Annotated in this window: 59 protein-coding genes (1 of these 59 cut by a window edge); 4 read left to right on the plus strand and 55 right to left on the minus strand. The window is 41.3% G+C overall.

Going from position 1 to position 57671, the window contains the following annotated elements:
• The 13 genes from fabZ to NSU19_RS18650 all read right to left on the minus strand — a co-directional run.
• Nucleotides 1-360: the 5' portion of a 3-hydroxyacyl-ACP dehydratase FabZ gene (gene fabZ / locus NSU19_RS18590; RefSeq protein WP_144597821.1), read on the minus strand. Its footprint begins 63 nt before the window's first position; 360 of the gene's 423 nt are visible here — the first part of the coding sequence; the start codon lies at nt 358-360; its stop codon lies beyond the left edge, outside the window.
• Nucleotides 361-559: 199 nt separating this feature from the next.
• The gene (locus NSU19_RS18595) at nt 560-826 is read right to left on the minus strand and encodes a DNA-directed RNA polymerase subunit beta (RefSeq protein ID WP_094244698.1); all 267 of its coding nucleotides are present in this window, start codon (nt 824-826) and stop codon (nt 560-562) included.
• A 190-nt stretch (nt 827-1016) separates the two neighbouring features.
• Nucleotides 1017-1847 carry a flagellar hook-basal body protein gene (locus NSU19_RS18600; protein WP_066248024.1) on the minus strand — a complete coding sequence of 277 codons (831 nt, stop codon included), beginning with the start codon at nt 1845-1847 and terminating at the stop codon, nt 1017-1019.
• Nucleotides 1848-1863: 16 nt separating this feature from the next.
• Entirely contained in the window at nt 1864-2682 is an 819-nt protein-coding gene (locus NSU19_RS18605) for a flagellar hook-basal body protein (RefSeq protein WP_339197992.1), read from the minus strand.
• A gap of 928 nt (nt 2683-3610) precedes the next feature.
• Nucleotides 3611-4612 carry a rod shape-determining protein gene (locus NSU19_RS18610; RefSeq protein WP_063388998.1) on the minus strand — a complete coding sequence of 334 codons (1002 nt, stop codon included), beginning with the start codon at nt 4610-4612 and terminating at the stop codon, nt 3611-3613.
• 144 nt (nt 4613-4756) lie between these two features.
• Nucleotides 4757-5032: a sporulation transcriptional regulator SpoIIID gene (spoIIID, locus tag NSU19_RS18615; RefSeq protein ID WP_063388999.1), complete on the minus strand. Its 276-nt coding sequence runs from the start codon at nt 5030-5032 to the stop codon at nt 4757-4759.
• A 597-nt stretch (nt 5033-5629) separates the two neighbouring features.
• Nucleotides 5630-6589, minus strand: a complete 960-nt coding sequence (locus NSU19_RS18620; RefSeq protein WP_063389001.1) for a biotin-dependent carboxyltransferase family protein — start codon at nt 6587-6589, stop codon at nt 5630-5632.
• Nucleotides 6567-7355 (minus strand): 5-oxoprolinase subunit PxpA, encoded by a 789-nt coding sequence (locus NSU19_RS18625; RefSeq protein ID WP_339197994.1) that lies wholly within the window; start codon nt 7353-7355, stop codon nt 6567-6569. The genes NSU19_RS18620 and NSU19_RS18625 overlap by 23 nt, the downstream gene beginning before the upstream one ends.
• Complete coding sequence (gene pxpB / locus NSU19_RS18630; protein ID WP_339197996.1) at nt 7352-8086, minus strand: 5-oxoprolinase subunit PxpB; 735 nt, start codon at nt 8084-8086, stop codon at nt 7352-7354. Before pxpB ends, NSU19_RS18625 begins: the two co-directional genes overlap by 4 nt.
• A 461-nt stretch (nt 8087-8547) precedes the next feature.
• Nucleotides 8548-9828: an RNA-guided endonuclease TnpB family protein gene (locus tag NSU19_RS18635; RefSeq protein ID WP_094246128.1), complete on the minus strand. Its 1281-nt coding sequence runs from the start codon at nt 9826-9828 to the stop codon at nt 8548-8550.
• The gene (tnpA, locus tag NSU19_RS18640; protein WP_094246129.1) at nt 9829-10245 is read right to left on the minus strand and encodes an IS200/IS605 family transposase; all 417 of its coding nucleotides are present in this window, start codon (nt 10243-10245) and stop codon (nt 9829-9831) included. It abuts the gene before it with no gap.
• Nucleotides 10246-10526: 281 nt separating this feature from the next.
• The gene (locus tag NSU19_RS18645; protein WP_063389004.1) at nt 10527-11030 is read right to left on the minus strand and encodes a GNAT family N-acetyltransferase; all 504 of its coding nucleotides are present in this window, start codon (nt 11028-11030) and stop codon (nt 10527-10529) included.
• Between the two features lie 266 nt (nt 11031-11296).
• Nucleotides 11297-12160 carry a M23 family metallopeptidase gene (locus tag NSU19_RS18650; RefSeq protein WP_339197998.1) on the minus strand — a complete coding sequence of 288 codons (864 nt, stop codon included), beginning with the start codon at nt 12158-12160 and terminating at the stop codon, nt 11297-11299.
• 134 nt (nt 12161-12294) lie between these two features.
• Here NSU19_RS18650 and NSU19_RS18655 point away from each other — a divergent pair, with 134 nt between their 5' ends.
• The gene (locus NSU19_RS18655; protein ID WP_339198000.1) at nt 12295-12735 is read left to right on the plus strand and encodes a VanZ family protein; all 441 of its coding nucleotides are present in this window, start codon (nt 12295-12297) and stop codon (nt 12733-12735) included.
• Nucleotides 12736-13527: 792 nt separating this feature from the next.
• On the opposite strand, the gene spoIID is transcribed toward NSU19_RS18655, so the two are convergent.
• The 27 genes from spoIID to prfA all read right to left on the minus strand — a co-directional run bounded on the left by spoIID (nt 13528) and on the right by prfA (nt 38299).
• On the minus strand, nt 13528-14547 hold the full coding sequence (spoIID, locus tag NSU19_RS18660) for a stage II sporulation protein D (RefSeq protein WP_063389007.1): 1020 nt from the start codon (nt 14545-14547) through the stop codon (nt 13528-13530).
• A gap of 193 nt (nt 14548-14740) precedes the next feature.
• The gene (murA, locus tag NSU19_RS18665) at nt 14741-16054 is read right to left on the minus strand and encodes a UDP-N-acetylglucosamine 1-carboxyvinyltransferase (protein ID WP_311066654.1); all 1314 of its coding nucleotides are present in this window, start codon (nt 16052-16054) and stop codon (nt 14741-14743) included.
• Nucleotides 16055-16086: 32 nt separating this feature from the next.
• The gene (locus NSU19_RS18670) at nt 16087-16821 is read right to left on the minus strand and encodes a YwmB family TATA-box binding protein (protein ID WP_339198002.1); all 735 of its coding nucleotides are present in this window, start codon (nt 16819-16821) and stop codon (nt 16087-16089) included.
• 112 nt (nt 16822-16933) lie between these two features.
• Nucleotides 16934-17164 (minus strand): DUF1146 family protein, encoded by a 231-nt coding sequence (locus NSU19_RS18675; protein ID WP_063389010.1) that lies wholly within the window; start codon nt 17162-17164, stop codon nt 16934-16936.
• 383 nt (nt 17165-17547) lie between these two features.
• A complete protein-coding gene (locus NSU19_RS18680) occupies nt 17548-17961 on the minus strand; it encodes a F0F1 ATP synthase subunit epsilon (protein ID WP_327848525.1) in 414 nt (137 codons plus the stop codon).
• A 28-nt stretch (nt 17962-17989) separates the two neighbouring features.
• Complete coding sequence (gene atpD / locus NSU19_RS18685) at nt 17990-19408, minus strand: F0F1 ATP synthase subunit beta (RefSeq protein WP_063389012.1); 1419 nt, start codon at nt 19406-19408, stop codon at nt 17990-17992.
• Nucleotides 19409-19444: 36 nt separating this feature from the next.
• Nucleotides 19445-20302 (minus strand): ATP synthase F1 subunit gamma, encoded by an 858-nt coding sequence (gene atpG / locus NSU19_RS18690; protein ID WP_066251293.1) that lies wholly within the window; start codon nt 20300-20302, stop codon nt 19445-19447.
• Nucleotides 20303-20392: 90 nt separating this feature from the next.
• Nucleotides 20393-21901 carry a F0F1 ATP synthase subunit alpha gene (gene atpA / locus NSU19_RS18695; protein ID WP_063389014.1) on the minus strand — a complete coding sequence of 503 codons (1509 nt, stop codon included), beginning with the start codon at nt 21899-21901 and terminating at the stop codon, nt 20393-20395.
• A gap of 15 nt (nt 21902-21916) precedes the next feature.
• Nucleotides 21917-22456 carry a F0F1 ATP synthase subunit delta gene (locus NSU19_RS18700; protein WP_339198005.1) on the minus strand — a complete coding sequence of 180 codons (540 nt, stop codon included), beginning with the start codon at nt 22454-22456 and terminating at the stop codon, nt 21917-21919.
• Nucleotides 22453-22917: a F0F1 ATP synthase subunit B gene (gene atpF / locus NSU19_RS18705; protein WP_339200057.1), complete on the minus strand. Its 465-nt coding sequence runs from the start codon at nt 22915-22917 to the stop codon at nt 22453-22455. Before atpF ends, NSU19_RS18700 begins: the two co-directional genes overlap by 4 nt.
• 281 nt (nt 22918-23198) lie before the next feature.
• A complete protein-coding gene (gene atpE, locus NSU19_RS18710) occupies nt 23199-23411 on the minus strand; it encodes a F0F1 ATP synthase subunit C (protein ID WP_063389017.1) in 213 nt (70 codons plus the stop codon).
• Between the two features lie 69 nt (nt 23412-23480).
• On the minus strand, nt 23481-24191 hold the full coding sequence (gene atpB, locus NSU19_RS18715) for a F0F1 ATP synthase subunit A (protein ID WP_327873303.1): 711 nt from the start codon (nt 24189-24191) through the stop codon (nt 23481-23483).
• A 6-nt stretch (nt 24192-24197) separates the two neighbouring features.
• On the minus strand, nt 24198-24581 hold the full coding sequence (locus tag NSU19_RS18720; RefSeq protein ID WP_063389019.1) for an ATP synthase subunit I: 384 nt from the start codon (nt 24579-24581) through the stop codon (nt 24198-24200).
• Nucleotides 24582-24583: 2 nt separating this feature from the next.
• On the minus strand, nt 24584-24811 hold the full coding sequence (locus tag NSU19_RS18725; protein ID WP_066251303.1) for an AtpZ/AtpI family protein: 228 nt from the start codon (nt 24809-24811) through the stop codon (nt 24584-24586).
• Between the two features lie 183 nt (nt 24812-24994).
• On the minus strand, nt 24995-27241 hold the full coding sequence (locus tag NSU19_RS18730; protein WP_339198008.1) for a S8 family serine peptidase: 2247 nt from the start codon (nt 27239-27241) through the stop codon (nt 24995-24997).
• Between the two features lie 276 nt (nt 27242-27517).
• The gene (gene upp / locus NSU19_RS18735; RefSeq protein WP_063389021.1) at nt 27518-28147 is read right to left on the minus strand and encodes a uracil phosphoribosyltransferase; all 630 of its coding nucleotides are present in this window, start codon (nt 28145-28147) and stop codon (nt 27518-27520) included.
• A 187-nt stretch (nt 28148-28334) separates the two neighbouring features.
• Nucleotides 28335-29576, minus strand: coding sequence for a serine hydroxymethyltransferase (gene glyA / locus NSU19_RS18740; protein ID WP_311066659.1), 1242 nt, complete (start codon nt 29574-29576; stop codon nt 28335-28337).
• Between the two features lie 503 nt (nt 29577-30079).
• Nucleotides 30080-30628 (minus strand): TIGR01440 family protein, encoded by a 549-nt coding sequence (locus tag NSU19_RS18745; RefSeq protein ID WP_063389023.1) that lies wholly within the window; start codon nt 30626-30628, stop codon nt 30080-30082.
• A 12-nt stretch (nt 30629-30640) separates the two neighbouring features.
• On the minus strand, nt 30641-31087 hold the full coding sequence (rpiB, locus tag NSU19_RS18750; RefSeq protein WP_063389024.1) for a ribose 5-phosphate isomerase B: 447 nt from the start codon (nt 31085-31087) through the stop codon (nt 30641-30643).
• Nucleotides 31088-31103: 16 nt separating this feature from the next.
• Complete coding sequence (locus NSU19_RS18755; RefSeq protein WP_066251307.1) at nt 31104-32399, minus strand: methyl-accepting chemotaxis protein; 1296 nt, start codon at nt 32397-32399, stop codon at nt 31104-31106.
• Between the two features lie 16 nt (nt 32400-32415).
• Complete coding sequence (locus NSU19_RS18760) at nt 32416-32820, minus strand: low molecular weight protein arginine phosphatase (protein ID WP_311067378.1); 405 nt, start codon at nt 32818-32820, stop codon at nt 32416-32418.
• Nucleotides 32821-33083: 263 nt separating this feature from the next.
• Nucleotides 33084-33629: a manganese efflux pump MntP family protein gene (locus NSU19_RS18765; protein WP_063389026.1), complete on the minus strand. Its 546-nt coding sequence runs from the start codon at nt 33627-33629 to the stop codon at nt 33084-33086.
• A gap of 262 nt (nt 33630-33891) precedes the next feature.
• A complete protein-coding gene (locus NSU19_RS18770; RefSeq protein WP_339198010.1) occupies nt 33892-34935 on the minus strand; it encodes an L-threonylcarbamoyladenylate synthase in 1044 nt (347 codons plus the stop codon).
• A 174-nt stretch (nt 34936-35109) separates the two neighbouring features.
• On the minus strand, nt 35110-35541 hold the full coding sequence (locus tag NSU19_RS18775) for a hypothetical protein (protein ID WP_063389028.1): 432 nt from the start codon (nt 35539-35541) through the stop codon (nt 35110-35112).
• A gap of 64 nt (nt 35542-35605) precedes the next feature.
• Nucleotides 35606-36250, minus strand: coding sequence for a stage II sporulation protein R (gene spoIIR / locus NSU19_RS18780; protein ID WP_339198013.1), 645 nt, complete (start codon nt 36248-36250; stop codon nt 35606-35608).
• A gap of 114 nt (nt 36251-36364) precedes the next feature.
• Nucleotides 36365-37225 carry a peptide chain release factor N(5)-glutamine methyltransferase gene (gene prmC, locus NSU19_RS18785; RefSeq protein ID WP_066251319.1) on the minus strand — a complete coding sequence of 287 codons (861 nt, stop codon included), beginning with the start codon at nt 37223-37225 and terminating at the stop codon, nt 36365-36367.
• Nucleotides 37226-37228: 3 nt separating this feature from the next.
• The gene (prfA, locus tag NSU19_RS18790; RefSeq protein WP_063389031.1) at nt 37229-38299 is read right to left on the minus strand and encodes a peptide chain release factor 1; all 1071 of its coding nucleotides are present in this window, start codon (nt 38297-38299) and stop codon (nt 37229-37231) included.
• Between the two features lie 562 nt (nt 38300-38861).
• Here prfA and NSU19_RS18795 point away from each other — a divergent pair.
• Nucleotides 38862-39356, plus strand: coding sequence for a MerR family transcriptional regulator (locus tag NSU19_RS18795; RefSeq protein ID WP_327856152.1), 495 nt, complete (start codon nt 38862-38864; stop codon nt 39354-39356).
• A gap of 88 nt (nt 39357-39444) precedes the next feature.
• Here NSU19_RS18795 and NSU19_RS18800 read toward each other — a convergent pair whose 3' ends face one another.
• The 9 genes from NSU19_RS18800 to NSU19_RS18840 all read right to left on the minus strand — a co-directional run bounded on the left by NSU19_RS18800 (nt 39445) and on the right by NSU19_RS18840 (nt 47311).
• Nucleotides 39445-39876 carry a hypothetical protein gene (locus tag NSU19_RS18800; RefSeq protein WP_339198016.1) on the minus strand — a complete coding sequence of 144 codons (432 nt, stop codon included), beginning with the start codon at nt 39874-39876 and terminating at the stop codon, nt 39445-39447.
• Nucleotides 39877-40010: 134 nt separating this feature from the next.
• Entirely contained in the window at nt 40011-40583 is a 573-nt protein-coding gene (locus NSU19_RS18805) for a thymidine kinase (RefSeq protein ID WP_063389034.1), read from the minus strand.
• An 85-nt stretch (nt 40584-40668) separates the two neighbouring features.
• Nucleotides 40669-40869: a 50S ribosomal protein L31 gene (rpmE, locus tag NSU19_RS18810; RefSeq protein WP_063389035.1), complete on the minus strand. Its 201-nt coding sequence runs from the start codon at nt 40867-40869 to the stop codon at nt 40669-40671.
• Between the two features lie 138 nt (nt 40870-41007).
• Entirely contained in the window at nt 41008-42285 is a 1278-nt protein-coding gene (gene rho, locus NSU19_RS18815; RefSeq protein ID WP_063389036.1) for a transcription termination factor Rho, read from the minus strand.
• A gap of 272 nt (nt 42286-42557) precedes the next feature.
• Entirely contained in the window at nt 42558-43523 is a 966-nt protein-coding gene (gene glpX / locus NSU19_RS18820) for a class II fructose-bisphosphatase (RefSeq protein ID WP_063389037.1), read from the minus strand.
• Between the two features lie 48 nt (nt 43524-43571).
• Nucleotides 43572-44861: a UDP-N-acetylglucosamine 1-carboxyvinyltransferase gene (locus NSU19_RS18825; protein ID WP_063389038.1), complete on the minus strand. Its 1290-nt coding sequence runs from the start codon at nt 44859-44861 to the stop codon at nt 43572-43574.
• A gap of 285 nt (nt 44862-45146) precedes the next feature.
• Entirely contained in the window at nt 45147-45788 is a 642-nt protein-coding gene (gene fsa, locus NSU19_RS18830) for a fructose-6-phosphate aldolase (protein ID WP_339198020.1), read from the minus strand.
• A 113-nt stretch (nt 45789-45901) separates the two neighbouring features.
• The gene (locus tag NSU19_RS18835; RefSeq protein ID WP_063389040.1) at nt 45902-46762 is read right to left on the minus strand and encodes a class II fructose-bisphosphate aldolase; all 861 of its coding nucleotides are present in this window, start codon (nt 46760-46762) and stop codon (nt 45902-45904) included.
• A gap of 177 nt (nt 46763-46939) precedes the next feature.
• A complete protein-coding gene (locus NSU19_RS18840; RefSeq protein WP_063389041.1) occupies nt 46940-47311 on the minus strand; it encodes a response regulator in 372 nt (123 codons plus the stop codon).
• A 178-nt stretch (nt 47312-47489) separates the two neighbouring features.
• Here NSU19_RS18840 and NSU19_RS18845 point away from each other — a divergent pair, with 178 nt between their 5' ends.
• A complete protein-coding gene (locus NSU19_RS18845; protein WP_063389042.1) occupies nt 47490-48008 on the plus strand; it encodes a DUF2529 domain-containing protein in 519 nt (172 codons plus the stop codon).
• Nucleotides 48009-48436: 428 nt separating this feature from the next.
• On the opposite strand, the gene NSU19_RS18850 is transcribed toward NSU19_RS18845, so the two are convergent.
• The 3 genes from NSU19_RS18850 to NSU19_RS18860 all read right to left on the minus strand — a co-directional run bounded on the left by NSU19_RS18850 (nt 48437) and on the right by NSU19_RS18860 (nt 53208).
• Nucleotides 48437-50041 carry a CTP synthase gene (locus NSU19_RS18850; protein ID WP_063389043.1) on the minus strand — a complete coding sequence of 535 codons (1605 nt, stop codon included), beginning with the start codon at nt 50039-50041 and terminating at the stop codon, nt 48437-48439.
• 203 nt (nt 50042-50244) lie between these two features.
• The gene (rpoE, locus tag NSU19_RS18855) at nt 50245-50799 is read right to left on the minus strand and encodes a DNA-directed RNA polymerase subunit delta (RefSeq protein WP_339198023.1); all 555 of its coding nucleotides are present in this window, start codon (nt 50797-50799) and stop codon (nt 50245-50247) included.
• A 291-nt stretch (nt 50800-51090) separates the two neighbouring features.
• On the minus strand, nt 51091-53208 hold the full coding sequence (locus NSU19_RS18860) for a heterodisulfide reductase-related iron-sulfur binding cluster (protein ID WP_339198026.1): 2118 nt from the start codon (nt 53206-53208) through the stop codon (nt 51091-51093).
• A 222-nt stretch (nt 53209-53430) separates the two neighbouring features.
• Here NSU19_RS18860 and NSU19_RS18865 point away from each other — a divergent pair, with 222 nt between their 5' ends.
• Nucleotides 53431-53955, plus strand: a complete 525-nt coding sequence (locus NSU19_RS18865) for an RNA polymerase sigma factor (RefSeq protein ID WP_063389046.1) — start codon at nt 53431-53433, stop codon at nt 53953-53955.
• Between the two features lie 518 nt (nt 53956-54473).
• Here NSU19_RS18865 and argS read toward each other — a convergent pair.
• From argS to speB, 3 genes are all read right to left on the minus strand, one after another.
• Nucleotides 54474-56150: an arginine--tRNA ligase gene (gene argS / locus NSU19_RS18870; protein WP_339198029.1), complete on the minus strand. Its 1677-nt coding sequence runs from the start codon at nt 56148-56150 to the stop codon at nt 54474-54476.
• A complete protein-coding gene (locus tag NSU19_RS18875) occupies nt 56151-56576 on the minus strand; it encodes a DUF1934 domain-containing protein (protein ID WP_063389048.1) in 426 nt (141 codons plus the stop codon).
• Between the two features lie 160 nt (nt 56577-56736).
• Complete coding sequence (gene speB, locus NSU19_RS18880; protein WP_063389049.1) at nt 56737-57618, minus strand: agmatinase; 882 nt, start codon at nt 57616-57618, stop codon at nt 56737-56739.
• Between the last annotated feature and the right edge of the window lie 53 nt (nt 57619-57671).

Raw genomic sequence — 57671 nt, forward strand, 5'->3', positions numbered from 1 at the left:
TTTTGCTTTTCCGATCGGACCCCGCTGTACGATCATTTCCACTTCCAGTTTTAGTTGGTCCCCGGGGCGTACTTGTCTTTTAAAACGGCATTTATCAATGCCAGCAAAAAGAGGGAGCTTCCCTTTATATTCTTCTTTTTTCATCATGGCAACTCCGCCTACTTGAGCCAGTGCTTCAACGATCAAAACGCCTGGCATAACCGGATAATCCGGATAATGTCCGTTAAAAAACGGTTCATTAATTGTGACATTTTTGATGCCGACCGCCCGCTTGCCTTCCTCTAATTCAACAACTCGATCGACTAGCAAAAACGGATATCGATGTGGTATGATCTCTTTTATTTGCTGAATATCCAACATGAAGATGCCTCCTTAAGGATTAAAACGATAGTCTGTTTCCGCAGCTTTTTATGGCTCTAATAAACGATTTATGCCCCATTTTTTCGTCTCCCGATCTCCGGCATGTGAGCAATGCATCAGCTCGTTTCTTAGAACCAGTCTTGCAGAAGATCTTAACAAGGAGGAAAATTCCCCCAGCCTTTCATCAAGTATATTAGAATTACGCGTCCTTTTCAACAAGATCTATGATGTGCTGCCATGTAGACGGTTTAAGTGCATCTAGTGGACGTCCGTCCCCCAACACTCCATATCCGATTATCGCACCGATGGCCATGCTGATGACCATTCCAAAAACAAGTAAAATGAGACGAAGCCAAATTGGAATAAGCCGGACTCGTGTGCGCGTTTTTCTCTTGACTCCGTCCTCTTTTTTCGCTTTTTTCCGTTCTTCCCTTGTTAAAATATCAACTTTTTCCTGAGCAGCCATCATAAAAACTCCCTTAAAAAAATAACAAGTTTTAAAAAGCTGATACAGCAGCTTCTTTTAAGGTCAAAGATCAAAAAGACCTATTTCTATATTCACGGTGAACTACCCCGTTTAAGGCTAGAGGTAAAACTTGTTAAATTGAATTTTTGCCGATTTTCAACTGTTCAACACAATTGCAGAAATCGCTCTATTACCTCACCGTGTTGATTAGTCCAAGCATTTGATCGCCGATCGTGATTGACCGAGCATTTAGTTGGTAGGAGCGTTGTGCGATCATTAAGTCTGTAATTTCTTGAGTCAGGTCGACATTTGAGCTTTCCAGAGCCCCTTGCCGCATGCCGATTTCCGTCCGCAAATCCCCTTCCAAATTCGTCAGCACATCTGTGATGGGCACGTTTCCTAATTGCTGCAAGCCGTATATATTATTGCCGAGTGAAATCATCATGCTCGGACGATCTACTCTGACAACTCCAAGATTAACCGTTTGCGGTAGCTCTCCTTCATTCCGTGGCGCTGCTGTAAGCGTCCCGTTTGCAGAAATGACAATATCTCGAATATCTCCGTCCAAGTAAATCGGGTTTTGATTTTCATCAAGCACTCGGTAGCCGTCTTTCGTCACAAGCATAAGGCGGTTCGTACCATCGTTTGCAGGAGATAAATAAAGAGCACCGTCTCTTGTATACCGGACCTCGCCGTCTACTTCCACTTGTAAAAACTGATCCTTGTGTAAAAGCGCAACATCTAGCTCTCTGCCTGTCGTTTTAATAGCGCCTTGATGAAAGACAAGCTGTTTATCCAGTCTGGCGCCGACGCCAAGACGAAGGCCGTAATCAGTCAATCTGCCTGTTTCTTTTTGAAGATCCGGCTGATTGTTCAGCTCTTGTCTCATCAATTCGTGAAAGGTTGTGCTCGTTTTTTTATAACCGTTTGTATCGATATTCGCTAAGTTATGACCGATTGCATCCAATTGCTGCTGTAACTGATTCATCGTATTAGTCGCTGTAATCATTGAGCGGAGCATTTACAACACCTCTTTGTCAGCCGATGCGGCCGATTTCATTGACTGCTTTGTCCATACTTCTGTCATATGCTTGCAGCACCTTCTGATTTGCTTCAAAAGAACGATAGGCTGTCAGCATACCCGTATAAGCCCTTGCAACATCAACGTTGGAACGTTCAATATATCCTTGGCGCAGCACATATTGCACATTGCCGTTGCCAATTGCACTTGGCAGCTCTGTTCCGTCAGCCGTTCGAAACAAGCCGTTCCCTTCATTGACAAGATTGCGGACATCATCTTCAAACCGAATGTCGATCGTTTGACCTGTGTATTGTCCGTTTTCCAGAACTTCTCCTTCAGGCGTAATAGTAAAATCGTTTCCTTCAATAATAATCGGCGTTCCGGTTACAGACAGGACAGGGTTTCCTGCCATTGTCAGGCGGCCTTGCTCATCAATCGTAAAGTGGCCGTTTCTCGTATATTTCACTTCACCATTTCCCGTTTCAACAGCAAAAAAGAGAGTGCCTTTTAAATTCGTTTCTTCATGAATTGGAACCGCTTCTTCCACTAAAGCTACATCAGTCGGCAAATCAGTTGCACGGATATCCCCTTGGGTAAATAGTGGAATCAATTCTTGCATATAAACGCCTGTATTGACAGATCCAACTTCCGAAATATTTGTCACACCGTTTTTTGTTTCAATTCTTGACAAAAGCATTTCCGGAAAAGCCCGTATTGCAGCCCGGTCAGATTTATATCCCGGCGTGTTAGCGTTGGCTATATTGTTTGAAAGCATTTCCGCATGGCGCTGCTGTGTGAGCATTCCTGCTGCAGCTGTATAGAATCCTCGAAGCATGATTTTTCACCCCATCCAACAAATCCGACATGTTCTCCTAATTTTATATTATAAAGGACTTTTCGATGATTCTCATTACAATTTTTTTATTATCTTATAGGTAAAAGATCACAATTTTCTGATAGGTCTATTATCTTCCGTCTCCTTTCCAAACTGTTCATAAAGAAAAATATCATTTGGATGTTGGGAGCTGAATGGGTATGTAAAAGCAGGATTGGTCTTTCAGATTTGAATCGAGTAGGAGGGAGCGATTAACTCCCGTCCTCTCACACCACCGTACGTACGGTTCCGTATACGGCGGTTCAATTAAGATAATTGACGCAAGTCTTTATAACTTCCGTGAATAGCTGTTCTCTTTATGCCAGTGGTCACTCCACCCTCCAAGAGATCTCCCACGGGATTCACCGCTTCCTCCCTCAAGTGAGGTACTACGTTTTCTGTGTTCATCATGACTCACTGAATGCCAAGGGCTATTCTCTCTTAATTGTTCGGTCCTTCTTAGTTGTTCTAGACCAACTAATACTATGACCTCTGCTGACTTCTGACGGTTCAGCTATCTATCACTAGATAGGTTACCAAGGTTACTTGGCGTGCCAGCCAGACCTCCCCGGGTAAGAGTGTAATCTTTCCTTCCATCCATCTGCTTCATTTACTCTGTATCACCTTCGGCAGAAAGGGCTTTGTTTTGTCTTGCAAACTCACCCAGTGATACCTAGCCTCATATGAAGTTCGTGTTCCTCAGACCGGAAGTTTGCCGCTCGCTTCCTTCAGATTCCGCGTCACCACGGACACCCTTGCGTTAAGCTAACTGCTACTTCTGCCTTCGCAGCTCGGGACTTTCACCCTATAGATTACACCCATGCCGGGCGCACAAGTAAAAAAATCGGCGTAAAAGCCGATTTCTAAAAAACTTATTGCTACGATTTTGTTATATAAACTTTCTTTTTGGCAGTTTGTCCATGTTTTCAAGCATGATTCCTGTTCCGACAGCAACGCAGTGCAGCGGATCATCCGCTATGGTAACCGGAACCTTCAGCTCTTCAGACAAGAGCAGATCAAGCCCATGCAGGAGTGCTCCGCCGCCTGTTAAAATAACACCGCGGTCAATGATGTCTGCAGACAGCTCAGGAGGTGTGCGCTCCAACACATTTTTGGCTGCTTGAATAATGGCTTCGACAGGTTCTTTTAATGCTTGCTCGATTTCTTTCGACCTAATAGTGATCGTCCGAGGCAGTCCTGTGACCATATCACGACCCCGAATATCGATTTCTTCGTCGCGTGCACCTGGAAATACTGTTGCCGCTTTCACTTTAATATCTTCTGCAGTTCGTTCACCGATCAGAAGCTTATACTCCCGTTTAATATAATTTAAAATTTCAAGATCAAATTTGTCTCCAGCCACTTTCAAGGACGAGGCGGTAACGATATCACCCATGGATAGTACAGCTATGTCCGTCGTCCCGCCGCCAATATCCACCACCATGTTTCCACTCGGCTGGAAAATCTCCATCCCAGCGCCAATTGCAGCTACTTTTGGTTCTTCCTCTAAAAAGACTTGCTTGCCGCCGCATTTTTCAGCTGCCTCTCGGATCGCTTTCCGCTCCACTGAAGTAATGTTTGTCGGGCAGCAAATTAAAATCCGCGGCTTTGATATAATGCCTTTGACATTTAACTTATTCAAAAAATGTTTGAGCATTGTTTCTGTAATATCAAAATCTGCGATGACACCATCCTTCAGCGGGCGTATGGCAACAATATTGCCAGGTGTACGGCCAACCATACGTCTCGCTTCCTCGCCAACCGCTAACACCTTTCCGTTGTTGCGGTCAAGTGCCACAACAGAAGGCTCATTTAACACAATGCCTCTGCCCTTTACATGAATCAGCACATTTGCTGTTCCTAGGTCGATTCCTACATCTTTTGAAAACATATTACTATGATCCTCCCTTGCCAATCATCATCTCTCCAACTAATATCCTAATTTCTTATTGTATCATATAATTGCATAAAAAGTATGATTTTGTAAAAAAAGACAAGATTTTCGGAGAGTTTTGTCGGTTGGCGTCGAGAATCATCATCGTTTTATCGGTTCTTTTTGCTGTTCTTCTTTTTTATATTTTAATTTTGTTGCTTCTCCGCCACGAAGATGGCGAATCGATTTATGATAATCTAGTATTTTCTTTACTTCGTTTGCTAAATCAGGATTTATCTCCGGCAGCCTTTCCGTTAAATCTTTATGGACGGTACTCTTGGAAACGCCAAACTCTTTCGCGATTACACGAACAGTTTTTTTCGTCTCCACGATATACTTTCCAATCTTGATTGTGCGTTCTTTGATGTAATCGTGCACACCACTCGACCTCCCTAATGTGGATGTGAGAAGTGTGAAATGAGATTCGCATGCACAGTGTATACAGCTATATACATGATGTAGAATCTAAAGTTGCCATTTTTGCTGTATTGATCATCTATCTCCACGATCCCTCACCTCAAACACTCTCTTGTTAGGTTTGTAACATTTTATTAGCTTGGGTGAAGATATATTCTTGAAAAGTCAAGAAGGACAAGGGATTTATGAAAATTTATTTTCCACTTAAAGTCGAGGGCATGTTTCGACACTTTTCATTGATTAGTTTTTCGACGATATACACTAATCATTTTCCGGGAAATATGTATAATTCCAGTGAAAAAAAGAAAACATCTGCTCCTTTTTGGAACAGATGTCGAGAAATGGAGAATGGTTTGATTCTTATGACAAAACAGAAAAACATTTTTGATGAGCTCTTCGGCAATGTGGACAAGTTCTCTCTTGCTTTTTTATGTTCCTAAAATATTTGACTTGTTCAGGCTTTTATTAGCGCAGATACCGAAATTGTTCAGACCTTATCGGGTCTATTTAATAAAATTTCGTTCAATGATCATATATGTTCACTTTCCAAACTTTCGTTTATTCATCATATATGCCAGCTCCGACTGATATTTGGCGCATGATGCGCATCTGCTCAAAATAAAGCTTTTGAGCCTCTTGAACGGAAACCGGCTGAAAGCGAATCTTTGCCCCTGGCACCGCTTGAGCAACGTACATCAAATCCACTGTAATGACTGTTCCGATTCTCGTATATCCGCCCGTTGTTTGCCGATCAGCCATTAAAATGATCGGCTGTCCGTCAGCAGGTATTTGAATTCCGCCAAGGGGAGCAGCTTCCGACAAAATGTCGGCAGGCTTTCTATGAGAAATTTTCGGCCCTTTCAGCCGATAGCCCATTCTGTCCGATTGCGGTGTGACTTCATATACAGAAGAAAAGAAAGTATCGATTCCTTCTTTTGTAAACGCCTCTTCATGTGGACCCGGGACAATGCGAATGGTCATGTGCTTTTCGTATTTCGGGATAAGGGAAGGGGATAACATTCGGCCAATCGTGCTTGTTTTTACAGCATCTGAACCCATGATTACATCCCCTTTTTGAAGGGCTCTTCCATTTAATCCTCCTATTCCCGCTTTTAAGTACGTTGATTTGCTCCCCATGACCTTAGGGACGTTAATTCCGCCTGCGATTGCGATATAGGCTCTCGCTCCGCTTTTTAAACCGGTAAAAGAAAGTTGATCTCCCTTTTTCAGCAGCACGCTTTTCCATAACGGAGCGTCTTTCCCATTGATTTTTGCCGCTAGATCGCCTCCGCATATCGCAATCACAATATCACGGACGGCCCTTAAGGAAGGACCTGCGATTGTTGCTTCCAGCACCGCTTCATCTTTTCGGTTGCCGACTAAAAGATTTGCGATTTGCATGGAAAACGAATCCATAGCGCCGGCAACAACAACTCCGTATTGCTGATAGCCCGTTCTTCCTAAATCTTGAACAGTCGTTAACAAACCAGGCTTTTCAACTAACAATATTTCTTTCATCTTTTTTCGCTCCCGGATTGACAATACGAATATTTTCTTCTTCCAGTCTGCTTTTTAAAACTTCAGCGAATGCTAATGCCTTCGGACCGTCGCCATGGATGCAGATTGTATCAGCTTGAATGGGGATGTCTTGCCCGTTGATTGCCGCTACTTTTCCCTCCTTCACCATACGGAGAACTCTTTCTACCGCTTCCTCTGGATCGTGTATGATTGCATTTTTTTCTGATCTTGAAGTTAATGTTCCGTCAGGCTGATACGTTCTGTCGGCAAAGACTTCATGCGCGACCGTAAGCCCGATCTTTTCCCCCGCACGGCAAAGGACGCCTCCTGAGAGTCCATATAGTATAAGCGACTCGTCAACATCTTTTACTGCTTGAGCAATCGCCTCCGCTAACGCCTTGTCTTTTTCAGCCATATTGTATAGAGCACCGTGGGGCTTCACATGGTTCAGCTTCATCCCTTTTGATGCCGCCACAGCCTGCAAAGCTCCAATTTGATAAACGACCATATTGTAGACTTCCTCAGGGGATACTTTCAATTCCCTTCGTCCGAATCCGGCTAAATCGTTCAACCCTGGATGAGCGCCTATCGCCACATCAAACTTTTTCGCAAGCTCTACCGTCCGCATCATGACATTATGGTCGCCGGCATGAAATCCACAAGCAATGTTGGCTGAAGAAATACAGCGAAGCAGTTCTTCATCATTGCCAATTTTAAAATGGCCGAAGCTTTCCCCTAAATCGCTGTTTAAGTCAACAGATATCATGTTTCTGCCGCCTCCTTTTTATATTTGACCACTTTATATGAACCCTTTTGCACCTGCTGTTCAATTTTTTCATATTCTCTTTCCGTAATGGGGACAAATCGGATGTAATCGCCGGCTTTTAGCAATGTTGGATCTTGTTTCTGCGGATCATACAATTTGACAGGCGTTCTCCCGATGATTTGCCAGCCTCCCGGTGTTTCCAAAGGATAAATCCCTGTTTGCTCCCCGGCAATTCCGATTGAACCGGCAGGAATTCTAGATCTGGGTGTCTTTTTCCTCGGCGCCGCAATTCTTTTGTCCATTCCGCCTAAATATGGAAAACCTGGAACAAACCCAATCATATAAATCAAATAATCGGAGGATGAATGAATCTTCACTACTTCTTCTTCCGACAATCCATTCGTTTCAGCAACAAACTGAATATCTGGTCCTGCCTCCTTGCCATATAATGTCGGAATTTCAATGACTATTGGATCCGGCACTGGCATGCTTTCTATCTTTTCTCCAATTTTTAAAAGCTTTTGAGAAAGTTCATCGTACGAAATAATATTTGGTCGATAAAAAACAGCAAGGGTGGTGTAAGCAGGAACCCATTCGACTATTCCTTCAATGCGGATTTGTTCCAGCCGATATACATATTGGCGGATTTGTTGATAAATTGCTTCGGAAATCTCCGTGCCGAATTGAATGATGATTCCTGTATCACCAAGCGGTTGAATCAAAAATTCCACCGTTTTCCACCCTCCTTTTGAAAAAGTGCTTTTACGCAGCAAAACACTTATTTTTGCAGCTTCTGTGTAAAGCTTGTCAATCCGGCCAAAACGACTGCTGCGGATGTTTTTTTCAGCACTGGTGGATTGCTGCTGTTAAGCAAGTTTTCCAGTCCACATAAACCGTTAATCGAAGCGTTCGTATCAAAAAGAAATCGACATAAAAAAGCCCCGATCACTCAATGGAAGCAAAAATTTATTTAATACTCTGGTACGCAATTAAAATATACATACTCGCAGATGGCAGATCTGATTGAATTCTTTCGCTGCACAAACTGCCAGAAAAACAGGATCGCCCATAATCATGCAACGAACAATTTTCCGCAGGAAAACTCAACATCAGTCTATAGATTCAAACAAATTTAAACAGTCGAACAATCATGTTGTGAACTACTCGTCATTGAAATGACGAGCTTCCTGTTCTACGCAACGAACTGTTGTCCGTTAAACGTATACACAGTCGGCGTGTCCAACACCACTACTGATTGAGATAAAGCCTTAATCTCTTTCAGATACTTTTTGCTGATATTGATAGCACCATTCACATCCGCATTGATGGTTGTATGACAGTCGTTACATACATATAACCCTCGATGAATCCGATTACTCGGCTTTGCGTTTTCTTCACAAGGGAACATTTGGCATACTGAACATGCTTGAGAGGTGTATTCTTCGGTTAATAAACGAACATCTATTCCTTGCTCCTGCGCTTTATACCGTATCATTTGAATGATTTTCGCATACGGAAAACCATGCAATTTTTGATTCGTTTTCTTGTTGAATTTCGCTTGTTCTCGTATACCTGTAATGTCACCAATCACAATCGTTTCGACTCCTTGTTGCAGAGCAATATCAATCACTTTTCTTGTCATACAATGCAACATGTGATGCACTTGTTTTCTTTTCTTTTGATAAAGTTGTAACACACGTCTGGAAGGTTTTGGGTATTGTATTCCTTTAGCACATTGTTGAGCGAAACCAATCGCTTGAAAATGGGCGATTTGTTTATGAAAGTAGCGTTCAACGGATAGCCATTGCCTTCCTGAAATGATGTGTGCTTTTCCTTGATAATCATAACAAGTCATCGCATTGGCAATCCCTAAGTCAATCGATAAAAATTTCGTGCTATTCTTTTGTTTCAATGGTACATCTTTGTATTCTTGAATCAGATAAATCGTATATTCTTTTCGACTGATGGGTTTCACTTCAATCAGTTTTATCTTTTCGATTTCGATATGTTTCGGAATCGGGATATAAAGATAACTTTCTTCCAATCCATACGTTTCTTTTAAAAAGGCTTTTTGAGCCTTTGGAATGGGTAAACGAATTTTGGTATTGTTCTCCACCAATTTGAAACTGTTATTTAGAAAACGGACATTAAAGTTTTGATGTTTGAATCGTGGTGGTTGTGGATTATCTATTCCATTGCTTTCCTTTAGTTTGAAAAAAGACACCCACGCTTCTTGCAAGACTTTTAAGACCTCTTGTGCTGATTGAGCAGGTAATTGTTTATACCAAAAATGTGTTTTTAATCGTTTTTTCTGTTCATACCAATTCGGGAACGGTACACCTTGTTCTTTCGACCAATTCCGTTTTTCATAGTTCCCCACATTCCATAACTTACGACTGGCATAACACAAGTGATATAAGATGATTTGATTGGTTCGATTCGCTTTATAGGTGAAATACGATACCTTTTTCATTTAGTCACCACCTTTCTTTTGGTTAGCAATATAGCGTTTTATGACATCCTCACTAATAGAGCCAACGGTTTCAATATAATAACTAGAGTTCCATAATACTCCTTTCCATAATTTTTGTTTGATTTCAGGAAATTGCAGAAAAATTTTTCTCCCTGAAATCCCTTTTAACATTTTGACAATATAAGAAGGTGCTATTTTTGGATGAGCTGATACAAATACATGAATATGATCTTGTTCACCCACCTCTACCATCTGCAACAGAAAACCTTTTTCTTCTGCAATCTCTTTAAAAATTTTCTTGAGATATAACTCAACCTCTTGTGTCAAAACCTTCTTTCGATATTTCACAGACCATACAATATGATAATTGACATTATAAACACAAGTTCTTGCGTGAATTAAATTTGTTTTCTTCATACATATAGTATATCAAAAATATACAAAAAAACCAATTATTTCAATCTTTAATAAACCACATATAGTCTTTATAAAATATAAAAAAAGCGATTCATCTCCCCTTTAAAAAGGGGAGGATTCTCGCTTGTCTATCCTAAAAAGACGCTTTTTTCTCAACTGGCGAATGAAAAAGAAACTAAAATACTATATTGCGAGCGGAGACACTGTTAATACGTTCAATCGGCTACACGTTTCCCCACTATCATGCATGCGGATGCTTACTGGTGGCGGATAGACGAGATTCAATCGGCTACACGTTTCCCCACTATCACTAAATCTCGCTCAACACCGTCCAGTACCGCCACACGGGGAAAGTGCCCCCAATCTCGGAATCCATTTTTGTAAAACAGCTTTAAGCTCGGGATGTTGTGCTTGAAAATAAAGCCAAGCAAATTTTTTATTTGGAGGCTTGGAGCCTTTTCTATAGCGGTCTTCAAGGCAAAATCGCCGATTTGTTTTCCCCGGTACTGTTCATCAATGTAAATGCTAATTTCCGCAGTTCCGTTATAAGCAGGCCTTCCATAAAAGGATTGAAAGCTGAGCCAGCCAGCTACGTTTCCATCCTGTTCGATCATCCACAACGGTCTCGTTTTTGGATTGTGCTCATGAAACCACTGTATGCGGTCTTCCACTGAAATAGGTTCAGTATCAGCTGTCACCATCCGGCTTGGGATCGTTGAATTGTAGATCGAGACGATTTTAGGCAAGTCATGTATCGTTGCATCTCGAAAAAGAATATTTTCCACGTGCTTCTTCCTTTCTCTTGCTTAGATTGATTCTATTATATATGGAATAAAGTGAATTTTCGATCGCTTCACATTATGTTTTGAAAAAATGCTTCGGCAAGCCTGCTTTCTCGCTTGCACCTTACCGTACGTTGTTTCTTGTACCGTTTATGAAAAATTTTTTGGTCTGTTCTTTATGAAAAATTCAGCAGCCTATGCTCATTTAATTTTTACCAGATATGATTTAGACAAAAAAAAACCTACTCGTTTGAGTAGGATTGTATTGGTTAAGGTTTAGTTGTAGAATTATCAGATTTTTCTTGTTCTGAATTTTCCTTTGACTGAGATTGTTCTTCATCAGGCTGAGTTTCATCTGATGGGGCTGTTTCGTCTGAAGTAGCTTCCTCTCCATCTTTATTTTCTTCTTTTTGTGCTGCCCCGTCAGAAGGCTCTTCAACAGATTTTTCAGTTAAACTTGTTAACGGCTCGTCCATGTAGTTTAATGGATTGTAGGCTTTACCGTCTTTGCGGATCTCAAAGTGAACATGGACGCCAGCGTCTTTATTGAATTGGTTTTTCCCAGCTTGTCCGATAATTTCTCCTTGTTTAACTTTGTCGCCGACCTGTACTTTCGTATCGGCAAGCGATTGGTAAATGGTTTTTACACCGTTTTCATGTTCAATTTCTACGACATATCCTAAAAGAGAATCTTTTTCAGCTTTTGCAACCGTTCCGCTTAAAGATGCAATGACTTCAAATGCTTTTCCATCATTTGATGCGATATCGATACCTTGGTTTGGATGGTATGTGTTATTATGGAAGACAAGTGCCGTTTCTTGTTCTTTTTCTGAAGCATTAAAGTCATAAAAGTTTGTTACTACCTTCACAGCATCAGGATCGATGGCCGGCATTTTGAAGTTTTCGACGGATTGATTTACTTCCACCGATTGATCTTCATTATAGGAAACGTCTGTACCATCGTCCGTTGATAAATCGTTTGCATCATTGTTGCGGATTGCTTGATACCATAAAACGGCTGTTAAAATAACGGCTGCACTGACTAAATAAATAGCAGGAAAAACCCATTTTTTTCTGAAAAACTGTTGGAACTTCGAGCCTTGAGAAGTACGTTTCTTTTCTTCCTCTCTCATTGTTCATCACCTCAGCAACCATTGTGAACAAGTTTGAGAGAATCTATACATCAAAATAAAATTTTTTCTTTTATTTTTTGCCATTTCTTTTTTTCTATGCATATTGTTGAAAAATATTTGAAGGAGTTTGGATCATGAAGAAGTTTGCGGTATATGTAATCAGTATTTTACCGATTATGTATATGGCGGTCATTTGGATCTTGTCGAGCTATCCAGCTGACACTTTCGTCAAAACGCCGTTTTCGTTCGACCATTTATTGAAAGAGTCGCTTCATCTCATTGAGTTCGGAATTCTTTATTGGCTTTTCATTTTCGCCTTCGCTGTCCATGAAAAGCTTACAGAAAAATTAAGTTTCGCCTCAGCGATGATCGCTGTTTTTTACGGGCTGTGTGATGAAATTCATCAATATTTCGTTCCCTCAAGATCTGCGACATTCATTGATCTTATTAAGGATACAATCGGTGTTTTCGCATCCTACTATATCGTCAAAATCTTTTATTTCCAAAAAGACGAATCGAAGCTAAAAACGTTTTTTTGCAAATTAGCAGCATTAAAAAGATCCCAGCGCTTTTAAGGCTGGGATCTAAAAAAGAATTTATCGAATCGATCAATATTTCATTTAGTTCGAAATGAAGTTGGCAGCTTACTGGCACTATCAGCGGTTCCCCTAAAGAAAATCGAGTAGGAGGGAGCGATTAACTCCCGTCCTCTCACACCACCGTACGTACGGTTCCGTATACGGCGGTTCAATTAAGATAATTGACGCAAGTCTTTATAACTTCCGTGAATAGCTGTTCTCTTTATGCCAGTGGTCACTCCACCCTCCAAGAGGTCTCCCACGGGATTCACCGCTTCCTCCCTCAAGTGAGGTACTACGTTTTCTGTGTTCATCATGACTCACTGAATGCCAAGGGCTATTCTCTCTTAATTGTTCGGTCCTTCTTAGTTGTTCTAGACCAACTAATACTATGACCTCTGCTGACTTCTGACGGTTCAGCTACTTATCACTAAGTAGGTTATGAAGCGCATTTCACCTATCCGCCAGACCTCCCCGGGTAAGTACATGCACTTTCACACCATCTATCCGCCTCATTTACTCGATATGACCTTCGACAGAAAGAGCTTTGTTTTGTTTTGCAAACTCACTCAATCATACCTAGCCTTATATGAGGTTCGTGTTCCTCGGACCGGTGTTTTGCCTCCAGCTTCCTTCAGATTCCGCGTCACCACGGACACCCTTGCTCTTGGCTAACCTCTACTTCTGTCTTCGGGGTTCGGGACTTACACCCTATAGTTCATGTACATGCCGGGCGCACCAAATGTGAGAAAACCGATTACCGATTTTCTTACAAAACGCACCGATTTTTTATTTTTTCGCCATATATTTTGATAAAAACGGGTTGGCTTGCGAAATTTCAATTCCCTGGTAGTAATGTGAGACAATCTCTTTATAATTTTTCCCTTCCTGCGCCATAAAATTGGCACCGTACTGACTCATGCCGACTCCGTGTCCGTATCCTTTTGTCGTAACAATAATTTGGTCGCCTTTCAATGTCCACGAAAAATCCGTTGACCTTAGACCTAGCTTTTCTCTTATTTCCCTTCCAGTAAACTTTTTCCCGTTAATTTCGACTAGAGCGACCCTGTGTCCTGGCGTCCTTTCGATAATTTTTCCAATTGAATTGCCTTTCCCTATTTTAATCCCTAATTTTTGTTCAAACTCTTGAACGGTAAATACCTCCCTAGCGAGAAATTTTTCCGATTTCTCATCCCAAGGGCTTTCCACGCTTTTTAAATAAGGAAGGGCGTTCGGCCAAATGGCCTCCGAATTTTCCGTATATCCATTGCTCGTTGAAAAAAAAGAAGCATCAATCGGCTTGTCGTCATACGTTAAAATTTGGCCTCTTGTTTCGGCAACAGCTTCTTTAATCTTTTTTATTTTCCAATCAAAATCTTTTTTCCAAATTCTCCTTAATTCTTCTTCATTTTTATAAACTTGATGGAGCTCAGTATCCGTGACTACCGCTCCTTCGGGAGAGCCGACATTTTGGCCCGTAAACAGCTCTTTCACGATGTACGTTCTAGCAGCTAAAGCTTGAGCCTTTAACGCTTCTTTTTCAAATTCTGCGGGCATCTCGGCGGCGACAACACCGACCACATATTCTTCAAGCGGAACTTCATCAATTTTTTTTTCTTGGGAACGATAAATTGGTACAGAAACTTTTGATTCCTTTTGTAGCACATCCGTTGTTTTCTTCTCGGCTAGTTCCTCGCCAAGCGTAGCTTTCGTCTTTTCGGCAAACGGGGCTACCAGCAAACTTGGCACCATCAAAATAATGAAAAATATTGCTGCAAAAAAAAGAAAGAACGGTTTCACTCGTTTCATATTACAGCCCCCATTTCTTTTATCGCTGACTTCAGTAAAGTTTATGGGGAAGGACAACCTTTTATGACTGAAATCGGAGATGCTGTTTGCAGGGGGAGTTTTATGTATAAAACGAAAAAATATGAAAAAAATAAGCGGGTAATACGAAAAAGAAGCTAGCATCTCCTAAAAGAGGCTAGCTTCTTTTGTGAAATTATACATTTAAATTCGTTGCAACGGCTTGTTGTTCAATTGCCGGGATGTCTGCTTCATCATTGACGCGTTCAATATCTGCGCCAAGCTCTTTTAACTTCTCATGAAAACGGACGTAGCCGCGATCTAAATGCTTCAGCTCCGTAACCCGTGTATACCCTTCTGCAGCAAGCCCAGCTAAAATTAATGCAGCTGCCGCTCTTAAATCGGTTGCCGTTACTTCTGCACCTTGAAGCTTTACAGGACCATTGATAATACAAGAGCGGCCTTCGATTTTAATATCTCCGTTCATACGACGAAATTCTTCTACATGCATAAAGCGGTTTTCAAATACCGTTTCGGTAATTACGCTAGTTCCGTTTGCCTGAAGCAGCAGGGCCATCATCTGAGACTGCATGTCAGTAGGAAAACCTGGATGAGGCATTGTTTTAATATCCACTGCCTTCAATGTTTCCGGACCAATGACACGAATGCCTTCTTCTTCCTCGATAATGGTTACGCCCATTTCTTCCATTTTCGCAATTAATGATGTCAAATGCTCCGGAACTGCTCCTTTTACAAGGACATTCCCTTTCGTAATGGCAGCAGCAACCATAAATGTTCCTGCTTCAATACGATCTGGAATAATTAAATGCTTTGCACCGTGCAAGGAATCTACACCTTCAATTCTGATAGTACCAGTGCCTGCGCCGCGGACATTTCCGCCCATTTTGTTTATAAAATTCGCAAGGTCGACAATTTCAGGCTCCTTTGCACAGTTTTCGATTACAGTTGTTCCTTCTGCAAGTGCGGCTGCCATCATAATGTTTTCTGTTGCGCCGACACTTGGGAAATCCAAATAAATTTTGGCTCCGCGAAGTCTGCCATTCACTTCTGCGTCAATAAAGCCGTTGCCGACTTTTATCGTTGCACCCATCGCTTCGAAGCCTTTCAAGTGCTGATCAATCGGACGGGATCCGATGGCACATCCTCCCGGCAAAGCAACACGTGCACGGCCTTTGCGGGCAAGAAGAGGTCCCATAACAAGCACAGATGCACGCATTTTTCTAACATATTCAAATGACGCTTCCGTTAAAAGCTCTCCGCATGCATCGACAACTACTTGATTACCATCAAAACGAACCTCTGCTCCGAGATAGCGGAGAACTTCGTTTATCGTGTAAACATCGGAGAGCTTAGGAACATCACAAATTTCACTCTTTCCTTCACTAGCTAATAAAGATGCAGCGATGACAGGTAAAACGGCATTTTTGGCTCCTTCGATCTTTACTGTACCGTTTAACTTTCGACCGCCGCGGACGATGATTTTTTCCAAGGTATTCCCCTCCGCGTCCCATTTTCTCTATATTAATATTCAGTTGTAATAATAGGTGTTCCTACTGTTACAGTAGTTCTTTCGCCCATTCCTGCACTTCTGAGCGAAATTTGAATGTTCATCTTTCCATTTTTCGTTTTAATAGAATGATCCCAATCGTTTGTAAAACCGGATATGGAAACGAAGCGTTGCTCGTTTAAGCTTTCCACCGGTTTTGCATGAAACCTTTTTAAAAGGTTATTTGCCTCAAAAAACAAAACACCTTTCATCTTATCATCTGTATAGCCTTTGACACAAGTGAAAAATGTAGGATTTCCTGGAATTTTGTCGAAAATGTGACGGTTAAAATAGCGCTCCAGCTTCATCCATGCACGGCCATTCCAACGTTTCCCTGTTGCTTCATATATAACTTGAATTTTCGGGCTTGCTTTTGCATGAGGTTTAATAATTTGCAATGTTTCAGTGATCTGCTTATCGCTGTTGTAATAAGTGCCGGTCCACTTTTCAAAATTACCGCTTTCCAAGTAAGACCAATTAAATTGACGAAACTGTGTGTAGATTCGTTTCACTTTTTTGCTTTTTTGAGAAAAAGAAAATTTTGCAAAAATTGACCATTCTGCCACATCTATGTTTTGTTGATGAAATTGCTCCACGATTTCCTCTACGTGAATATCGTGTCTTTCAGCATTCGTTCGTTCTGTGTGCCAAGCTGACAAAAGAAAACCGAATAAAAATATGAAAATAAAGACAAAATATAAATTTTTCACCGCCATCACCCTTTCCTTATTAAAAGTGTTGCCGGAAAGGGTTTTGGCATACGTGGAAAAAGTCGTCAAGATTAGACAACAGCCTTTATGTATTCATTGTTCCTCGACATGTTTAAAAAAGATATTGCAGCTGCTGTGACCAAAAAAAATAGTTCAAGAAAAAATTGCTCACAGATGACGCAATGGCGATGGTCAATAAAATGAGCAAAAGCCTTGTCTCGACAACTCTTCCTTTACGAATGATTTTTTCAATTTGAAGAGCCTGTAAAGCCCGCCAAGTTAGAAAAATAAATACTAAATTTACTATGATGCTAATGAGCGCCTGCTGGCCTAGCCCCGTCACATTACTCCTCCTTCCGAAATCTTCCTTTCTTGTTTCACAAACCCACTTTATTATATAAAAATCTTTCCTATTCATGCACACTTTTTATTTGATTTTGTGAAAACAATGGTTAGGCAGTTTTTTCATGTTGTTATTTCTTATAAATGAAGCATTCATTGATGTGGAATGTAGATAGGAGGTCAATTCGTTATTTTTGGATTTGCAGTTTTAGAGTTGAATGATGCGATTACATGTTGTCCATTTTTTGCTGTCAATAAAAGTAAGTTGCCGATTTTTTGCATCCAGGCTAGAGCCAACATTGCAAAATAGCCATGATCATGATTTCTTAGTTTTTTCAAAAAAGACGACCCGAACTTAAGCGCCGGGACGTCTTAAATGAGAAATTAAAAGTTCTTTTTCGCCACGTTAATACGATTGATGGCACGTTGCAGCGCCAGCTCAGCACGTTTAATATCTATGTCTTCCTGCCCTTGGCCTTTGCGCTGCAAGCGTTCCTCAGCACGTTTCTTTGCAGCTTCCGCGCGGGCAACATCGATATCTTCAGCTCTTTCAGCTGCTTGTGCCAAGATCGTGACTTTATCAGGGCGAACTTCCAAAAAACCTCCGCTGACAGCCACGAGTTCTGTATTATTTCCTTTTTTCAGCCGAACTGCGCCAATTGCAAGCGGCGCAACCATTGGAATATGACCAGGCAAAATTCCAAGCTCGCCGCTTTGAGCTTTGGCGCTGACCAATTCTATATCCGCATCATAAACTGGGCCATCGGGAGTGACGACACTGACTTGTACGGTCTTCATATTCAGTTCCTCCTAGGGTCCCAAAATATTATACTTCAACGCCCATTTGCTTCGCTCTTTCAAGGACATCTTCAATTGTGCCCACTAAGCGGAACGCATCTTCAGGAATGTGGTCGTACTTACCTTCAAGAATTTCTTTAAATCCACGTACAGTCTCTTTTACAGGCACATATGAACCAGGCTGTCCTGTAAACTGCTCTGCAACGTGGAAGTTTTGTGATAAGAAAAATTGGATTCTTCTAGCACGATGTACAACAAGCTTATCTTCATCTGAAAGCTCGTCCATACCAAGGATTGCAATAATATCTTGCAACTCTCTATATCTTTGCAATGTTGCCTGAACTTGGCGGGCAACGTTGTAATGCTCTTCACCGACGATTTCCGGAGCCAATGCACGTGACGTTGAAGCAAGTGGATCCACCGCTGGATAAATACCCATCTCTGATAGCTTACGGTCAAGGTTTGTTGTCGCATCTAAGTGTGCGAATGTTGTAGCCGGAGCAGGGTCTGTATAGTCGTCAGCAGGCACGTAAATCGCCTGAATCGATGTAACAGAACCTACGTTTGTTGATGTAATCCGCTCCTGCAATTGTCCCATTTCTGTCGCAAGCGTCGGTTGGTATCCAACAGCAGAAGGCATACGTCCAAGCAACGCAGATACTTCGGAACCAGCTTGTGTAAAGCGGAAGATGTTGTCGATGAAGAAGAGAACGTCTTGCCCTTGCTCATCACGGAAATATTCAGCCATTGTCAGACCTGTTAATGCAACGCGCATACGCGCTCCAGGCGGCTCGTTCATTTGTCCGAACACCATTGCTGTTTTGCTGATAACGCCGGAGTCTTTCATTTCAAAGTATAGGTCGTTTCCTTCACGAGTACGCTCCCCAACTCCAGCAAATACGGAAATACCGCCGTGCTCTTGTGCAATGTTATTGATCAGCTCTTGGATTAAAACCGTTTTTCCAACTCCTGCACCGCCGAACAAGCCGATTTTTCCACCTTTAATATATGGAGCAAGCAAGTCAACAACTTTAATTCCTGTTTCCAAAATTTCAACTTGTGTTGACAGCTGTTCAAATTTCGGAGCAGGCTTGTGAATTGGATCCCGGCGCGCTTCCGCTGGAATTGGGTCTCCGAGGTCAATATGGTCCCCTAACACATTGAATACCCGTCCTAATGTGACATCTCCAACTGGCACGGAGATTGGAGCGCCTAAGTCTTCGACTTCCATTCCGCGCGTTACGCCGTCCGTTGAAGCCATAGCGATTGTCCGAACGGTGTCATCCCCTAAATGAAGCGCTACTTCCAACGTCAAATCAATGTCTACCTCATTTTCATTGCGCGCTTTATGTGAAATTTTTAGGGCGTTATAAATTTCCGGCAAATGTCCGCTTTCAAACTTTACGTCCACTACCGGACCCATTACTTGAACTACGCGTCCTTTCATGTTCCTGTTTCCCTCCTAACGTACTGTTTCAGTGATCTATTCAAGCGCTGATGCCCCGCCAACAATTTCTGTAATTTCTTGTGTAATCGCTGCCTGACGAGCTCTGTTGTAGGAAAGAGTCAGCGTATTGATCAGTTCTTTTGCGTTGTCTGTTGCATTCTTCATTGCCGTCATTCTCGCAGCATGTTCGCTTGCTTTGCTGTCAAGCAAGGCGCCGTAAATTAAACTTTCAGCATATTGCGGCAAAAGCACTGCCAAAATGTCTTCCTGAGACGGTTCAAATTCATAAGACGTCATTTTTTTATTCGCAGCGATGTCCGAAAGCGGCAGCAGCTTTTTCTCCGTTACTTCCTGCTGGATGGCGCTGACATAATGGTTGTAGAACATATAAATTTCATCTACTTTTCCATCCTCGAACAGCTTGACTGTATTGGAAGCAATTTCTTTAATATCCGAAAAGCTTATATCATCGCCTAATCCGACAATTTCTTCAACGACAGGCATACCGCGTTTTTTGAAAAAATCGCGGCCGACTTTTCCGATGGCAATCACGGCATATTCATCCGTCGAACGATGCCGTTCTTGAATCGTTTGATAAACGGCGCGCAGCACGTTGCTGTTAAACGCACCGGCAAGCCCTCGATCCGATGTAATAACAACGTATCCTGTCTTTTTGACCGGACGCTTTTCAAGCATCGGGTGGCTAACGTCCGTACTCCCAAGGGCGATGTTTGCCACAACTTCTTGAATTTTCTCCATGTAAGGCACAAATGACTTGGCGCTGGTTTCCGCCCGATTCAGCTTCGAAGCTGAAACCATCTCCATCGCCTTTGTAATTTGGCTTGTCTTCTTCGTCGAATTGATGCGTGTTTTAATATCGCGCAACGATGCCAAAGGTTCTCACCACCTTTTTGAAAAATAGCCGATCATGTTTTGAAAACGGCTGTGAAAAGAATCCCCGTATTTTCACAGCCTTATCGTTCTTTATTCAGAAACTGCAAAAGTTTTTTTGAATCCTTTGATGGCTTTTTCCATTTTCTCGTCTTCAGGCAGATTTCCTGTCGAACGGATTTCTTCAAGAAGCTCTTTTTCATTTTGATCTAAATAAGCATAAAATTCTTCTTCAAAGCGGCGAATATCCTCAACAGGAATATCATCTAAAAATCCTTTTGTTAAGGTGTAAAGGATCATGACTTGTTTTTCAACTGGGATCGGCTTATTAATGCCTTGCTTCAATACTTCAACTGTGCGCATACCGCGGTTTAACTTCGCCTGAGTTGCCTTATCTAGATCTGAACCGAATTGAGCGAATGCTTCAAGCTCTCTGTATGCTGCAAGGTCTAGCCGAAGCGTACCCGAAACTTTTTTCATCGCTTTGATTTGCGCTGCACCGCCGACGCGGGAAACGGACAATCCGGCGTTTACCGCAGGGCGCACACCTGAGAAAAATAGGTCAGATTGCAAGAAAATTTGCCCGTCTGTAATGGAAATTACGTTCGTAGGAATGTAAGCTGAAATGTCGCCAGCCTGTGTTTCAACAAACGGCAATGCCGTCAAAGACCCGCCGCCTTTTGCATCGCTAAGTTTTGCTGCGCGTTCCAATAGACGGGAGTGCAAGTAAAAGACATCCCCAGGGAACGCTTCACGTCCAGGTGGACGGCGTAGTAATAGAGAAAGCTCACGGTAAGCGGCAGCTTGCTTTGAAAGATCATCATATACGATAAGGACGTGTTTTCCTTGGTACATAAAATATTCGCCCATAGATACACCAGCGTATGGAGCCAAATACAGCAATGGAGCCGGCTGAGACGCAGATGCCGTTACAACGATCGTATAATCTAATGCACCGTGTTTACGGAGTGTTTCAACAACATTTCGAACTGTTGATTCTTTTTGTCCGATCGCAACATAAATACAAATCATGTTTTCTTCTTTTTGGTTAATGATTGTGTCGATCGCAATTTGTGTTTTACCTGTTTGACGGTCACCGATGATGAGCTCGCGTTGTCCGCGGCCAATTGGGATAAGAGCGTCGATCGCTTTAATACCCGTTTGCAGCGGTTCATGAACAGATTTCCGGTCCATGACGCCTGGGGCAGGGCTTTCAATCGGACGTGTTTTTGTTGTTTCAATCGGGCCTAACCCGTCCACTGGTTGTCCAAGCGGATTTACAACGCGGCCGATCAGCTCTTCTCCAACAGGAACTTCCATAATCCGTCCTGTTCTTCTCACTTCATCGCCTTCACGAATGTCTTTAAAAGGGCCTAAAATAACAATACCGACGTTATTTTCTTCAAGGTTTTGGGCTAATCCCATAACGCCGTTTGAAAATTCGACAAGCTCACCGGCCATGACATTGTCGAGGCCATGAGCACGTGCGATCCCGTCACCTACTTGAATAACTGTGCCGACATCGCTAACTTCTATTTCAGACTGATAGTTTTCAATTTGCTTTTTTATCAGTGCACTAATTTCTTCAGCTTTGATGCTCATGAGTTTCACCCCTATCTACGAACTTTTCGCTAAATTCCGCCCGATGCGTTCGAGCTTACTCTTGATGCTACCGTCAAAAATACGATTGCCGATTTGAAGTTTCAGTCCGCCAATTAAGTTCTGATCAATGATGTTTGTGATCTTAAGCGATTTTTTTCCGACCTTTTGCGCAAATACTTCTGAAAGAGCCTGCTTTTCTTCATCTTTCAACGGACGGACGGAGTAAACCGTTGCTTCTGCTGTTTGCTGTTCTTCATTTGCAAGCTCCACAAAGTTATCTACAAGTTCGGGAACTAAGCGGATGCGATGGCGATCGATAAGCAGAAGAAGAGTATTGATAATTTCAGCACTCAATGAAGAAAACGCTTCATTGACTAATGATTTTTTGTTTTCGAGCAACACCTTCGGATGCTCTAAAATTTGCAGCATTTTTTGATTTTCAACAAACACTTGCTTTACAATTCGCAATTCTTCTTCAAACTGCTTCACTTGATTTTTTTCCTTTGCAATTTGAAAAAGAGCTGACGCATAGCGCTTTGCCACTCCGCCAATCATAATTGTTCTCCTACCTCTTTAATATAATCATTGATCAGCTTCTCTTGCTCAGCTTCATTCAATTCTTTTTCAATCACTTTGGAAGCAATAAGAACGGATAATGATGCCACTTGATTACGTAATTCAGCAACAGCTTGCTCTTTTTCGTGTTCGATTTCTTTTTTGGCTGCTTCTTTCAGTCTTTCTGCCTCCGCACGAGCCGCTTGAATAATATCTTCTTTTTGCTGTTCGCCAAGTTTTTTCGCATTTTCAACAAGCTCCTGTGCTTCGATGCGGGCCTGCTTTAATAGCTCACGCTGCTCTTCGGCAAGCTTTTTGGCTTCCTCATGCTTTTCTTCCGCAGCATTTATTTCATTTGCAATAAATTCTTCCCTCTGTTTCATAATGCCCATAAGCGGACCAAAAGCATATTTTTTGAGCAATGCTAACAAAACTAAAAATACAACGAGCTGAACGAGCATATCTCCTGCTGCGAAGCCTCCAGCTCCGAGGGCAAATTCAACTGTTAACACGGCTTCGTTTCACTCCCTTCAAAACTTCCGTTTTCCAACTACCGGCTATATTGGGACTCTGTTACCATTCACAACATAAAGGAATGGCGAAGATGCTTAAATAACTTCGCCATTTCCTCTTTTTCACTTGCTGTCCTTTCGATTCGGACTTCACGCAAATTGATTGCATGCACTTCTAAAAAGCCTTTTTCCAACACCAATCTAGGCAAGGCTCTTTTGAAATTTTTGAATTACGCACCAAAAGCCATAAATGCAATAACAACCGCGATAATCGGAATCGCCTCAACCAACGCAACCCCGATAAACATAGTAGTTTGAAGCATACCGCGCGCCTCAGGTTGACGAGCAATACCTTCTACTGTACGAGATACGATAAGTCCGTTACCAATACCAGCACCAAGTGCCGCTAAACCAATTGCAATTGCAGCTGCTAATAAATTCATGAATAAAGTCCTCCTTTATTTGTTTAAAAATAATTTTTTACACAAAAATTATGATGAAGTCATTTATTTTTAATGGTCATGGCTAACTTTATGCGCCATATAAACCATTGTCAACATTGTAAAGATAAAAGCTTGGATTGCACCTACAAAAATACTGAATGCCTGCCACGCCATCATCGGAATAATTGCCCCGATGAAGCCGAATGCTCCGCTAGTTGCCAAGCTGACAAGCAGACCTAGCAAAATTTCCCCAGCATAGATGTTACCGTAAAGACGAAGACCGAGCGTCAACGTGTTTGCAAACTCTTCAATAATTTTAAGCGGGAACAAAAACGGCAGTGGCTTGAAAAAGTCGCTTCCATAGGCGGAAAAGCCTTTTAATTTAATCCCGTAATAATGCGATAAACCGACGACTAAAATGGCCAGTGTCAGCGTTATGGTAGGATCAGCCGTAGGCGATTTCCACCAAAGCTCATGGTCAACAACGATAGCGAATGGTAGACCAAGCATATTGGAAACAAAAATGTACATGATGAGCGTCATTCCTAAAGTAAGGAATCGGCCTCCTGTCTGCCAGTCCATCGTGCTGTTAATAATGTTTTTCACAAAATCCATGACCCATTCCAAAAAGTTTTGCATACCCGTTGGCTTCATTGCCAAAGAGCGGGTCGACAATACAGCGATGATAAATACAATTGCGCTAGATACAAGAATCATTAAAATATTGGACAAATTAAATTCAAGCCCTAATAATTTTACTATCGGCGCTTCGTGACCCAACAAAATTCACCTCTCTTCCCAAGCTTGTCCGCAAATGTATAGAATAGAATCTATCATAATGACAATATAGATTGTCATTAAACCAATAACCACGCTAATTAAATGGAAATGTTCAGGGAATTTAAGTGCGATTAATACCGCTAATCCTGCGGCTGCCATCCTTGAAACCGTTCCAAGCGAACGTGCTGTACGGCCTTCTTCAATTGCTTGCTGTATTTGCTTTGATTTACGCACTAGTATCCATAAATTATAGAGGCTAAAGCTTGTACCAAGGGCAAGACCGAGGAAAATATCTTGATAAGGAGTAAACCCCCACGCTAACACATAGATGGCAAGCAAAAACAGCAAATATTTTTTGCTGCGCACAAACAATTTTTCAATACGATCCATAGTTACCGTTCATTCTCCTGAAAAAAATGTTGGACTAATCTCAGCATCGCAACTATTCCCGCAGCCAGTCCAATTAGAAGACCAATGATCAAAAAAACGGGTTCTGTATGCAACTGTCGATCAAGCCATCTTCCTGCAAAAACCCCAACGAGCACTGATCCTGCCAAATAGGAAAGAATGGCGGTCATTAAAGCGTATGCTCGGAGCGGATGGTGCTCTTTTTGCCGCATTGGGTATGTCCTCACAATATAAAATTACCTTATTTTTTATTATATCAAAAGGCTGTTGAAAACCTTATCATCCCACCCCGTTTAGCATACAATAGGCACCATTCAATGTCAATCTGTTTCACTTCAAAAGTTGAGCTATTTGTTAAGAATATCACAATTTGTTCACAAATATTTTTGCTGTTTCTATTGACTTTTTAATATTTTTTTATCTAAAATGATTGTCGTTTCATAGCTGCTTTCTTCCCCGTCTTTTTTTGCAAAAATGAGCGCTTTGTAAACGCCGTTTGGAATGTCCTTAAATTGCCCGGAAATATCTCTTTTCAACAAACCTCCCGGGATATTTCTTTGCCAGTCTAAAAACCCTTTGAATGTTAAAGTATCCGGATCATACAAGGCAATCCCGAATTCATCCGCCCCTTGCGGCAAATAAAGTTCATAATGGTACATATTCCCTTGATCGGCAAGACCAAATTCAAATCCCATGATTTTTGGATAACTCTGTTCGCCAACAACGAATAAATATGGAAGGCGGATTGTCTGGCTGCCGCCCGTCACAAGAAGAGTCCCGTCATACAATCCTTCCCTCAATGATTTCGGTGCAACATCAATCGAGACGGATACTTCTCTTTTCCCGTTAGCAGGAACCTTCACGGAAAGAGGGAGCTGCCATTGAACCCCTTTTTGATAATGCGGTTTCGAAAAAACAAACGTTTTTTCTTGATCGGAGAGATTTTCAAGAGTTAACGTGATCTCTTTCTTTTTCCTGCCGATATTTTTGTGAAATTGACCGAATGATAGAGATGCCGGATAAATGAGAGCTCTTGTCTGAACAGCTGATAAAATATCGATTCTTCCCGCCCCCTGCTCAAACACCTTGTACAGCCTTCCATTTTGATTATAAAGCGGTTTAGCAGTATTCATCATAGCTGCTTTTATTTGTTCCGGTAACCAATCTGGATGCTTTTGTTTGATCAGTGCCGCTGCGCCTGCTATATGCGGAGCAGCCATGCTTGTTCCTTGAAGAGCCATATACCCTTTAGGTATTGTGCTGTCAATGCCTACACCAGGCGCGACAAGATCGGGCTTCACTTCCCATGTGACTGTTACCGGTCCTTTTGATGAAAAGGGTGCGAGGCGATCTTGTTCTGTCCGAATGATTGTTTTTATGAACGATTTTTCGTTCAATAGTTTGCGCAGCCATTCGCCATCTTCCTTTGAGATGGACACAACAGGAAGGTCAATTTTTTCTTCTAAATTGCCGGTAAATCTCCCTTTCATATTGTTGTAAATAATCAACGCTTGGGCTCCGGCTGATTTTGCATTTTTCGCTTTTTCGGCAAACGTGATTTCCCCGCGCTTCACCAAGGCTATTTTTCCTTTAACAGAAGGTTTAAAGTCTTTTTTTTCACCTAAACCTGCATATTCTATCCGTCCTCTAATTGTTGTCCAAGGGGCAGAATTGAACAAAGATTCAGCTGGTATTTTCTTTTGAAATCCTGAAAGGGTTAAATACTTTACGTCAAGCGGCGGTGTCGATGCGCCGACGGAAATTGCTTTGCTTGCAGTGCCAGGCGAACCGACGGTCCAAATGTTAGGACCAGAGTTTCCGCTTGATACAACTGCAGTTATCCCCTCTTCAACGGCTCGGTTTAACGCCAGGCTTGTCGGATAATCCGGGCCGTTCACATCATTGCCAAGAGAAAGATTTACGATATCTACCTGATCCTCAATCGATTTTTCAATCGCTGCAATAACTTGGTCTGTCGTCCCGTACCCATGAGGGCCAAGCGCTCTATAGGCAATGATGGAGGCTTCCGGAGCAACCCCTTTCAATTTTCCATTTGCCGCTATAATTCCTGCTACGTGAGTGCCGTGAATTGTCCTCGAATTGTCTTTCGCGACTGTTTCCATTGGGTCTTTGTCTTGATCTACAAAATCAAATCCGCCTTGATAATTTTTTTGTAAATCTCGGTGGTTGTAGTCGATCCCCGTATCTATAACAGCTACTTTCACTCCTTTTCCTGTCAATCTTTCATCCTTCGCGTCAAAATAGCCGCGTGCATCGATGCCGCCTATAAAAGGAACACTTTCTTCAACCGTTGCTTGAAAAGTCGTTACAGGCTCTGCATGTTCAATGTAAGGCTCTTTTACTAGCTGATCTAGATCTCTTTTTTTCCCTTTTACTGAAAATCCGGTAAACGTTTTTTTATATTCCCAGCAAATGTTTATTTCCGGATATTTTTTTTGAATCAACTCTTTTATTTTTGAAAGGTTCTGATCTGACAAAACAATGATCATTGTGACTTGTTCATCAGCATTCTCTTCAGGGATTTGTGGATGTTCGGGGAAGGTCTTTGCAAAAGCAGTTATATCAAAAACGTGGAAAATGAAGAAAAAAAGCAAACAAATTCGCACTGAAGGGTTTCCCATTTCTATCACCTCAGCACTTATTGTTCGCTATGAACATCAGTTTATTGCATGAAAAAAGTCGTTTTAAGGGAAAAGTGAGAAATTGATGGAGCTGTTTAATAAGTCGTTTTTACGGCTTATTGACGCCTATTAATGTTTCAGAAACGTTGATATATCGATGTTTATGATTTTGTGTTTTCAAATGGGGATTTGACTTTCTGGACAGCTCCTTATATTAATGAATTTTTCATACTATACAAAAAAGAAAGAGAGGGCACTTCACTTCGCCCTCTCCTGTTATTTTGTACCAAATAAACGGTCTCCTGCATCTCCTAAACCTGGTACGATATAGCCATGGTCGTTTAATTTCTCATCAAGTGCGGCAATGTAAATATCGACATCTGGATGAGCTTCTTCCATTGCTTTTACCCCTTCAGGAGCAGCTACTAGACACATGAAACGGATATTTTTTGCACCGCGTTTTTTTAGACACTCTATTGCTTCAACTGCTGAACCGCCGGTAGCCAGCATTGGGTCAACAACGATGAAATCCCGCTCTTCCACATCAGAAGGAAGTTTTACATAGTATTCTACAGGCTTTAATGTTTTCGGATCCCGATATAACCCGATATGGCCGACTTTTGCGGCAGGAATCAGTTTCAAAATGCCGTCAACCATTCCTAGCCCCGCACGTAAAATGGGAATAACCCCAAGTTTTTTTCCTGACAAGATTTTTGTTTTCGCTACTCCTACCGGGGTTTCTACTTCCACTTCCTCCAGCGGAAGATCTCGTGTTATCTCAAACGCCATTAATGTAGCAATCTCATCCACAAGCTCTCGAAATTCTTTTGTTCCGGTTTTTTTATCGCGAATATAGGATAGCTTATGCTGAATTAACGGGTGATCAAATACAAACACTTTGCCCAAGTTTCACATCTCCTTTTCTTTTGCCTCAATAGATTTTACAGAAAAAATTTTTGAGTTTCAACATTTTCATCAACCTTTTTCGACAACATTCCAAACGATGAAATCCATTTTAAATAGTTTTAAGAGGCAGAAAATTAAAATAAAAAAAAGCGTCCGAAGCATGTGGCTTCGAACACTCAATATTTCCTCAATAATTTGGGTAGAGCGGGAATTTTTCTGTTAAAGCTTGCACCCGTTTTCTCGCTTCTTCCAATTTAACTTCGTCTTGATGGAATTTCAATGCAAATGCAATAATCGATCCGATTTCATCCATTTCTTCCAAACCAAAACCGCGGCTTGTGACAGCTGCCGTTCCAATACGGATTCCGCTTGTAACAAAAGGCGATTCAGGATCGTATGGAATCGCGTTTTTATTCACAGTAATGCCGATTTCGTCCAAAACATGTTCAGCAACTTTTCCTGTTAATTGCAGGTTGCGGACATCAACTAAAATCAAATGGTTATCTGTTCCTCCAGATACTAAAGTCAGTCCTTCTTCTTTTAATTTTTCTGCCAGCCGCTTCGCATTGTTGATAATGTTTTGCGCATATGTTTTAAATTCTTCTTGTAAAACTTCTCCCAATGCTACCGCTTTTGCTGCAATAACATGCATTAACGGACCGCCTTGAATGCCTGGGAAAATGATTTTATCAATTTGTTTTGCAAATTCTTCTTTGCATAAAATCATTCCGCCTCTTGGACCGCGAAGTGTTTTATGCGTCGTAGTTGTTACAAAATGGGAGTACGGCACAGGATTTTGATGAAGACCTGCAGCAACAAGGCCGGCAATATGAGCCATGTCAACCATTAAGTAAGCTCCCACTTCATCAGCGATTTCCCGAAACTTTTTAAAATCAATTTCACGAGGATAAGCGCTGGCACCAGCAACAATGATTTTCGGTTTATGCTCAAGAGCTTTAGCTCGAACATCATCATAATCGATAAGATGAGTGTTAGGATCAACACCGTATTCAACAAAATTAAATTGCATTCCGCTGAAGTTTACCGGACTTCCATGCGTTAAATGGCCGCCGTGAGACAAATTCATTCCGAGAACAGTGTCCCCATGATTTAAGACAGCATAGTAAACAGCCATATTGGCTTGAGAACCGGAATGCGGCTGAACGTTTGCATGCTCAGCTCCAAAAATTTTTTTCGCCCGTTCGCGAGCTAAATCTTCCGCAACGTCAACATATTCGCATCCTCCATAGTAGCGACGTCCCGGATAACCTTCTGCATATTTATTTGTTAATACAGAACCTTGGGCCTCCATTACCGCTTCACTGACAAAATTTTCTGACGCAATCAATTCGATTTTCGTACGCTGGCGCTTTAATTCGTTCTGTATCGCTTCATATACTTCAGGATCCTGTTGTTGAATATATTTCATGAAATGTTCCCCCTCTAGTCTTTCATCGATTGAACGGCACAGGCGAGCGACAAAATCGTCATGCCGATCTACTTATTAATCAGAATAACCGTATTGATCATCCTTTGGCAACCCTTTTCTTTTATGTAAGCGTATTCTTCCCAAACTTTTTTTTGGCATGAATAGTTTTTAATTCGGAATTTCTTAAAACCTCGATTCTGCCTGTATACTTAAACTATCAGTTTGTAAAATGAATCATGTCTTGTACAACTCGACCAACGGAGCTTCTATACCTAGCTCAATGCACAGAGTCGTCAAGCAGGAAATGATCGGCAACCTGTATTTTCACTAAACAAAATCGCATCAAAGTTTGATACGACTTTTGCTTACAATTTCTAAAGATGGAGGGGCCCCGATACTTCAAAGAAATGATGTGCATGTTTTTTTTCGTTCCGCTCCACTTCTTTTATAAAAAATAGCAGCACAAACCATGACGTAAGTTCGCACTGCTAATATTCGAATGTTTATTTTGTATAAACTGCCCGCGCACCGCCGATAAGCTTCGGCCGGCTAAAAGCTAAGTTTACATGGGCTTGTCCGACTTGCTTGACCGAACTTCTAACAGGGACAGCAACATGCTTTAAATGCATGCCAATAAGTGTATCTCCGATGTCAATGCCTGCATCTGCCTTAATAAATTCAACAACAACCGGATCCCTCATATGCTCATAAGCAAACGCTGCCATGGAACCGCCTGCTTTCGGGATTGGGATGACAGAAACGATTTCGTAATTGCGCTTTTCTGCTGTTTCCCGTTCAACGACAAGAGCGCGATTCAAATGCTCGCAGCATTGAAAAGCGAGCTCTACACCTGTTTCTTTTTGAAATTCCGATAATGCAGAAAATATCATTTCGGCAACATCCGTATTTCCGGCAGTGCCGATTTTTTCTCCGATTACTTCGCTCGTTGAGCACCCTATGACAATCAGCTGCCCTTTTTGAATTGGTGCTTTTTCTTTAAAATCGGCCAGCACTGTTAAAAGCTGTTCCCGGTATTCTTGCAATTCCGGCATTCGATCATCACCTTATAAATGGGTTTCTTCATATTTTGAAATTTTTTCTATTCTATTCGCATGCCTGCCTCCCACATATTCAGTTGTTAGCCACGTTTTCACAATTTCGCGGGCAAGTCCCGGCCCGATGACACGTTCACCCATTGCAAGCATGTTGCTGTCGTTATGCTCCCGGGTTGCTTTTGCGCTAAACACATCATGTACAAGGGCGCAGCGAATACCTTTTACTTTATTGGCCGCTATTGACATTCCGATCCCTGTTCCGCAAATTAAAATACCGCGGTCAAATTCGCCTTTCGCGACTCGTTCAGCTGCCGGCAATGCGTAATCAGGATAATCAACTGATGTCCCACAGTCGCAGCCAATATCTTCGTATTCGATATTCATCTCGTCAAGCAATTTTTTGATTTCTTCACGTATGTTGACCCCTCCGTGATCTGAGGCAATTATGACTTTCACTAGATGCTCCTCCTTTTTATTTTTCATAAGTAAATCGATCGATTACTTTCTTTAGCTGCTGAGCGCTTGCTTCAAGCTCTCTCGTTAATTGATTAATGTTAGAAATATTATCAGCTTGTTCTTGTACAGATGAGGCCACTTCCTGTGCACCAGCAGATGTCTCTTCGGCAATCGCTGCCACTTCTTCGGATTGCGCTCCTGTTTGTTGAATGCTTTTTTGCTGTTCGTCCATCAGCTCGCTGATCACCTTAACCGCTTCGGCAACATGCAAAATCGATTTCGACATCTCGACAAGAATTTTCTCTGTTTCTTTCCCTCTTTGCGCTTCTTGTCGAGCTGTTTTCACTTGATCTCCAATCTGTTCAACAACATTGCTTACTTCTTTTTGAATGTTAGAGATCAGCTCGGAAATTCCTTGAACAGCTTTGGCGCTTTGGTCAGCAAGCTTTCGAACTTCTTCCGCAACGACAGCAAACCCTCTGCCGTGTTCACCTGCTCTTGCCGCTTCAATTGACGCGTTCAGCGCCAGCAGGTTTGTTTGATCGGCAATATCGCCGACAAGGGATACAATAGTCTCCACCTTTTTGGCATTTTCTTCAAGACGCTGTACCGCCAAAATAGATTGCTCGTTTTTTTCGGCCAACGATTGAATCCCTTTAATTAAAGATTGAAATATCTTTTTGCTTTGGTCAAGTGATTGAACCATTTCATTCGCCATTTTTTCGGATACTTTTGCTTTTTCTTTTACCTGACTAGCAAGCTCTACCGTATCTTCCACCGCTTCTGCTGTTTCCTGAATAGCAGCCGCCGATTGGTCGGCTCCTGTTGAAATTTCCTTAATCGTATATGAAATGCTTTCAGCTTGTCTTGTTGCCTGTTCTGTTGCAGCATGTATTTGTTTCACCTGCTCATTTGTTTGCTCAAAATTTATTTCAATGTTTTTCACCATATGTCTTAAATTGGAAAGCATTTCATTAAAGGCTCTGCTCAAGGACCGAATTTCATCATCTGATTTGATGTCAGGAACATTTACGGAAATATCGCCATCGGCCGCTATAAGAGCAGCCTTTTCAAGCCGCTTTAGCGGAGAAATAAGAAATCCAGCTGCAATAGCTGTTAAAATCCCTGACCATATGATTCCAAGAGTCAACGTCAAAATGGTAAAAGATGTTCGGTCAATATATTGTTTCACATACTCGTATACAACATAAATGAAAAATCCGCTTGTTGAATATGTAATAAGAGCAACAATCGTAATAAAAATGACGATTTTTAAACGGATGCTGAATTTGTATCGATTCTTGTTTTTCACAGAGTCCACCTGCCTGCTAATTTGTTTCTAATTTTGAAATAAGCTTTTGAAGCAATTGCTCCAGCTCTTCCCTTGTTTTTCTGTACTTTTCCACGGAACTGCCAAACGGATCAGTAATATCACGTATCTCCCCATCTTTTCCAACAACGAACTCGCTTACCGTAAATGTTTTTTCGGCTGCTTTAGGAAAAAATTGGCATAATATGTTTTTATGATCTTTAGTCATCGTAAATACATATGTTGCCCAATCGATATGTTCTTCCGTAAGTTTTGAAGCACTGTGCTCAACATGTATTCCCTTTTCCTCCAGCACTTTTTTTGCATTTTCTGAAATTTTCTGCCCATCCAATGCAAACACGCCTGCTGAACGAACGTTAAATCCGCCGTTTTTTTGCAAATGCTTAAAAATAGCCTCCGCCATCGGGCTTCGACATGTATTTCCGGTGCAAACGAATAAAATATTTGTCACAAGGTTTTCTCCCTTCTATCTCTCCCTTTTGATGTTACCTTCATTATAATCAAAAAGTTCGAAAGAATGGAAACCATGAGGAATTTTTTTTTATTTTTATTATCGACAAAAAGTCACAATTTTTTTGCATAATAGGCATATTTAACCAAAAAATTAACAAAAAAAAGCACGTCCAATGACTGTGCTCAAATGACTGGTTTAGACAATACAGCTTTCTACATTGAAAATAATAATTTCAAGCCAAATACAAGCAAAATGCTGCCGCCAAAAGCTTCACTATATGTGCCGAACCAATCTTGAACCCGTTTGCCGATCAATAACCCGCTCCAAGTGAGCACCATGCTCATAAAACCAAACATTACGACGGTTAACAAAACCTCCGCTCCGTAGATACCTAGACTTAATCCTACCGAAAAACTGTCTAAACTGACGCTCAGCGCAAAAAGGAACAGGCCGATGCCGACCGGTGCAATGAAAGGCGATTCATCGCGTTTAAAAGACGAATAAATCATTTGAATTCCTAAAAGAGTGAGCAGACATCCTCCAATATACATGGCAACTAAACCAAACTTTTCCGATAGTACTTTCCCCAAGACAATTCCGATAAGCGGCATGATCATATGAAAAATCCCAATGTATATACCGATGTCAAAAATTTGCTTCCATCGCAAACGAACTAAGCCCATCCCAAGGCTCACTGAAAAGGCATCCATCCCTAATGCAAATGCCATTAAAAATAAAGTTACTATTTCTGCAGCCATATAGATAACCTCCCCCGGACACGCATATTGAACGATATGCACGTCAGAGGGACATTATGACAAAGAATGGCGCCCGGTTCATTGATCTCTGTTTATTTAACTGCGCGATCTGTTTCTGCCTATGCGTGCGATGGCAGATGAGCCTTTACCATTTTTATATTTGCTTTTGATCTGTCAATTCCGCCTGTTAAACAAAGGATCAGAAAGTCTGGACTCAAAAAAACCGGCCTGAGCGCCGATTTTTGTTCAAGGCATTAAAAGTTTACCGTTCTTTTATGATCCGGTGGGATGCAGCTTTTAACAAGCGATTCATAATAGCTTGTCCAACTCCTTCCGCAGGAAACGCTTCGCTGAATAATACATCCAGCTGTTCTTCATTAAACTTTCTGAGCGAATCATACAGTGCGCTGGCAACTGTTCGCAAATCGCTTCTTTTTCCGCAGACAACAATTTTATCCGCGCTGTAAAAACGACTATTTTCTTCTGTTGTCAACATCCCGACTTTTTTTTCTTTTTCTTTCTCTTTTTGTATTAATTGTTCAATAAATTCTTTGCTTCCATCAACAATCGTTAAAGGAGCATCAGGTGCATAATGTGTATATTTCATGCCCGGCGCTTTCGGCAATTCCTCCTGATTCAGCAGCGCAGCATCTATGCGCACCGTACCGATGACTTCTTCTAATTGCTGCTTTGTAACACTACCTGGACGCAGGATCACTGGAATATCCTCGGTGCAGTCAAGTACTGTTGATTCTACGCCAAGTCCAGTAGGGCCTGCATCGACAATTCCCGGGATTCGCCCTTCGAGATCATCCATGACATGTTTAGCAGAAGTTGGACTTGGCTTTCCGGAAAGATTGGCGCTCGGAGCTGCAATCGGCAGATTTGCTGCTTCGATTAATGCTAATGCTGCAGGGTGATCCGGCATGCGCACTGCTACTGTTGATAATCCTGCTGTGGCAAGATTCGACAGACCTTCTTTTTTTGGCAAAACAAGGGTGAGCGGGCCTGGCCAAAAACGGTCAATTAATGGATCAATCCAATCGGGATAGCTATCCACAATCTCTGTTAACTGTTCTTTTTTAGCAATGTGGATAATTAACGGATTATCGCTCGGTCTTCCTTTCGCGCTATAAATTTTTGCTACTGCTTCATCGCTTTTCGCGTTTGCTCCTAGTCCATAGACTGTTTCTGTTGGAAAGGCAACCAATTCATTTTTTTTCAATAGTTCGGCTGCCTGAACAATTTGTGGAGAATTTTTTGTAACATGCTCTAAATTATCCACAATCCAATGCTTCGTTTTCATTTCGTTTACTCCTTTGCTAATACATGAACGAGTGTTATGAATCTTTCTAAGCAATAGTGAAACTGTTCAATTATTTTTCAAGAACAAGCTTTATCCACAAATTGTGGATAAAGCTGTTGATTGCAGTGGATAAATATTGTGGATATTGTGTATAATTTATACGTATCCTTAGCGTTATTTTACCATAAACTCTACATTTGGAACGGATACCAACTGATTCATCAGATTTGACGCAAGCATGTGGGAAGGCAATTCATCCGCTTGAATCCTCTTGAATCCCAATATTTCTAATAACTCTGCTACAGAATTTTTGTTGACTGCAAAATAAATATTTTTCAAACGAAACTGTTCCATTAATAAGTCTGCCGATTTTAATAGGGAAATGATATGTCCTTGATTCAAATTGCTGGACACAACGCAAGAGCGGAGGAGACCATCCTGATTGATGACTTCCATTCCTAGACATCCCGCTATTTCACCATGATCAGTCTCCATAATAATAAAATGGCTGTTGTCGAAGCCTTCCGTGGAAACGCCCGCTTGATCTGCAAATTGTTGAATGGTTTTTAAGTCTTCCCTTTCCGCAAACCGCAATGAATAATACACGCTTTCACCCCTTTTATTCGGACAAATCTAGTAATCAATGTATGAGGCAAAAGCTGAATTAGACCTATGAAAACAGATTTGTAAACCATTCTACTAAGAAAAATTTCACTTCTACTTCCTCATCATGTTCTTCAGGAGCGAATAAGTTTTTTGTTTTCTCTAATTTCTTTTCTTCTTTTACTTTATCCTTTTCTTCATCCTGTTGAATAGCTTCACCGCTTGAAAAGTCGACAAAGCAAAGCGGCGGAAACAACACGCACCACCAGTTGGCTCCTTTTCCTTCTCCAAGAGTGATCAATATGGCTTCATAGTTTCCAGCCGGATAAAGGAAATTTCCATAAAGCTTTGTCGGAAATTGAATTTTTTTAAACTCCACTGTAAAGGATTGGCTGCTGTTTTCCTGTTTTAAAACGCTTTGGACGATATCCTTAATTTCTGGTATTTTTGCTCGAATGATTTTACGCGCCTCTTCAATCGAAGTTAGATCCTGAACCCATTGATTAATTGCTTCATTGACCGCATTCCGAACATTCCGTTTTAAAGCTTGATCTTCCGGAGAATCGCTATTTGCTAAAATTCGCAGACGAATGGCTTCGTCAGGAATGATCACCGTCTCATTTTGTTTTGCGTCTGTCGGCATTTCATAAGCTGTTAATAGGCTGCCAAACAGTATTAAAAAAATATATATAACAGATAATTTCTTTTTCATCGTTTTTCCTCTCCCTTCAGTACGTCATTATCGACAGAAGAGAGAGATCTTAAACATAAAATTGGTTCAGATTTAAAGTTTGCTAGAAAAGGAGGGAATGGCTCGAAAAGCTTATTATAACGAAAGGACAGCAAATACTTTCCGTTCTTTTCCATTCATATCGTATTCAATTTGTACCTCTGCTTTTGGAAACCTATTCTCTAGCATGCTTTTCACATCTTTTCCTTGCCCGTGCCCGATTTCAAATGCGATTAATCCAGGGTAGCGGATCACATCTGGAAGCTGCTCCACAATTTTTCGATAATACAAAAGGCCGTCCGCTCCTCCTGAAAGCGCCAATGTCGGCTCCCAGTCCTTTACAACCGTTGACAGCTCCATAATTTCTTCATCCGGAATATACGGCGGATTGGACACAACAACATCCGCTTTTTGCTTTGCATTTATAATAGGGTTCAGCAAATCGCCTTGATAAAAATGCACATTAGCACAAAGCTTTTCGCTATTTTCTTTTGCCACTGCAAGCGCTTTTTCGGAAATATCGGTGGCAGACACGCGCATTTTTTTATTTTCAAGAGCCAATGTGACGGCAATAGCACCGCTCCCCGTGCCAATATCTACAACATCGATTTGCTCCCTTTCAGAAAATAAACGTTCAGAGTGGAGCAGCACGCCTTGAACTAGCTCTTCCGTTTCCGGTCTCGGAATCAATACATGCTCGTTCACCTTAAAAGGGCGGCCGTAAAATTGTTCGCAGCCGATAATATATTGCACAGGCATCCCTTGAGCATGTTTTTGCACGTCCTGCTGAAAGATTTCCCATACTTGTTTGTCAATATCCATTCTTAAATCGGCAAGCAAGCTCGCCCGACTTTTCTTCATATGATGCAAAAGCAGCAATTCTCCCGCATTCTCATCTCTTCCCGCTTGTTTTAAAAAAGAAGAAGCCCATTTGAGGGCTTCGAAAACTTTCGGCATGGTTTACTCCCCTTGGGATTGCAGTTTTTTCGCTTGATCTTCTAAAATGAGGGCATCGATAATTTCATCCAATTTTCCTTCTAGGATGAGATCAAGCTTTTGTAATGTGAGACCGATACGATGGTCTGTAACTCTGTTTTGCGGGAAGTTGTACGTACGAATGCGTTCCGATCGATCACCGGTTCCAACAGCAAGCTTTCGGTTTTGATCGTATTCCGCTTGCGCTTCTTGGCGGTATTTATCTAAAATGCGGGCACGCAAAACCTTCATGGCTTTCTCTTTATTTTTTATTTGCGATTTTTCATCCTGGCAGGATACGACAATTCCGGTTGGAATGTGTGTTAAACGTACAGCTGACATCGTAGTGTTAACGCTTTGTCCTCCAGGACCGCTTGATGCGAATGTATCAACACGGATATCTTTCTCGTTAATTTCTACTTCTACCTCTTCCGCTTCCGGCAAACAGGCGACTGTTGCAGTTGACGTATGAATTCTGCCTCCAGATTCCGTCTCCGGTACCCGCTGCACGCGATGGGCACCGTTTTCAAATTTTAATTTGGAATAGGCTCCTTTTCCTGTAATCATAAAAATGATCTCTTTATAGCCGCCAGTCCCGGTCGTGTTTGCTTCCATCACTTCTATTTTCCAGCCTTTATCTTCCGCATACCTAGTATACATGCGGTAAAGGTCTGCAGCAAAAAGCGCTGCTTCCTCTCCGCCTGCTGCACCGCGGATCTCCATGATAACGTTCTTTTCATCGTTTGGATCTTTTGGAAGCAATAAAATTTTTAATTGCTCAATCAGCTCGCTTTCCCGCGCTTCAAGCTCTGCCAGTTCCTCTTTTACCATTGCCCGCATTTCTGGATCAAGCTTTTCTTCAAGCATGCTTTTTGCATCTTCTAGCTGCTCTCTTACCTTTTTATATTCACGGTAAACTTCAACCGTTTCTTGAAGATCAGATTGTTCTTTCGAATATTCGCGCAGCTTTTTCGGATCGTTGACAACCTCCGGATCCATTAAAAGCTCATTCAATTTTTCATATCGGTCTTCAACCGCTTGCAAACGTTCTAACACGGAATTTCACCTCTATTTTTAATCATAGCCCACTCATAGGGAAACTCCTATGTGGTGCACCGTTTGTAACTTTCTAAATTATAGTATAGGAAACTGTACCAGTCAAAAACAACCGTTTTTAACAATTGGGAAGCAAAAAAGCTTTTTTCGATATGCGATGCTGCAAAGTCGATTTTACAGGTTCGGACGGCTTTTATAATCACATCAAGGTTTTGTTAAAAAGCGATTAATCAATCCAATATGCCGCCATCATTTGTACCAAACTAGCAACCTTTTAAAATTTTTCGTTTTTGATCTAGAGTGCAGGACAAAATCAAGTCGGCTGACAGACAAAACCAGATGTATGCGGACGAATGATTCTGCCATGAAATAGAATCAGCGGCCGAATGGAACAGAATATATTTTTTGAAGCTCTCGCAGTTTCAAACGTTCGGATAATTGCCGGCTCCTCTGTCGATATTCTAGAACTTTTGCCGGATGACCGCTTGTTTTGTCAAACAGGAAGGGTTCTCCTATAAAAAGCTGAATATGTATATTATGATCGTTTGAAAGGGGAGGTTCGATGAATACAACCGATGCTGCCAAAAAAATCGGTGTTTCTCCGAAAACAGTTCAGCGCTGGATCAAACAGCTTAATCTTCCAATGGAACGGAACGAACTTGGACATTATATGTTTTCTGACGAGGATATCACCTTGCTCAAAGAAGTTCACAATCAAATAAAACAAGGAGTTCCAATGCAACAAGTAATAGTAAAAGCGAAAAGAAAAGAATCGGCTAAAAATGCTGGTGGAACGGTTTCGAACGAATTGTTGAAAAAAATAGCGGATCTGGAGCAAATGATCTATTCAAAAGCTGACGATGTCGTGTCATATCAGCTTTTAGTGCAAAGAAAGGAAATTGAAGAGCTGACAGGAAGGATCGAGACGCTCGAAAGAAAAATAAAAGAGCTTGAAAGCAAAAAAAGTATGCCTGAACTTCAAATGTCTTCGATTGATAAACCCCGAAAAAAGAAGGCAGTATATAAAACGCTGCTCAGCTCCATTTTCGGTTTATAAACCCATCTTCATGACACACACTCGATACACGAAATCAATTTTCGATTTATAAGTTCTTTATAAAACTCGCTCAATCGGTGAACGAGTTTTATTTTTTATTGATTAACTGAACATGCAAGTTGTATCGGGGCAGTGCGCGCTGCAACTTGTCATACAGCTCCTTTTGCCGGTTTTCGCGTTGTTGTTCCGTCAATTTTTGTGATGTATAAATAACCGCCCAAGCATCGTCCCCATTTGTCCAAAAAGAATCGAGCTCTAAACCTTTTTCAGTTTCCAGTGTACGGACGATTTGTTCTTTTGCCTCCCTGATCGTCAAGGGGCTGTTCGCAATATTTATGTTTGGATTTTGTGTTTGCTGGTCGACCACATCTCCTGTATTTTCAGGCTTAACGTCCCTCGTCATCAGGTTGGATCCATTATGATCGAGATTTAATGAGTGATTATCTGATATTTTATCCGCCGTTCCACACCCTGACAGTAAATATATTGCCGCCAAAATGAATGGTATCAATATTCGCATAAAAAGCACCTCCTGTTCTTAAGGTGCCCAAAAGGATCAGCTCTTTTAAATGAAAATATTTCCTTATCGTAAGATTCTCTTCATCACACCTTGCCGACAACGTTTCTTCCCATCTAATGCAAATAAGCAATGATTCATAACGGCGGATTCGCGTGGCACTTTCGGCAGACAGGATAGTACTTGTCATTTCCTCCGATTTGGATTTGCTCGCCCGAATATACCGGTTTGCCGTTGTCGTCAATCCGTAAATTCATTGTTGCTTTCCTTTCGCAGAACCAGCAAATCGTTTTCATTTCCTCAATTTTATCCGCAAAAAGCAGCAAATATTTGCTTCCTTCGAAAAGCTCATTTTGAAAATCGTTTTTCAATCCAAACGCCATTGCGGGAATATTCAATTTGTCAACAATATCCGCAAGCTCAAGTACATGCTTTTTCTTTAAAAATTGTGCCTCATCCACTAGCACACAGTACGGCTTAGGCTGATACTCCTTCACAATTTGGAAAATATTCGTATCATCGTAGATCGGTATCGCTTTTCGTCTGAAGCCAATTCTGCTTGATACATATCCAACTTCATCACGAGTATCAATGGCAGACGTGAAAATCAGCACCGATTTGTTTTGTTCCTCATAGTTATGAGCAACCTTTAAAATTTCGATGGATTTGCCGCTGTTCATCGCCCCGTATTTAAAAAACAATTGCGCCATATTTAAAAATCTCTCCCCGTTTTATAAAAACATGTCAAATAAGTGAAAAAACAGGCAGAATGAAAAGACTGCCTGTTTTACATAATTATTTAAGACCGTATTTTTTGTTAAATTTGTCTACACGTCCGGCTGCAGTTGCAAATTTTTGACGGCCTGTATAGAACGGATGGCATTCAGAACAAATTTCAACGCGCACCTCATCTTTAACAGAACCGCTTTCAAATTCGTTTCCGCATGCACATTTTACGAGTACTCTTTTATAATTTGGATGAATTCCCGGTTTCATAGTTTTCAACTCCTTTACGCCCTGAATCATTTCGAAACAGAGTTTATCTATTCGGAAACGTGCAATTATTTCACGCTTCAACATTCTTAAACACACATGAAAAAATTATAACAAGGGTTTACAAGAAATGCAACATAGTTAGAAACTTTTTATGCCAGTTGTTTTCCATTCTTCTTTTAGCATTTCAAAAAATTCCTCATTTGATTTCGTTTGGCGCATTTTCTTTAAGAAGCGTTCAGCAAAATCCATCTGATCCGACATAGATTTTCGAATCGCCCATAACATTTCTAAATGCTCTTTCGGAATTAACAATTCTTCTTTTCGTGTACCGGAACGGCGAATATCAATGGCAGGGAATATTCTCCTTTCCGCTAATGAACGATCAAGATGAAGCTCCATATTTCCCGTTCCTTTAAATTCTTCGTAAATGACATCATCCATTCGCGATCCCGTATCTACAAGCGCAGTTGCCAATATCGTCAAGCTGCCGCCTTCCTCAATGTTCCGCGCCGCCCCAAAAAACCGCTTCGGACGGTGAAATGCGGCAGGGTCAATCCCTCCTGACAGCGTCCGGCCGCTTGGCGGAATTACTAAGTTATACGCGCGGGCCAGCCGGGTTATGCTGTCCATTAAAATAATGACATCCCGTTTATGCTCCACAAGACGCATCGCTCGTTCAAGAACGAGTTCAGCGACTTTAATATGATTCTCCGGCACCTCATCGAAAGTTGAGCTTACGACATCCCCTTTTACAGAACGTTCAATATCGGTTACCTCTTCAGGACGTTCATCAATAAGCAGCACAATCAGTTCAGCCTCAGGATGGTTCGTCGTAATGGCATTGGCAATTTCTTTTAAAAGCATTGTTTTTCCTGCCTTAGGGGGTGCCACAATTAAACCGCGCTGTCCAAAGCCGACTGGTGTAATTAAATCCATAATTCTTGTTGATAAATTTTTAGGTTCGGTTTCCAATTTCATTTGTCTATTTGGATAAAGAGGAGTAAGGCCCGGGAAATGGACGCGTTCTTTCGCAGATTCGGGGTCGTCGCCATTTACCGCTTCAACGTGCAGCAATCCGTAATATCGTTCATTTTCTTTTGGCGGGCGGACTTTTCCAGATACTTTATCGCCGTTTCTTAAATCAAAACGGCGGATTTGCGAGGCTGAAATATAAATATCCTCTGCGCTGGGAGAATAGTTAATTGGACGCAGAAAACCAAATCCTTCAGAAGGAATGATTTCTAAGACGCCTTCCATAAATAGCAAATCTTCTTTCTCCGCATTTGCTTTTAATATTGCAAAAATTAATTCCTTTTTTGTTAATTTGCTGTAATATGAAATTTTAAATTGCCGTGCTAGTTCATACAACTCTTTTAATTTCATATTTTCAAGAGTTGAAATGGAAATCTCGCTCATACTTACACCACGCTTTTCTTACCATATTCAAAATGTTTCACGTTTCGTTCTTCCATCCATTAAAATTATGTTGTTTGAAAATGTAAGGACAAATGGATTGAGAAGGAGGCAGGAAGGTAGGAAGCTTAAAAGCAGAAATCTTTTTATAACAACCTCTTTATTTTTACCTTATTTTTTTACTTTTCGCAATACATTTCAAGCTAAAAAACAGCGGAAAGTATTTTGAAGGGTATATTTTTAAAAAGCAGAGGAGATCTATTCGTCTCCTCTCACTAAGATCGAATAACTAAATTCGGTTTTTTATTCAAAGAATGGCGGCCATCGATAAAGCGCACTGTTCCGGATTTCGCACGCATCACAACAGAATGAGTCGTTGCAATAGAGCTTTTGAATTGCACACCTTTTAACAGCTCGCCATCCGTTACACCTGTTGCAGCAAAAATCGCATCATCGCCTTTTACTAAGTCTTCCATTCGAAGAGTTTTGTTGACATCAATCCCCATTTTTTTACATCGTTCCAGCTCCTGGTCATTTTGCGGCAGCAGCTTTCCTTGTATTTCTCCTCCTAAACATTTTAAAGCAACTGCTGCCAACACTCCTTCAGGAGCCCCTCCAGATCCGAACAAAATATCAACGCCCGTATGGTCAAAGGCGGTATTAATTGCCGCAGCGACATCGCCGTCATTGATCAGTTTAATGCGAACACCCGCTTCTCTAAGGGTTTGAATAATATGCTCATGTCTTTTTCGATTTAAAACAGTTGCTACAACATCTTCGATATCTTTATTTTTCGCCTTTGCAACAGCTTTTAAATTGTCGATAATCGGAGCATCAATATCTATGCACCCGACAGCTTCAGGCCCTACTGCAATTTTGTCCATATACATATCTGGCGCATGGAGCATGTTCCCATGGTCGGCTACCGCTATAACTGCAAGGGCATTCCAGCCGCCTGACGCCACAATATTGGTTCCTTCCAATGGATCTACGGCGACATCGACACGCGGGCCGTAGCCGTTGCCAAGCTTCTCCCCAATATACAGCATCGGAGCCTCGTCCATTTCTCCTTCTCCAATCACAACTGTTCCTTTCATCGGGATCGTATCTAGAACGGTTCGCATTGCTGAGGTCGCGGCATCATCCGCCTCATCTTTTTTGCCGCGGCCCATCCAACGTGCAGACGCAAGGGCAGCTGCTTCTGTCACACGTACAAGTTCCATTGATAAACTTCTTTCCATTTTGTGTTCCTCCCCCTTTGATGTCATTTCATGCAAAATTGGTGATTCTTATGAATTTTGCAATTGCTGAATTTCTTGGTCAGTTAATTTCTCCCTCCATATTTTGGCGCCAATCCCGGCAAGTTTTTCTTCCAAATGGCTGTATCCGCGATCAATATGGTCGATGCCGGTTACCTCTGTTATTCCATCGGCCATTAAACCCGCTGCTACAAGCGATGCCCCTGCCCGAAGATCGCTCGCTTTTACTTTTGCACCTTGAAGAGTTGACGGACCTGTTATGATCGCAGACCGACCCTCCACTTTGATTTGAGCACCCATCCTTCTTAATTCATCAATATGCTTGAATCTTGAAGAGTAAATGGTATCCGTCACCATGCTCGTTCCGTTCGCCTGTGTCAAAAGCGTTGTCATAGGCTGCTGCAAATCGGTTGGAAATCCCGGGTAAACGAGAGTTTTTATATCGACAGGCTTTAATTCTTTATTTCGACGGGCGATATAAACTTGATCATCGCTCGTTTCTACATGGACCCCCATTTCCCGAAGCTTCGCAATAAGGGATTCGAGATGAAGAGGTATGACATTGTCAACGATGAGCTCTTCTGCAATGCCGGCACCGATAATCATATACGTCCCTGCTTCAATTCGATCCGGAATAATCGAATGGCGGCAGCCATGCAGCTTTTCAACCCCATCGATCCGGATGACGTCCGTTCCGGCCCCTTTTATTTTTGCACCCATGCTGGATAATAAAGTTGCAACATCAATAATTTCAGGTTCTTTTGCAGCATTTTCAATAATTGTCCGCCCTTTTGCCAAGACCGCTGCAAGCATGATATTAATAGTGGCACCCACGCTGACTACATCGAGAAAAATTCGAGCTCCTCTAAGCTCATCCGCCCGCAAATAAATGGCACCATGCTCATTTGTTACAGAAGCACCTAAAGCTTCAAACCCTTTTATGTGCTGGTCGATTGGTCTCGGGCCTAAATGACAGCCGCCGGGAAGCCCGATCACCGCTTTTTTAAACCGGCCAAGCATCGCTCCCATTAAATAATAAGAGGCTCTCAGCTTTTTCACTTTTCCGTTTGGAAGCGGCATTGAAAGCATGCTTGTCGGATCGACTGTAATATCGTTTTGATGAAACGAAACTTTGCCCCCTATTTCCTCCAATAAATCGCCCAAAATATGTACATCAGATATATCCGGAAGCCCTTCAATCGTAACGGATGAGCTTGCTAAAATTGTTGCTGGAATCAATGCTACTGCGCTATTTTTGGCGCCGCTTACCTTCACCGTACCTTTCAACTTCTGCCCGCCTGCAACTTTTAACTTTTCCATAGCAGTCTCCCTTCTTGTGACCTAACAGTTTGCTAAAGAAAACGGGATCCAGATTTTCTTTAACAAACTGTCATGATGAAAAGCCCTCTTTACACATTGATTACCATTTGTTGAAAAATACATACGAAAAGGCGGCAATTTTATTGTACACAAATAGATAGGGCATGACAAAACGTTCATCAGAAAAACGAGCAGATTCTACTCCTTCAGGCGTTACAGCAAGTCAAAAGACCGGATTCGACGGCAAAAAATTTTTCAAACGGGGGAAATCCCCCGTTTTATCATTTATCGATTGTTCCAGTCTGCTAAAAATTTCTCAATACCTTGATCAGTCAGCGGATGTTTGAACAGCTGCATCAACACTTTATAAGGAATCGTGGCAATATGAGCTCCGCGCAATGCTGCCTCAGTTACATGCTGCGGATGACGGATGGAAGCAGCAATAATTTTCGTATCAATGCCATGAATATCAAATATTTGGGAGATTTCTGAAATGAGATTCAATCCATTATGACCGATGTCATCTAACCGACCTAAAAAAGGAGAAACATATGTAGCACCTGCTCTTGCAGCTAGGAGCGCTTGATTGGCGTTAAAAATAAGCGTCACGTTTGTATAAATTCCCAATTCTGAGAATTTTTTGACCGCTTTTAGGCCATCAGGCGTCATAGGAACTTTTATCGTAATATTTGGTGCAATTTTAGCTAATTCTTGACCTTCCTTAATCATTTCTTCCGCTTTAGTTGAGATGACTTCCGCGCTGACAGATCCGGAAACAATGGATGTAATTTCTTTCAATCTTTCTTCAAACGTTACGCCTTTTTCTTTTGCAACTAAGCTAGGATTGGTTGTTACTCCTGACAAAACGCCTAGTGATTGAGCTTCCTTAATTTCTTCGATATTTGCTGTATCAATAAAAAATAACATGCCTGGTACCTCCCTTATGTGATCGCTTTCTCAAAAACAAGAAACGAAACCGCCATACTTCATAAAAGAAAGGCGGCCGTAAATTGCAAAAAGAAATATGAAACCTTATCTATTTATTCTGCTTTTCCGGATGAACCGAATTCGCGCATTTTGCCTTTAACTGTTTCTTTAATGGCTTCCCGGGCAGGACCTAAATATTTGCGCGGATCATACATATCCGGATTTTCTGCCAAAACTTCGCGTACGCGTTTAGCAGATGCTATTTGGTTTTCTGTATTAACGTTAATTTTCGCAGTTCCTAAAGAAATTGCTCTTTGAATATCCTTTGTCGGAATTCCTGTTCCCCCGTGCAGTACCAATGGAACGCCAGTCCGGTTGCTGATTTCCTCCATTTCTTTAAAGCCTAGGTTCGGCTCTCCTTTATACGGACCGTGAACAGATCCCAATGCAGGAGCTAGGCAATCAATACCTGTCCGTTTTACAAGCTCTTCACATTCATTTGGATCAGCGTAAATAATTCCTTCTCCTACTACGTCATCTTCCTGTCCGCCGACAACACCTAATTCCGCTTCAACAGAAACACCATGTAGATGAGCAAGCTCCACTACTTTGGAAGTTAAAGCGACATTCTCTTCAAAAGGATGATGAGAGGCATCGATCATAACAGAAGTAAAGCCGGCATGAATAGCTTTTGCACATGATTCAAAGCTTGAGCCGTGATCTAAATGGATGGCAACTGGAACGGTAATTTTATAATCTTCCATCAAACCTTTTACCATGTTCACAACCGTTTTAAAACCGCCCATATAGCGACCAGCGCCTTCAGAAACGCCTAAAATAACCGGTGATTTTTCTTCTTCTGCTGCTTGCAGAATTGCTTGTGTGAACTCGAGATTGTTTAAATTAAACTGTCCTACAGCATAGCCGTTTTCTTTTGCACGATTTAACATTTCAGTCATTGAAACTAAGGGCATCGAAAAATCCTCCTTAAATTAAGTAGCCTATGTTGCGATTAGCGAAAAGCTCAAATCTAGCATGACCTGAGCAAGAAAAATGTATGTATGATGCCAATCATCTTTTCTTACTAAATAGAATACCAACTTATGAGGATTTCGGCAACTTTATCCCGATAAATTTATGGATTATACACTTTATTTCGCTCGGGAAGGCAAATATTTTCTCACTGTATCCCGCAGCTCGTCAATGTCAAACGGCTTGGCGAAGTGTGTTAATGCCCCTAAATCTTTCGCTTCCTGAATCATATCCAATTCTCCATACGCGGTCATGATAATGACTCGTATATCAGGGTTAACCTTTTTTAGCCTTTTTAAAATTTCTATCCCGTCCATCCCTGGAATTTTCATGTCTAATAAAACGAGATCAGGGGAATGGTTTTCGGCTATTTCTAATGCCTGAAAACCGTTAGCAGCTTGAAAAGTTTGATAACCCTCTTTATTGAACACTTCATTCAGCAAAATCCGAATTCCGTATTGATCGTCGACAATTAAAATTTTCCCATCCATTTTTACACCTCTTAACTTAAACAAATGCAATACTTTTTAAAATTTTATTTAGTTATGTATTCTCGATTAAATTACAATTTCCTGCCAACCGGTTCACAAATTATTCATATTTTGATTCTTCGCCGCTTTTTCTTATTATATAAGCAGAGAACTTTGTATAAAGGTGGCTGATGATTGAATGTTAAAAATTTTTACGACACAATTAACAGGGTTTTTCCAAAGAATTCAAGAGAAAGAAAACAGCCAAATAGAAGATGCCGCACGTCTTCTGGCGCAAGCTGCAATCGGAGAAGGCGCCATTTATGTAAAAGGATGGGGAATTCTTGAAGGAATTTATGCCCAAGTTGAAAAAGGAGAATCCTTTCCGGCATGCAAGCCTTTGCCTGATGTGGATAACGTAACCGCAGCAGACCGCGTTCTCCTTTTCACTCCGTTTTCGACTGATCTTGATGCAATTGATACTGCGCAGCAATTGGCCGAAAAAGGGATTCCAACCGTTGGGGTTTCCGCAGCTGTTAACGGCGAAAAAAGCTTACAGCAATTTGTCGATATACATGTAGATTCCAAATTAACAAAACCCATTATTCCCACTGAACATAATGAACGAATCGGCTTCCCTGTGCTCATGACTTCATTATATGTTTACTACTGCTTATTTTTGACTGTGAAAGAAATATTGGAGGAACATGAAGAATAAACTTTACATGCAAGAATGCGAAGAAATTGGCAAATCGCCAATTTCTTTTTTTATGAATTAGCATAGAAACCTATTGATTTCAAATTTAGTCCTCTCTTATACAGACTTTAGACCTTTATCAATACATTTTGTAGTGCAGAGAAGCTGATGACCTGTTTCATGATTTACAATGCGTTTTTATGAAAAATCGCGTATAAGTCTTTTTTGCGATACTCTAATAAAATTTTATGAAAAATGCGACGCCGTTTATAGGGATGGTTTTTAAATTTAGAACAGCGTCGATTTCCCGGCCGATTCTTTCTTCAAAATGAAAAACAAAGCCGCTGCTTTCGGAAATCAGTGAAAGATTTGTCGTAATAAAAAAATTTGTATTACGAGCAAAAAAAGGCTGTCTAACCAATCGTTCAGACAACCTTTTCTTTCACTTCTTATTGATTTTTCTTGTTTAGAGAAGCGTGAATGAACTCCCGGAAAAGAGGCTGCGGTCTAGTTGGCCGTGATGTAAACTCCGGATGGAATTGGGACGCAACAAACCAAGGGTGGTCTTGTAATTCAATGATTTCTACTAACCGTCCATCTGGACTTGTTCCGGAGAATACAAATCCGGCCTCTTCCATTTGCTGACGGAACTCATTGTTAAATTCGTACCGATGGCGATGACGTTCATAAATTACTTCATCGTTGTAGGCTTCATAAGCCTTTGTTCCTTCTTTCAATTTGCAAGGATATAAACCAAGACGGAGCGTTCCTCCTAAATCCTCTACTTCTTTTTGCTCCGGAAGCAAGTCAATAATCGGATATGGAGTGTTTGGATCAATTTCAGATGAATTCGCACCTTTTAATCCTAGAACGTTGCGGGCAAACTCGATCGAAGCTACCTGCATGCCAAGACAGATGCCAAGGAAAGGAATTTTTTGTTCGCGGGCGTATTGAGTCGCGATTATTTTCCCTTCCACTCCCCTGTCTCCAAATCCGCCAGGAACTAATATACCTTCAGCTCCCTGAAGCAAGTCTGCTACATTCTCCTTCGTAACATGCTCCGCATTGATCCAATCAATTTCCACATCGGCATCATAATAATATCCGGCATGCTTCAAAGCTTCCACAACGGAAATATAGGCGTCCTGAAGCTCGACATATTTGCCGACTAAGGCGATTTTAACTGTTTTTGATAAATTGCGGACTTTATTGACAAGCTCGATCCATTCCGTCATATCAGCTTGTCCGCATTGAAGATCCAAATAATCGCAAACAATTTGATCAAGGTTTTGTTCTTGCAATGCTAAAGGGACGCTGTAAAGAATATCGGCATCACGGCATTCAATGACAGCTTTCGGTTCAATGTCGCAGAACAAAGCAATTTTATCTTTCATCTCTTGGGAAATCGGCATTTCTGTGCGCACTACAATCACATTTGGCTGTATTCCCAATGAGCGCAATTCTTTCACACTATGCTGTGTCGGCTTTGTTTTCATTTCTCCTGCTGCTTTAATATATGGCACAAGAGTACAATGAATGTACATGACGTTTTTGCGGCCTGCTTCATTTTTCATTTGGCGGATTGCTTCCAAAAACGGCAATGATTCAATATCTCCGACGGTACCGCCGATTTCGGTAATAACGACATCAGCATTTGTTTCTCTGCCAGCGCGAAAAACGCGGTCTTTAATTTCATTCGTAATATGGGGGATGACTTGAACGGTTCCGCCTAAATAATCGCCTCTCCGTTCTTTTTTAATGACGGCCGAATAAATTTTTCCTGTTGTGACATTGCTGTACTTATTTAAATTAATATCAATAAAGCGCTCGTAATGGCCTAAATCGAGGTCAGTCTCAGCGCCGTCATCCGTCACGAACACTTCGCCGTGCTGATACGGACTCATTGTTCCCGGATCAACATTGATATATGGATCGAATTTTTGAATCGTCACATTCAACCCGCGGTTTTTTAGAAGTCTGCCAAGAGATGCGGCAGTAATTCCTTTCCCTAAAGATGAAACAACGCCACCGGTTACAAAAATATACTTGGTCATGCAAAAATTCCCTCCAGTTGCAATCTATCCTTTTGTTAATTTGCACAAAATAAATCGTCAGAAGGCATCAACAAAAAAATATGAAAGCTCCCTTCCTTTTCGGAAAGGGAGCTTTCATATTGTAATTTGTTTTCCGTACTTTTAAAGCCCAATTAAAATATTAGCGAGGAAAACTATGAAAGTCAACCCTTAAATTTAGTACATTATTGTTCGTCCAATTCTTCCTCATCGAGATCGAAATCAGCATCCAACTTGTCATCTTCTACATCGTAATCATCGTCAATTAGTTCATCATCAAAGCTTTCATCATCTTCTTCGTCCTCAAAATCATCGTCTTCTTCATCAAGATCAAGCTCTTCTTCATCCACATAATCGTCAAGATCGTCATAGTCAAGATCGTCTTCAACCAAGTCTTCATAATCGTCAAGATCTTCTTCATCGTATGCAATCTTCGCTTTTTTCTTCTTCGTTTTAACCGTCGGCTGGGTTTCTTCTTCAATTTGATCGAGCGGATACCAGCTCTTAATGCCCCAGCTATTTTCCCCAATGCAAATAAATTTTCCATCTATATTTAAATCCGTATAAAACTGTGCAATGCGTTCGGTCGCTTCTTCCTCCGAAAGCCCTAATAAACTGCTAACTTCTTTCATTAATTCTTCAAACGGTATAGCTTGCTTTTTTTCGGAAAGAATAAGGTAAGCGATATCCACCATCGACATTTCTTTCAGCTGCTCCTGCGAGTATTGCGTTAAGCTCAAGGTCAGGCACTCCCTTTCTCGTCTTTCATCTATCTTTATTAAATGAAAGGGCAACGAAAATAGAATAAAGCATGATATAATTCCGAATGATGAATGCCGCCCTTTCAGTGATGTACCATATGATACGTTTGCATACCATTCATTATAAACAAATTTTACAACTTTATGCTACCGTATTGTGTCTTGATTTTAAATTTTTTCGTCAAATTCCATTGTCTATCTTTCTATTTTTTAAAATCTTAAGGCGCCCTTGTGGCGCCTTTTAAAATTGCTTTCTATCTAATCATATCTTTATGAAATGAGCTCTTGCTCCTTCGATTCGCCAAAAACAGCTTTTTCCAGCAGCTCCGCTACATCGTACGTTTTCACTTTATTTTCAACCTCTTTTGCTTTCGTTCCATCTGTCAGCATTGTTAGACAATATGGACATCCGGAGCTGATCACGCTTGGATTGACAGCCAGTGCTTGTTCGGTGCGCGCAACATTGATGCGCACTCCCGTGTCTTCCTCCATCCACATAAGACCGCCGCCGGCTCCACAGCACATGCCCGTTTCCCGATTCCGTTCCATTTCAACAACTTTTACACCTGGAATGGATGCCAAAATTTCACGGGGCGGATCATAAATTTCGTTGTATCTTCCAAGATAACAAGAATCGTGGAAAGTAATCGTTTCATTCACTTCATATTTCGGAACGAGCTTCTTTTCTTTCAACAGTTTTGCTAAAAGTTCTGTATGATGGTACACTTCGGCTTCAAAACCGAAATCCGGATATTCATTTTTAAATATGTTGTAAGCATGCGGGTCGATTGTAACAATTTTCTTCACATTATATTTTTCAAATTCGGCTATGTTGCTTGCAGCAAGCTCTTGAAATAAAAACTCATTGCCGAGGCGTCTCGGTGTGTCACCTGAATTTTTCTCTTTATTTCCTAATATAGCAAATTTCACACCTGCTTCGTTCAAAAGTTTAGCAAACGATAAAGCGATTTTTTGGCTGCGATTATCAAATGATCCCATGGAACCGACCCAGAATAAATATTCAAACTCCTCGCCTTGCTTTTTCAATTCCTTCACCGTTGGCACGTAGACATCTTCTCGTGATTTGCGCCAATTTTCCTTATCTTTGCGGTTTAGGCCCCACGGATTTCCTTGCCGCTCAATGTTTTGCATCGCCCGCTGCGCATCCGGATTCATTTTTCCTTCTGTTAATACAAGGTAGCGGCGCAGGTCAATGATTTTATCGACATGTTCGTTCATTACTGGACATTGGTCTTCACAATTCCGGCACGTCGTACATGCCCATATTTCTTCCTCTGAAATGACCTCCCCGATGAGGCTTGGATTGTAGTCAAGAGCCGCCGCCGCTTCATCTGTTCCCTTTTGCAGCGACTGAAGAGCCAGCTGATTTCCCATCGTATTTTGAAATGCAAAGGCAGGCACCCAAGGGGACTTGGAAGTGATGGCAGCCCCTTTATTTGTTAAATGATCCCGAAGCTTTATGATTAAATCCATCGGCGAAAGCATTTTTCCAGTACCAGTCGCCGGACACATATTTGTACACCGTCCGCATTCAACACAGGCGTACAAATCGAGAAGCTGCGTTTGCCGGAAATCTTCAATTTTTCCGACTCCATATGATGTTTGAGTTTCGTCTTCAAAATCAATTTTCTCCAACTTCCCTGGATTTGACAAACGACTTAAAAAAACATTGGCAGGTCCTGCAATTAAATGGGCATGTTTAGACTGAGGGACATACACTAAAAATGTGAGCAAAATGAGCAGGTGCACCCACCAAAAAACGTAAAAAATAACAGCGGCACCTGTTTCACCGACAAAGCCCAGCAGGAAAGCAGCCGATGAGGCAACAGGTTCACTAAAGCTTCGTTCATATCCTCTCCAAATCATGTACATACCGTTTCCAAGCAGTACAGACAGCATTAATCCGCTGATAAAAATAAGGACAAGTCCGGATTTAAACCCTCGTTTTAAACGGACAAGCTTTTCAATGTATCGCCGGTAAAAAGCAGCAACTACCGCTACTAAAATAAGGAGGGTAACAATTTCTTGGAAAAAGGTGAAAATCGGGTGCAACGGTCCGAAAGGCAAATGGCTCCCCGGAATCAGCCCTTTTAAAATGAAATCAATCGCACCGAATTGGACAAGAATAAAGCCGTAGAAAAAAATAACATGAACCCAGCCCATTTTCTTGTCTTTTAATAGTTTTTTCTGTCCGAACACATTGACCCAAATCCGTTCGAAACGTTCTTTTACCTTCCCGTCGAATTCTTCTTTTTTTCCAAGTTTGATATAAGCAATTCTAGTTTGAATTAAATAAATAAACAAATACACCGCGTAAACGGTTACAAGCAAAAACGCAAAAAAATTAATCCATAATAGTGTATTCATTATTCTCCCCCATTCATAAAATCCCCCTGTTGTATTTGACTGAAATTTCGGACGTTTCTTAATTATATTATATAATGAATGAACGTTCAGTCAATTCACCAAATCGTTGAAAATCGGAACCATTTTTCCTTTGTTTCGTATATAATGACAGTTATTTATTTCTAAAATATTGAACAAATTCCAAAATTTATTTGTTCATTTTGCTAGAGGAGTGCCGGAAAAATGGATACGACTGACATTGTCGGGCTCATTAAACAACACCATCATCAAATAAAAAAAACTGTCAAAAGGACTGTGAAAAACGAATCTCTTGTTGATGATATCGTCCAAGAAGTTTGTATTAAAATATATATATATTTTCAAACGAATGATATGCCTACCAATATCAGCGCTTGGATTACGACTGTCTCAAAAAATACAGCCACCGACCATCTTCGAAAAATTCAACGAAACAATCATTTGCTAAACCATCTGCAGCAAGAAGCAATTTTTCACAACTGCTCAGAATGGAATCCCGAATCCGAGGCCTTATTAAAACAAATGATTGAATATGTGCAAAATGCATTAAACGAAATGGATCCTAATACAAAAAAGATTATTCTATTGCGGCAGCAGGGATTATCCTATACAGAAATTGCCCAGCAGATGAATTTGCCTAAAAATACGGTGAAAACAAAAATTTTCCGCGGCCGAAAACAGTTAATGACATTTCTGCAAAAGAACGGGGTTTTTCAAAATGATTTATGAGGATGTTAGTTTTCAATATAACTAAGCGACCAATAATCTCTGCAACGACTGCCGGGCGTTTGCTGAACAACTCAAACAGCGTTCACATCGCTGTGGAAAACTCTCTTGACCTAGCAATAGAGCCTGCAATTTACTTTTGGATCGCGCTTTTTGTTTTTCGCTTTTTTCATTGTCTGCTTTTCCATAGTCTCAGCTGGTTCAGCCTCATTTCAAAAAGCAGTATGATGGATCCTGTTTAATACAGCAAAAAATGAATAAGCTCTTCCCTATCATAAACAAAATACAAAAGGGGTTATAACTCAACAAACAGCACAGCTGTCGGAAAATAAATAGCATGTCTCCTTCAAATATATGCAAACAAAAAAGCAAAAAGCCCTTTTTCACACAATAACTTGTTGAAAAAAGGCTTTTTCTGCTCTCTTCGTTTTAACATCCTAGAAAATGAGGTGCGATTAGGTTGAAATCGGAAAGCATTCCTATTTCCCTTTTACTCGAATCATTTCCCACATCTAAATTCGTTACATTTTTTCAGGAGCGGAAACGCCAATTAAGGTAAGGGCATTTTTCAGCGTGATTTGCGTTGCTTTCATAAGAGCAAGCCGCGCCTTAGATTTCATTTCATTGCTTGCATCAAGCACCTTTTCTGCATTGTAGAAGCTGTGTAGCACAGATGCCAGCTCAAAAATGTAATTCGTAATCCGATGCGGAATTCTTTTCTCTGCGGCTTCAGCGACAACGCCAGGGAATTCACCAAGCTTTTTTAACAGCTCTATTTCTTTCTCAGATTGAATTTCATTCAAAAGATCGCTTTCGTTTGCATTGTAAGACAGGCCTTGCTCGTTTCCTTGGCGGAGAATGCTGCATACACGCGCATGAGCGTATTGTGCGTAATAGACAGGATTTTCATTTGATTCCGATACAGCCAAACCCAAGTCAAAATCCATATGCGAGTCGCCGCTTCTCATAGCAAAAAAGTAACGAACGGCATCCAAGCCGACTTCTTCGATCAATTCTCTCATCGTGACAGCCTTGCCAGTACGTTTTGACATTTTCACTTTTTCGCCGTTTTTAAAGAGGCTGACCATTTGCATAATTTCCACTTCAAGAATATTTTGATCATACCCCAGCGCCTGAATGGCTGCTTTCATTCTCGGTATATAGCCATGATGATCCGCGCCCCAAATGTTTATCAGCTTATCAAAGCCGCGATCCAATTTATCTTTATGATAAGCAATATCTGGTGTTAAATACGTATAAGACCCATCCTTCTTAATCAACACTCTATCTTTATCATCGCCAAATGCAGTAGAGCGGAACCATGTTGCCCCGTCTTGTTCATAAATGTGGCCGTTTTTCCGAAGCATGTCGAGCGCCTCATCAATTTTGCCACTTTTGTATAGGGATGTCTCAGAATACCAAACATCGAAGGAAACGCGAAATTCTTCGAGGTCTTTTCTAATTTTCTCAAGCTCATATTTCAGACCGAGGTCACGGAAAAATTGCAGCCGTTCTTCTTCGCTTTTTTCAAGCAGACTGTCGCCATATTCATCAGCAATTTTTTTTCCGATTTCCATAATATCTTGTCCATAGTACCCGTCTTCAGGCATTTCCGCTTCTTTTCCAAGCGCTTCTAAATATCTTGCCTCTACGGACAGAGCTAAATTGTGAATCTGATTTCCAGCGTCATTAATATAATATTCCCGGGTTACATCATACCCCGCTTTTTCTAAAATGTTGCAAAGAGAGTCGCCGAATGCTGCTCCGCGCGCATGCCCTAAGTGAAGATCTCCCGTCGGGTTTGCAGAAACGAACTCCACTTGGATTTTTTTACCTTCCCCAACATTTGATTCGCCGTATTTGTCACCCGCTTGAATAATGGCTGGAATCAACTTAGTTAAATATTCATTATTCATGAAAAAATTAATAAAGCCCGGACCAGCAATATCAATTTTTTCAATGGATGCTTTCGCTCGATCAAAATGTTGAACAATTTCCTCTGCAATCGCCCGAGGCGCTTTTTTAGCTATGCGAGCAAGCTGCATGGCCATGTTTGTTGAGTAATCACCGTGTGCTTTTTCTTTCGGCACCTCTAAAATAACTTCCGGAATTTGCTCCTCTTCTGCGATGTTTGCTTTCAATACAGCATTTTTTATTTCTTGTTTCAGCTGTTCCTTTACTTCATCTACAATGTTCATTCAATGCTCCTCCTTCTTAAATTGAATGCTTAAACTGTGTAAACGAGGGGTATCTCCATTTATTTCGAGCAAATATTCTATGCTAAGTGTACCATGTTTTTCTTCATCTGTATGCCAGATAAGCGATTTTGTCTCCGCTGCGAGCTTCAGCGTCCCGTACGGTGTTTCATAATTGGCATACGTTTTTTGTCCCTGCTTGAAGCGCTGTCTTAAGCGAATGCCTCCGGAACGTATGAGAGTCGTTTCCTTTTCGCTGATTTTGATTAACGTCTTAACGGTTTCATCATCTTGAATCTCATCATAAACCAAATAAAAAGTGTGCTGCTTTTTGAAAAATTCCCCGGTTGTATAAAATTCAATCCGCTCTTCTTCTGTTTGATTTTGAAAAATCTTGTTTTGAACATAAATTTGAACAGGTACGCGCATGTCTTTATATCATCCTTTTTAGGGATTTATTCTATATTTTAGTGGAAATCATTTGCTGTTAAAAGCTTTATATTGGCCTGCCGCTTGACGCTCGATCCAAGCTGTTCAGCTTTTAAATAATAAAAAGCCATAGCAGAAGCACTATGGCAGAAAAATGACTTTACTTTCTTTTTGCCACCCAGCCTAATAACATTTCGCGAATCAATTTGCTCGCTGTATTCGCTGTTTGTTCTGAATGGTCATATACAGGTGCGACTTCAACTAAATCAGCGCCGACAACTTTCACATCAGAACGGGCAATTTCATGTATAGAAGCAAGCAGCTCTTTTGATGTAATGCCGCCAGCATCGACTGTTCCGGTTCCCGGCGCGTGAGCAGGATCCAGCACATCGATGTCAATCGTAACATATACAGGTCTTTGTGAAAGTTTCGGAAGAATCTTTTTGAGCGGCTCGAGCACTTCAAATTTGGCAATGTAAAGTCCAGCCTCTTTCGCCCATTCAAACTCCTCCTTCATCCCAGATCGGATGCCGAATGAAAAAATATTTTCCGGGCCAATCAAATCGCTTGCTTTCCGGATCGGAGTGGCATGAGACAGAGGCTCGCCTTCATAATGCTCGCGCAAATCTGTATGCGCATCGATATGAATGACCGCTAAATTTGGATATTTTTTATGCATCGCTTTAATGACAGGCCATGTTACAAGGTGCTCTCCTCCAATTCCGAGAGGAAATTTATCCGCTTTTAAAATTTTGTCCACAAACTCTTCAATCAACTCAATGCTCCGCTTTGCATTTCCAAACGGAAGAGGAATATCGCCTGCATCAAAATATTTTACATCCCCAAGCTCACGATCTAAATAAGGACTGTATTCTTCCAACCCGATGGAAACCTCCCGAATGCGGGCCGGACCGAAACGGGAGCCTGGCCGGTAGCTGACTGTCCAATCCATCGGCATTCCATAAATGACTGCTTCACTTTCCTCAAAGCTTGGATGGCTTCTAATAAAAACATTTCCTGAATAAGCTTCATCAAATCGCATGGACATCACCCTCCTGTCTGAAAAAGCAAGAGGCTGATCCCTCTTGCTTAAAC

It is taken from the genome of Aeribacillus sp. FSL k6-2211 (assembly GCF_037966125.1).
Classification (GTDB): domain Bacteria; phylum Bacillota; class Bacilli; order Bacillales; family Aeribacillaceae; genus Aeribacillus; species Aeribacillus composti.

Coding starts and splice junctions, on each gene's coding strand:
- fsa (WP_339198020.1), bottom strand. CDS start 45,788: ATGTTATTTTTTATTGATACAGCAAATATCGAAGAAATTAAGGAAGCT.
- NSU19_RS18845 (WP_063389042.1), top strand. CDS start 47,490: ATGTTAAAAATTTTTACGACACAATTAACAGGGTTTTTCCAAAGAATT.
- atpE (WP_063389017.1), bottom strand. CDS start 23,411: ATGAATTTATTAGCAGCTGCAATTGCAATTGGTTTAGCGGCACTTGGT.
- NSU19_RS18745 (WP_063389023.1), bottom strand. CDS start 30,628: ATGCCGGAATTGCAAGAATACCGGGAACAGCTTTTAACAGTGCTGGCC.
- NSU19_RS18770 (WP_339198010.1), bottom strand. CDS start 34,935: ATGAAAACGAAGCATTGGATTGTGGATAATTTAGAGCATGTTACAAAA.
- NSU19_RS18795 (WP_327856152.1), top strand. CDS start 38,862: ATGAATACAACCGATGCTGCCAAAAAAATCGGTGTTTCTCCGAAAACA.
- NSU19_RS18725 (WP_066251303.1), bottom strand. CDS start 24,811: ATGCGGCAAAAAGAGCACCATCCGCTCCGAGCATACGCTTTAATGACC.
- NSU19_RS18800 (WP_339198016.1), bottom strand. CDS start 39,876: ATGCGAATATTGATACCATTCATTTTGGCGGCAATATATTTACTGTCA.
- NSU19_RS18650 (WP_339197998.1), bottom strand. CDS start 12,160: ATGAGAGAGGAAGAAAAGAAACGTACTTCTCAAGGCTCGAAGTTCCAA.
- spoIIR (WP_339198013.1), bottom strand. CDS start 36,250: ATGAAAAAGAAATTATCTGTTATATATATTTTTTTAATACTGTTTGGC.
- NSU19_RS18600 (WP_066248024.1), bottom strand. CDS start 1,847: ATGCTCCGCTCAATGATTACAGCGACTAATACGATGAATCAGTTACAG.
- rpmE (WP_063389035.1), bottom strand. CDS start 40,869: ATGAAACCGGGAATTCATCCAAATTATAAAAGAGTACTCGTAAAATGT.
- NSU19_RS18850 (WP_063389043.1), bottom strand. CDS start 50,041: ATGACCAAGTATATTTTTGTAACCGGTGGCGTTGTTTCATCTTTAGGG.
- NSU19_RS18860 (WP_339198026.1), bottom strand. CDS start 53,208: ATGAATACACTATTATGGATTAATTTTTTTGCGTTTTTGCTTGTAACC.
- atpA (WP_063389014.1), bottom strand. CDS start 21,901: ATGAGCATCAAAGCTGAAGAAATTAGTGCACTGATAAAAAAGCAAATT.
- speB (WP_063389049.1), bottom strand. CDS start 57,618: ATGCGATTTGATGAAGCTTATTCAGGAAATGTTTTTATTAGAAGCCAT.
- prmC (WP_066251319.1), bottom strand. CDS start 37,225: ATGCCGAAAGTTTTCGAAGCCCTCAAATGGGCTTCTTCTTTTTTAAAA.
- NSU19_RS18760 (WP_311067378.1), bottom strand. CDS start 32,820: ATGGCGGAGGCTATTTTTAAGCATTTGCAAAAAAACGGCGGATTTAAC.
- glpX (WP_063389037.1), bottom strand. CDS start 43,523: ATGGAAAGAAGTTTATCAATGGAACTTGTACGTGTGACAGAAGCAGCT.
- atpD (WP_063389012.1), bottom strand. CDS start 19,408: ATGAAAGGACGCGTAGTTCAAGTAATGGGTCCGGTAGTGGACGTAAAG.
- NSU19_RS18595 (WP_094244698.1), bottom strand. CDS start 826: ATGGCTGCTCAGGAAAAAGTTGATATTTTAACAAGGGAAGAACGGAAA.
- glyA (WP_311066659.1), bottom strand. CDS start 29,576: ATGAAATATATTCAACAACAGGATCCTGAAGTATATGAAGCGATACAG.
- tnpA (WP_094246129.1), bottom strand. CDS start 10,245: ATGAAGAAAACAAATTTAATTCACGCAAGAACTTGTGTTTATAATGTC.
- NSU19_RS18720 (WP_063389019.1), bottom strand. CDS start 24,581: ATGGATCGTATTGAAAAATTGTTTGTGCGCAGCAAAAAATATTTGCTG.
- spoIID (WP_063389007.1), bottom strand. CDS start 14,547: ATGAAACGAGTGAAACCGTTCTTTCTTTTTTTTGCAGCAATATTTTTC.
- NSU19_RS18805 (WP_063389034.1), bottom strand. CDS start 40,583: ATGGCGCAATTGTTTTTTAAATACGGGGCGATGAACAGCGGCAAATCC.
- NSU19_RS18835 (WP_063389040.1), bottom strand. CDS start 46,762: ATGCCCTTAGTTTCAATGACTGAAATGTTAAATCGTGCAAAAGAAAAC.
- NSU19_RS18865 (WP_063389046.1), top strand. CDS start 53,431: ATGGATACGACTGACATTGTCGGGCTCATTAAACAACACCATCATCAA.
- NSU19_RS18655 (WP_339198000.1), top strand. CDS start 12,295: ATGAAGAAGTTTGCGGTATATGTAATCAGTATTTTACCGATTATGTAT.
- NSU19_RS18610 (WP_063388998.1), bottom strand. CDS start 4,612: ATGTTTTCAAAAGATGTAGGAATCGACCTAGGAACAGCAAATGTGCTG.
- NSU19_RS18875 (WP_063389048.1), bottom strand. CDS start 56,576: ATGCGCGTACCTGTTCAAATTTATGTTCAAAACAAGATTTTTCAAAAT.
- NSU19_RS18840 (WP_063389041.1), bottom strand. CDS start 47,311: ATGGATGGGAAAATTTTAATTGTCGACGATCAATACGGAATTCGGATT.
- argS (WP_339198029.1), bottom strand. CDS start 56,150: ATGAACATTGTAGATGAAGTAAAGGAACAGCTGAAACAAGAAATAAAA.
- NSU19_RS18635 (WP_094246128.1), bottom strand. CDS start 9,828: ATGAAAAAGGTATCGTATTTCACCTATAAAGCGAATCGAACCAATCAA.
- NSU19_RS18605 (WP_339197992.1), bottom strand. CDS start 2,682: ATGCTTCGAGGATTCTATACAGCTGCAGCAGGAATGCTCACACAGCAG.
- atpF (WP_339200057.1), bottom strand. CDS start 22,917: ATGCTCGTTCAGCTCGTTGTATTTTTAGTTTTGTTAGCATTGCTCAAA.
- NSU19_RS18620 (WP_063389001.1), bottom strand. CDS start 6,589: ATGAAAGAAATATTGTTAGTTGAAAAGCCTGGTTTGTTAACGACTGTT.
- rho (WP_063389036.1), bottom strand. CDS start 42,285: ATGAGCGAGATTTCCATTTCAACTCTTGAAAATATGAAATTAAAAGAG.
- NSU19_RS18625 (WP_339197994.1), bottom strand. CDS start 7,355: ATGATATCTGTTGACTTAAACAGCGATTTAGGGGAAAGCTTCGGCCAT.
- NSU19_RS18825 (WP_063389038.1), bottom strand. CDS start 44,861: ATGGAAAAGTTAAAAGTTGCAGGCGGGCAGAAGTTGAAAGGTACGGTG.
- NSU19_RS18680 (WP_327848525.1), bottom strand. CDS start 17,961: ATGAAGACCGTACAAGTCAGTGTCGTCACTCCCGATGGCCCAGTTTAT.
- NSU19_RS18730 (WP_339198008.1), bottom strand. CDS start 27,241: ATGGGAAACCCTTCAGTGCGAATTTGTTTGCTTTTTTTCTTCATTTTC.
- NSU19_RS18765 (WP_063389026.1), bottom strand. CDS start 33,629: ATGGCTGCAGAAATAGTAACTTTATTTTTAATGGCATTTGCATTAGGG.
- NSU19_RS18700 (WP_339198005.1), bottom strand. CDS start 22,456: ATGATTGGCGGAGTGGCAAAGCGCTATGCGTCAGCTCTTTTTCAAATT.